This is a genomic window from Xenorhabdus eapokensis, from assembly GCF_001908105.1.
Window position 1 is genome coordinate 1 of sequence record NZ_MKGQ01000019.1, and the last position, 43,128, is coordinate 43,128.

39 protein-coding genes are annotated in these 43,128 nt (G+C 45.5%); 18 read left to right on the plus strand and 21 right to left on the minus strand.

The window, feature by feature from the left end; genetic code table 11:
• Nucleotides 1–227: 227 nt before the first annotated feature.
• Nucleotides 228–1,091 (minus strand): glutamate racemase, encoded by an 864-nt coding sequence (gene murI, locus Xedl_RS12805; RefSeq protein ID WP_074024199.1) that lies wholly within the window; start codon nt 1,089–1,091, stop codon nt 228–230.
• The gene (btuB, locus tag Xedl_RS12810) at nt 1,036–2,874 is read right to left on the minus strand and encodes a TonB-dependent vitamin B12 receptor BtuB (protein ID WP_074024200.1); all 1,839 of its coding nucleotides are present in this window, start codon (nt 2,872–2,874) and stop codon (nt 1,036–1,038) included. Before btuB ends, murI begins: the two co-directional genes overlap by 56 nt.
• Nucleotides 2,875–3,070: 196 nt before the next feature.
• Between btuB and trmA the strand changes: the two genes are divergently transcribed.
• Nucleotides 3,071–4,171, plus strand: a complete 1,101-nt coding sequence (gene trmA, locus Xedl_RS12815; RefSeq protein WP_074024202.1) for a tRNA (uridine(54)-C5)-methyltransferase TrmA — start codon at nt 3,071–3,073, stop codon at nt 4,169–4,171.
• 74 nt (nt 4,172–4,245) lie between these two features.
• Here the strand turns inward: trmA and Xedl_RS12820 are convergent, their stop codons facing one another.
• Nucleotides 4,246–4,623 (minus strand): YijD family membrane protein, encoded by a 378-nt coding sequence (locus tag Xedl_RS12820; protein ID WP_074024204.1) that lies wholly within the window; start codon nt 4,621–4,623, stop codon nt 4,246–4,248.
• Nucleotides 4,624–4,644: 21 nt separating this feature from the next.
• Nucleotides 4,645–5,295, minus strand: coding sequence for an HTH-type transcriptional repressor FabR (gene fabR / locus Xedl_RS12825; protein ID WP_074024206.1), 651 nt, complete (start codon nt 5,293–5,295; stop codon nt 4,645–4,647).
• A 205-nt stretch (nt 5,296–5,500) separates the two neighbouring features.
• Here fabR and sthA point away from each other — a divergent pair, with 205 nt between their 5' ends.
• Nucleotides 5,501–6,898 (plus strand): Si-specific NAD(P)(+) transhydrogenase, encoded by a 1,398-nt coding sequence (gene sthA / locus Xedl_RS12830; protein ID WP_074024207.1) that lies wholly within the window; start codon nt 5,501–5,503, stop codon nt 6,896–6,898.
• On the opposite strand, the gene oxyR is transcribed toward sthA, so the two are convergent.
• The 5 genes from oxyR to argC all read right to left on the minus strand — a co-directional run bounded on the left by oxyR (nt 6,890) and on the right by argC (nt 12,472).
• Nucleotides 6,890–7,807 (minus strand): DNA-binding transcriptional regulator OxyR, encoded by a 918-nt coding sequence (oxyR, locus tag Xedl_RS12835; RefSeq protein ID WP_074024209.1) that lies wholly within the window; start codon nt 7,805–7,807, stop codon nt 6,890–6,892. The genes sthA and oxyR overlap by 9 nt on opposite strands.
• 90 nt (nt 7,808–7,897) lie before the next feature.
• Complete coding sequence (gene argH, locus Xedl_RS12840; protein ID WP_074024211.1) at nt 7,898–9,280, minus strand: argininosuccinate lyase; 1,383 nt, start codon at nt 9,278–9,280, stop codon at nt 7,898–7,900.
• A 59-nt stretch (nt 9,281–9,339) separates the two neighbouring features.
• A complete protein-coding gene (locus Xedl_RS12845; protein WP_074024213.1) occupies nt 9,340–10,551 on the minus strand; it encodes an argininosuccinate synthase in 1,212 nt (403 codons plus the stop codon).
• Nucleotides 10,552–10,607: 56 nt separating this feature from the next.
• Entirely contained in the window at nt 10,608–11,381 is a 774-nt protein-coding gene (gene argB, locus Xedl_RS12850; protein ID WP_074024214.1) for an acetylglutamate kinase, read from the minus strand.
• A gap of 86 nt (nt 11,382–11,467) precedes the next feature.
• Nucleotides 11,468–12,472 (minus strand): N-acetyl-gamma-glutamyl-phosphate reductase, encoded by a 1,005-nt coding sequence (gene argC / locus Xedl_RS12855; RefSeq protein ID WP_074024216.1) that lies wholly within the window; start codon nt 12,470–12,472, stop codon nt 11,468–11,470.
• 116 nt (nt 12,473–12,588) lie between these two features.
• Between argC and argE the strand changes: the two genes are divergently transcribed.
• On the plus strand, nt 12,589–13,746 hold the full coding sequence (gene argE / locus Xedl_RS12860) for an acetylornithine deacetylase (protein WP_074024218.1): 1,158 nt from the start codon (nt 12,589–12,591) through the stop codon (nt 13,744–13,746).
• Between the two features lie 321 nt (nt 13,747–14,067).
• The gene (gene metF / locus Xedl_RS12865) at nt 14,068–14,955 is read left to right on the plus strand and encodes a methylenetetrahydrofolate reductase (RefSeq protein ID WP_074024220.1); all 888 of its coding nucleotides are present in this window, start codon (nt 14,068–14,070) and stop codon (nt 14,953–14,955) included.
• 57 nt (nt 14,956–15,012) lie between these two features.
• Here metF and ppc read toward each other — a convergent pair whose 3' ends face one another.
• The 3 genes from ppc to metB all read right to left on the minus strand — a co-directional run bounded on the left by ppc (nt 15,013) and on the right by metB (nt 21,551).
• Nucleotides 15,013–17,649, minus strand: coding sequence for a phosphoenolpyruvate carboxylase (gene ppc, locus Xedl_RS12870; RefSeq protein ID WP_074024221.1), 2,637 nt, complete (start codon nt 17,647–17,649; stop codon nt 15,013–15,015).
• Nucleotides 17,650–17,952: 303 nt separating this feature from the next.
• Nucleotides 17,953–20,388 (minus strand): bifunctional aspartate kinase/homoserine dehydrogenase II, encoded by a 2,436-nt coding sequence (locus Xedl_RS12875; protein ID WP_074024223.1) that lies wholly within the window; start codon nt 20,386–20,388, stop codon nt 17,953–17,955.
• 2 nt (nt 20,389–20,390) lie between these two features.
• A complete protein-coding gene (gene metB / locus Xedl_RS12880) occupies nt 20,391–21,551 on the minus strand; it encodes a cystathionine gamma-synthase (protein WP_074024224.1) in 1,161 nt (386 codons plus the stop codon).
• Nucleotides 21,552–21,843: 292 nt separating this feature from the next.
• Between metB and metJ the strand changes: the two genes are divergently transcribed.
• The gene (metJ, locus tag Xedl_RS12885; protein WP_074024226.1) at nt 21,844–22,161 is read left to right on the plus strand and encodes a met regulon transcriptional regulator MetJ; all 318 of its coding nucleotides are present in this window, start codon (nt 21,844–21,846) and stop codon (nt 22,159–22,161) included.
• Between the two features lie 94 nt (nt 22,162–22,255).
• Here the strand turns inward: metJ and rpmE are convergent, their stop codons facing one another.
• Nucleotides 22,256–22,471 (minus strand): 50S ribosomal protein L31, encoded by a 216-nt coding sequence (rpmE, locus tag Xedl_RS12890; RefSeq protein ID WP_074024227.1) that lies wholly within the window; start codon nt 22,469–22,471, stop codon nt 22,256–22,258.
• A 220-nt stretch (nt 22,472–22,691) separates the two neighbouring features.
• Here rpmE and priA point away from each other — a divergent pair, with 220 nt between their 5' ends.
• The 6 genes from priA to Xedl_RS12920 all read left to right on the plus strand — a co-directional run bounded on the left by priA (nt 22,692) and on the right by Xedl_RS12920 (nt 30,097).
• Complete coding sequence (gene priA / locus Xedl_RS12895; RefSeq protein WP_074024229.1) at nt 22,692–24,890, plus strand: primosomal protein N'; 2,199 nt, start codon at nt 22,692–22,694, stop codon at nt 24,888–24,890.
• Nucleotides 24,891–25,110: 220 nt separating this feature from the next.
• Entirely contained in the window at nt 25,111–26,136 is a 1,026-nt protein-coding gene (gene cytR, locus Xedl_RS12900; protein ID WP_074024230.1) for a DNA-binding transcriptional regulator CytR, read from the plus strand.
• Between the two features lie 72 nt (nt 26,137–26,208).
• Entirely contained in the window at nt 26,209–27,033 is an 825-nt protein-coding gene (gene ftsN, locus Xedl_RS12905) for a cell division protein FtsN (RefSeq protein WP_074024232.1), read from the plus strand.
• 137 nt (nt 27,034–27,170) lie between these two features.
• Entirely contained in the window at nt 27,171–27,701 is a 531-nt protein-coding gene (gene hslV / locus Xedl_RS12910) for an ATP-dependent protease subunit HslV (RefSeq protein WP_074024233.1), read from the plus strand.
• A gap of 11 nt (nt 27,702–27,712) precedes the next feature.
• A complete protein-coding gene (gene hslU / locus Xedl_RS12915) occupies nt 27,713–29,044 on the plus strand; it encodes an HslU--HslV peptidase ATPase subunit (protein WP_074024235.1) in 1,332 nt (443 codons plus the stop codon).
• Nucleotides 29,045–29,179: 135 nt separating this feature from the next.
• The gene (locus Xedl_RS12920; protein WP_074024237.1) at nt 29,180–30,097 is read left to right on the plus strand and encodes a 1,4-dihydroxy-2-naphthoate polyprenyltransferase; all 918 of its coding nucleotides are present in this window, start codon (nt 29,180–29,182) and stop codon (nt 30,095–30,097) included.
• A gap of 154 nt (nt 30,098–30,251) precedes the next feature.
• Here the strand turns inward: Xedl_RS12920 and Xedl_RS12925 are convergent, their stop codons facing one another.
• Entirely contained in the window at nt 30,252–30,650 is a 399-nt protein-coding gene (locus Xedl_RS12925; protein ID WP_074024239.1) for a type II toxin-antitoxin system death-on-curing family toxin, read from the minus strand.
• Complete coding sequence (locus tag Xedl_RS12930) at nt 30,647–30,868, minus strand: type II toxin-antitoxin system Phd/YefM family antitoxin (protein ID WP_074024241.1); 222 nt, start codon at nt 30,866–30,868, stop codon at nt 30,647–30,649. The genes Xedl_RS12925 and Xedl_RS12930 overlap by 4 nt, the downstream gene beginning before the upstream one ends.
• Nucleotides 30,869–31,009: 141 nt before the next feature.
• Between Xedl_RS12930 and Xedl_RS33620 the strand changes: the two genes are divergently transcribed.
• Together Xedl_RS33620 and rraA are read left to right on the plus strand one after the other, a co-directional pair.
• Nucleotides 31,010–31,150 (plus strand): hypothetical protein, encoded by a 141-nt coding sequence (locus Xedl_RS33620; protein ID WP_422645895.1) that lies wholly within the window; start codon nt 31,010–31,012, stop codon nt 31,148–31,150.
• A gap of 361 nt (nt 31,151–31,511) precedes the next feature.
• On the plus strand, nt 31,512–32,009 hold the full coding sequence (rraA, locus tag Xedl_RS12940; RefSeq protein WP_074019119.1) for a ribonuclease E activity regulator RraA: 498 nt from the start codon (nt 31,512–31,514) through the stop codon (nt 32,007–32,009).
• 221 nt (nt 32,010–32,230) lie between these two features.
• Here rraA and zapB read toward each other — a convergent pair whose 3' ends face one another.
• Nucleotides 32,231–32,473, minus strand: coding sequence for a cell division protein ZapB (zapB, locus tag Xedl_RS12945; RefSeq protein WP_074024242.1), 243 nt, complete (start codon nt 32,471–32,473; stop codon nt 32,231–32,233).
• Nucleotides 32,474–32,799: 326 nt separating this feature from the next.
• On the opposite strand from zapB, the gene Xedl_RS12950 reads away from it, so the two are divergent.
• Together Xedl_RS12950 and glpK are read left to right on the plus strand one after the other, a co-directional pair.
• Nucleotides 32,800–33,597: an MIP/aquaporin family protein gene (locus Xedl_RS12950; RefSeq protein WP_074024244.1), complete on the plus strand. Its 798-nt coding sequence runs from the start codon at nt 32,800–32,802 to the stop codon at nt 33,595–33,597.
• Between the two features lie 24 nt (nt 33,598–33,621).
• Nucleotides 33,622–35,145, plus strand: a complete 1,524-nt coding sequence (gene glpK / locus Xedl_RS12955; protein ID WP_074024246.1) for a glycerol kinase GlpK — start codon at nt 33,622–33,624, stop codon at nt 35,143–35,145.
• An 89-nt stretch (nt 35,146–35,234) separates the two neighbouring features.
• Here glpK and emrD read toward each other — a convergent pair whose 3' ends face one another.
• A complete protein-coding gene (emrD, locus tag Xedl_RS12960) occupies nt 35,235–36,422 on the minus strand; it encodes a multidrug efflux MFS transporter EmrD (RefSeq protein WP_074024248.1) in 1,188 nt (395 codons plus the stop codon).
• A 404-nt stretch (nt 36,423–36,826) separates the two neighbouring features.
• Here emrD and fpr point away from each other — a divergent pair, with 404 nt between their 5' ends.
• Entirely contained in the window at nt 36,827–37,573 is a 747-nt protein-coding gene (fpr, locus tag Xedl_RS12965; RefSeq protein ID WP_074024250.1) for a ferredoxin--NADP(+) reductase, read from the plus strand.
• Here the strand turns inward: fpr and Xedl_RS12970 are convergent, their stop codons facing one another.
• A complete protein-coding gene (locus Xedl_RS12970; protein ID WP_074024252.1) occupies nt 37,574–38,008 on the minus strand; it encodes a DUF805 domain-containing protein in 435 nt (144 codons plus the stop codon).
• A 58-nt stretch (nt 38,009–38,066) separates the two neighbouring features.
• Here Xedl_RS12970 and Xedl_RS12975 point away from each other — a divergent pair, with 58 nt between their 5' ends.
• Together Xedl_RS12975 and tpiA are read left to right on the plus strand one after the other, a co-directional pair.
• Nucleotides 38,067–38,687 carry a DUF1454 family protein gene (locus Xedl_RS12975; protein ID WP_074024295.1) on the plus strand — a complete coding sequence of 207 codons (621 nt, stop codon included), beginning with the start codon at nt 38,067–38,069 and terminating at the stop codon, nt 38,685–38,687.
• A 144-nt stretch (nt 38,688–38,831) separates the two neighbouring features.
• Nucleotides 38,832–39,599: a triose-phosphate isomerase gene (tpiA, locus tag Xedl_RS12980; protein WP_074024255.1), complete on the plus strand. Its 768-nt coding sequence runs from the start codon at nt 38,832–38,834 to the stop codon at nt 39,597–39,599.
• A 71-nt stretch (nt 39,600–39,670) separates the two neighbouring features.
• On the opposite strand, the gene Xedl_RS12985 is transcribed toward tpiA, so the two are convergent.
• The 3 genes from Xedl_RS12985 to fieF all read right to left on the minus strand — a co-directional run bounded on the left by Xedl_RS12985 (nt 39,671) and on the right by fieF (nt 42,911).
• Nucleotides 39,671–40,633, minus strand: a complete 963-nt coding sequence (locus Xedl_RS12985; protein ID WP_422645894.1) for a sulfate ABC transporter substrate-binding protein — start codon at nt 40,631–40,633, stop codon at nt 39,671–39,673.
• 254 nt (nt 40,634–40,887) lie between these two features.
• Nucleotides 40,888–41,865 (minus strand): 6-phosphofructokinase, encoded by a 978-nt coding sequence (gene pfkA / locus Xedl_RS12990; RefSeq protein ID WP_074024258.1) that lies wholly within the window; start codon nt 41,863–41,865, stop codon nt 40,888–40,890.
• A gap of 146 nt (nt 41,866–42,011) precedes the next feature.
• Entirely contained in the window at nt 42,012–42,911 is a 900-nt protein-coding gene (gene fieF, locus Xedl_RS12995) for a CDF family cation-efflux transporter FieF (RefSeq protein WP_074024260.1), read from the minus strand.
• Nucleotides 42,912–43,128 lie beyond the last annotated feature (217 nt).

A 43,128-nucleotide genomic window follows, 5' to 3' on the forward strand; every position in this document is an offset into this window, starting at 1 on the left:
TGTTAAAGAGCGTTGGCAACCGGACATCTCTTCCGGGTTGCGAGGCTGCGTATCTTACGCTTTTTGCCTCCGGAGTCAAGCGATTATTTTCGCCTTTCTCCGCTGCCGTCGCGGTGTGTCTCAGCACATCGCCGGTCAGTGGTGGCGCATTATAGGGAGTTTTACGGATGTGACAATAGTTTTTTTTAAAAAAATCACCAACCGGTGATTATTACGCCAAATTGCACTTAAGTTGGTAGTTTTTCCAGCGTTAAGAAACCTAATTCGCGTAAAACGGGACGCAGATCTTTATTCATTGGCTCGATCTTTGTGCAATATGCTAAGTTATCGATAGTTGTTAAAAACAAATCTTCCCGATTTTTGATCAGCCATGCAGTTCTGCGAGCAATTGCAGCGCCCGAATCAATTAATCTTGTTCCATCTGGTAGAACTTGTGCAATTTCTTCTGCTATCAAAGGAAAGTGCGTACAACCCAAAATGACAGTATCCGGTGGCTCTTTCATTCTTAGCCACGGCTTCAGTATTTTCTCTAACTCTTTTAGTGAAACATCCTTGCCATGTAATTTTTGTTCAGCTAACTCGACCAATTCAGCAGAGCCAATTGCATACATCTGGCAATCCGTAGCGAACCTTTCAATTAATTCTTTGGTATAGTCGCGATTCACGGTGGCGCGTGTCGCCAATAATCCCACAACACGATTACAGGTTAGCTTCGCCGCAGGTTTGATCGCCGGTACAACACCAACTACAGGAAAAGAAAAACGTTCACGCAGGGCGGGCAAGCTGACTGTACTTGCAGTATTGCAAGCGATAACGACAACCGCCAAAGGGTGCTTTTTCTGGATTGCATCAACAATCTGAACGACCCTTTCTACAATCACTTCCGCCGTTTTCTCGCCGTAAGGGAATGCCTCATTATCGAAAGCATATATATAGTGGAGATCCGGCAAGAGCTGCCGAATCTCTTGATAGACAGATAAACCACCTACTCCAGAATCAAAAACCAGAATCGTTGGACGGGAGGTTTTGTTTAAATCAGAAGCTGTAGCTTCCTGTGAGGTAGTATTCTCTTCCTGGGGTGCGATAGCCATAGGCTGTCTCATAATGCTTATCAAACAGATTAGCTATTCTAGCACGGATTGTCAGGTGGTCAGTGATCGGATATGAAGCGCTGATATCCCACAGACTTACACCAGCTAATTTCACTGTTTTCGCAGGATATGTACTGTAGTCTTGGTCATAACGCCGACCAAGATATTGATAGGTGATCCCCCAATCGATATTAATGGCTTCCCAATCCAATTGATATTTAACTTGCTGTTTGGCTCTGCGAGTTAATTGCTGGCCATTACCATCACGCGGATCAATGTACTGTAATGTCAGTTGATGCTGGAACATACCGGTATCCATTGTTCCCATCCACTCAGCTCCTTTTATTGTTGCCTTATCACTGTTCTCATAGCGGTTATTGGTAAAATTTATCAACTGCTCAATATCATTACGATAAACAGATAGACGCCAGTTAAGGAGTCCGGTCAATCCTTCAATCCCGATTTCCCATTGCTTACTTTTTTCTGGTTTAAGGCTTTCATTTCCCCATCGGCTATAAAGCTGACTCAACGTCGGTGCCTTGAATGCTGTTCCATACGAAGTGACAAAACGATAGCCATCAATAAACTCCCAGCCGATGCCAATTTGCCCCGTAGTATTCCAGTCATATTCAGCATGGTGATCTGAACGCACAGCACCTTCTAAAATGACATCTTGAACCTTTTGCTGCGCAGTTAAATAGAGCCCCGTATTATCAACATGTTTTTGTACAGGGATGTTATTGGAGCCAGCGGCAATCCATTCTCTTTTCCAATCAACCCCACTACTGATTGCACCATGACCAACCTGCCACGTATTTCCCCATTGCACATTGTATTGTTTTGAATCACTCAGACTGGAGTTATTGCCATAACGCCCATGTTTAGGAACATAATTGTAATCTTTGACGTGGCTGTGACTGACAATGAACTGAGAAGAATAGATGCCTTGGTTAAATTGAATTCCAGCATCATAGGTACGACTGAACAGTTCACGAGTATCTGCTTCATTGATGCTCCATGCATCATAAGCCGTCCGATTATTAAATCCATAGACTCTGGCAAATCCGCTCATGTGCTCACTTATTTTATGATCTATTTCCAACCACAGCATTTTACTCATAAAGCCATCGCGATCTGGTTGACGATATCCTCCCGTTTTACCATCAACGATCACATCAAACCCTTTAGTGTAGGTATAGCCTGCGGCTGTGGTTAATAAAGTATTCTCACCAAGTTTTTGCTGTGTTGAACCATTATAGTTTTGATACCCGCTCGAGCCGAACCCTGCATTCAGTGTTGTCCCGCGTTGTTCCCGCTTTGTGATGATATTGATCACGCCACCAATGGCATCAGAACCGTATACAGCAGAACGCGCGCCACGGATATATTCTATTCTCTGCACCATTGAGATTGGGATCTGGCTAAAATCGGCGGCTCCGGTAATACCTGCCTGATTCAAACGGAGCCCATCCACCAGCACCAATGTATGGTTTGAGTTTGTACCACGAACAAATAAAGAAGAGTGCTGCCCAACCCCCCCATTCTGCGCAATATCAATACTCGGCAAACGGCGCAAAACATCAACTAAGCTACTGGATTGCCAACGATCTATATCTTCACGAGTCACTACTGTCGTTGGCGCCAATACTGAAGAAATCGGCTGCTTAAAGCGATTGGCTGTAATCACCAATGTATCTTGATTATCTGCACCTGCAAAATGGCTCCAACTAGAAAATACCGCCACGGATGCCGCAGATAGAAGAATCTGTTTTTTATTTATCATAAGATTTGTGATGAGAATATATGTGGTATCTGGATCTGTATTTTAACTATAAAGAGTCATGCTACGATGAAGGCTTTAGCGTGTCCAGAATACCTCCCTATCAAAAAAAGAGCAGATAAACCAGAAAACTGGACATCCTTTGTACTTTCCCTACAATGCGCTCGGAAATTTTTCTTAACGCGACGAGAACCCGATAATGCAGAATGCCTTGCCAACGGAAAATTATGAAAATCAATTGATGGAGAAAGTCCATCGTCTAAAAGAAATGATGCTCCCCTTTAGTGCCCCTGAGCCTGAAGTTTTCCGTTCCCCGGCATCCCATTACAGAATGCGCGCAGAATTCCGCATCTGGCATGAGGAAGATGATCTCTACCACATCATGTTTGATCAACAAACTAAACAGCGTATCCGTATTGATCAATTTCCAGTTGCCAATCAGCTAATCAATAAAATGATGCAAGCCATCATTGCTGGTGTAAAAGACAATCCAATATTACGCCATAAACTGTTTCAGGTGGATTACCTTTCTACCCGCAGTAACAAAATCATTGTCTCTCTGCTTTACCACAAAAAACTGGGGGATGAATGGCGTGAACATGCAACCGCGCTGCGTAACCAACTCATCACGGCGGGGTTTGATGTACAACTTATTGGACGTGCAGCAAAAACCAAGATCATGCTTGACCATGACTATATTGATGAAGCGCTGTCTGTTGCTGGCAAAACCATGATTTATCGTCAGGTTGAAAATAGCTTCACACAGCCGAATGCCAATATTAATGTTCATATGTTGGAATGGGCAATTGATATCACCAAAGGTTCCAAAGGTGACTTGCTTGAGTTGTATTGTGGCAATGGTAATTTCTCTCTGGCGCTGGCGCAGAATTTTGAACGAGTATTGGCGACAGAAATTGCCAAGCCTTCAGTGGCTGCCGCACAATTTAATATCGCAGCGAACAAAATTGATAACGTGCAGATTATCCGCATGTCAGCGGAAGAATTTACTCAGGCAATGAACGGAGAGCGACTGTTCAATCGCTTACAAGGCATTGATTTAAGTAGTTATCAATGTGAGACCATTTTTGTTGATCCACCACGCAGTGGGCTGGATGAAAATACGCTAAAAATGGTTCAAGCTTATCCGCGTATTCTTTATATTTCCTGCAATCCAGAAACGCTCTGCCAAAATCTGGAAACACTGACACAAACCCACAAAGTCAACCAACTGGCGCTATTTGACCAATTCCCTTATACCCACCATATGGAATGCGGTGTCCTACTGGAAAAAAGAACATAATCGTCATTAAAAACAAAAACGCCACAGAGTTAATTTCGTGGCGTTTTTTATTGAACTATTTTCAATAAAGGCGATTAGTTTTGGTTGTCTGAAGTGAGCGTTGCGTGCTGCTTGCGCTTTTTCATCTTTAGGTAGATCCAAAACACCAAAACCGTACCAATAATAACAGGCAAGAAATTAGAGCCAATTGCTGGATATTCCATCCGAATGAATGCGCTATACACGAACATGCCTAAGAAGAAGCATCCCACGGCCAGTTTTGGTAATCCTTCCGCCATTGGATAATTTAAATAACGTTGATGGAGACAATACAAAGAAAGTGCCAATGTAATAAGAGGGAAAATAGAAAAAGGGACAAAAGAATTGAAAAATGTTGAGAAAGTTCCGTGTGTTGCCATTCCAACGATAAGAGCCAGCAACATTGTGCTTTTATCTTGGCGGTATTGTTCCATCGTATTATTCTCCTTTCATTATTATTCAGAGGATTTAGGGACAGTATTTTTTTCTTGCTCACGACGATACCAATAATAAGCGCCTTTGGAAATTATGCGGAGTTGCAAAACCAAACGCTCTTCGAGACGACGCCTTTTTTCTTCATCAATATCCAATGCTTCTGCGCCTGCACTGAACACGATTGTCACCATCGCCTCAGCCTGTATCTCAGTAAAATGACGTGGCATATGGCTGGCTTGTTCAAGATAGTCTGCCAATTCGGCAATAAAATGTTGAATTTCCCGTGCTACAGCCGCACGAAATTCAGCCGATGTACCGGAGCGTTCACGCAGCAATAGCCGGAACGCATTGGGATTGTTGCCGATGAACTCCATAAAGGTTGAAACCGAAGTACGGATGACACTCCCCCCTTTGGCTATGCGCTGACGTGCCTGACGCATTAACTGGCGTAGCATCAAACCACTTTCATCCACCATCGTCAGCCCCAGTTCATCCACATCCCGAAAATGTCGATAAAAAGAAGTCGGTGCAATACCCGCCTCACGAGCGACTTCCCGTAGGCTCAGGCTGGTAAAACTGCGTTCAGCACTGAGTTGGCTGAATGCCGCCTCAATCAGGGAGCGGCGGGTTTTTTCTTTCTGTTTTGCTCTAACGCCGGTTACGTTACTCACAACAATCCTGATCTATCTCGACTCTAATCGGGCAAATATAACAGATTCTGCTAAGTTTGCTGTGATTGTTCTCTTAAAGATATTATTCGATGTTTTCCTGATTTATTTCTAAGCAGTGAGATAAAAACCTTATGCTCGTTGGGTTATTGCATCAACTAATGTTAAGATAGCGTTGTTATTTTGTGTAAAAACAGGTCTTTCCTCTATGCAACATACTCATTTTGATGCCATTGTGATTGGCTCTGGTCCCGGCGGGGAAGGAGCAGCAATGGGGTTAGTAAAACAAGGCAAAAACGTTGCTGTTATAGAACGTTATAATAGTGTCGGTGGTGGGTGTACTCACTGGGGCACCATCCCGTCGAAAGCGCTCCGCCATGCTGTTAGTCGTATTATCGAATTTAATCAAAATCCCCTCTACAGTGATAACTCCCGCATTCTTCGCTCCTCGTTTTCAGAAATTCTGCGCCATGCTGAAGTCGTTATTAACCAGCAAACTAAGATGCGCCAAGGATTTTATGAACGTAATCGTTGTCGAATGTTTGCAGGAGAAGCCACTTTCATTGATGAACATCGGGTAAGTGTGCGTTATGCCGATGATAGTGTTGATATCTTGAGTGCAGACAACATTATCATTGCCACCGGCTCCCGTCCTTACTGCCCTCCCGATGTCGATTTCACCCACTCCCGTATTTATAACAGCGACACCATACTGCAACTGGATCACGAACCACGCCATGTCATTATTTATGGTGCCGGAGTGATTGGCTGTGAATATGCCTCCATTTTCCGCGGATTGGGTGTTAAGGTGGATTTGATCAATACGCGTGATCATCTGCTGTCCTTTCTTGATCAAGAAATGTCTGATGCCCTCTCCTACCATTTCTGGAATAGTGGCACGGTCATCCGCCACAATGAAGAATATGAAAAAATTGAAGGCGTTGATGATGGTGTCATTGTCCATCTGAAATCTGGCAAGAAAGTCAAAGCGGATTGCCTGCTGTATGCCAATGGCAGAACAGGTAATACGGACAAGCTAGGTTTAGAAAATGTCGGACTGGAAACAGACAGCCGAGGTTTACTGAAAGTCAATTGTGTCTACCAAACCAGCAATGAAAACATCTATGCCGTTGGTGATGTTATTGGCTATCCAAGTTTGGCTTCTGCTGCTTACGATCAAGGGCGCATCGCGGCAAAAGCGATGACCACAGGCAATGCTAACCTGCATCTGGTAGAAGATATTCCAACCGGAATTTATACCATTCCTGAAATCAGTTCAGTGGGTAAAACCGAGCAACAATTAACTACAATGAAAATCCCTTATGAGGTAGGGCGCGCCCAATTCAAGCATCTGGCAAGAGCGCAAATTGCCGGCATGAATGTGGGCAGCATTAAGATCCTGTTCCACCGTGAGACAAAACAGATTTTAGGCATTCACTGTTTTGGCGAACGCGCCGCAGAGATCATTCATATTGGTCAAGCCATCATGGAACAAAAAGGTGAAGGCAATAATATCGAATATTTCGTTAATACTACCTTCAATTATCCAACAATGGCGGAAGCCTATCGGGTTGCGGCGCTCAATGGGCTAAATCGATTATTTTGATGTTTTTCCGAGTATTGCGAAATAATTGCCCATTTTAGTCCGAATCGCCTCTGCCAATTGCTCATAGCGACCACGCAGAGGTGAGCCAGGGCGATAAACCAATATAACAGATCGCTTGGGTTCCGGTTCGTCACACTCCAGATAGCAAACCCCATCCCGCCTTCTCTCATTCGGAACTGACAAATCAGGTAATAATGTAATACCGCTGCCTGCTGCGACCATATTGCGCAGAGTTTCCAGGCTGGTTGCCCTAAAATGGGTATCTTCTTTGGCTCCCGCCTGAAAACAAAATCCCATCGCCTGATCACGTAAGCAGTGCCCATCTTCCAGCATCAATAGCTTCTCGCCGGATAGCTCACCCATTTTAATTTTATCCCGCCCTGCCCATTTATGCTCTTCATACACCGCCAGCTTCATAGGCTCTTCAAACAATGGCACTTCGATAAATGCTTCGGTCTCTTTCACCAACGCCAAAATAGCGCAGTCAAGTTTCCCACTATCAAGTTGTGCCAATAAGTGTTGGGTTTGTGCCTCATGCAGGTACATTTCCAATTTGGGGAATAATTTATGCAGCTCAGGGACAATAAGTGGCAGGAGATAGGGACCGATTGTGGGAATAAGACCGATATGCAACGGCCCAGACATACTTTCACCTTGAAGAGAGGCCATTTCCTGCAAAACTTTTACTTCTCTCAATACGGTTTTGGCCTGTTCCACCAGCAGCATACCCTGTTGGGTAAATAATACCTTGCGGCTAGTGCGTTCCAGCAACATTACGCCAAGCTCATCTTCCAGTTTGCGGATTTGCCCGCTCAGGGTCGGTTGGCTGACATGACAAGCATCAGCGGCTCGACGAAAATGCCGATGTTCAGCAAGTGCTACAAGGTATTCTAGATCGCGGATATTCATTCCCAACCTCAGCATTTGATATCAATGATAGTATTGATCAATAAATCATTATATCCACGAGGGGAAAAAACTATCAACTGCGTGTGATTATTAGTGTTTTCCCCTAAGTCTTTGTTTCACTTGAGCTATCGCTTGCTTCACTTGTTCTTGCGCTACACCGCCTTTTGCCAATCGCTTGTCCAAACAAGATTGCAACGATAAAACGTCATATACATCCACAGCAATCGCGTTACTGAATTCTTGCAATTCAAGTAGGGAAAACTCCTCCAGTGCCTTACCTCTGCCAATTGCCGTCACAACAATTTCACCAACAATGTGATGAGCTTCACGGAATGGAACACCTTTCGCCACCAGATAATCAGCCAGCTCAGTCGCATTCGCATATCCCTGCTTTGCTGCTTCTTCGCAACGAGGGCGTTTTACCTGAATACCATCCAACACCAGTATCGCCATATGCAAGCAATCCAACCAGGTATCCAGTGCATCAAACAAGCCTTCTTTATCTTCCTGCATATCTTTATTGTAGGCGAGAGGAAGCCCTTTTAAGGTCATCATCATCCCCGTTAATGCCCCTTGCACTCGTCCACACTTGCCACGGATCAATTCCAACGCATCCGGGTTTTTCTTTTGTGGCATCAAAGAAGAGCCGGAGGTTACCCGATCCGACAATTCAACAAATCCGGCTTCTCCGCTGTTAAAGAAAATCAGGTCTTCAGCAAAACGCGAAAGATGAATCATACTGATGCTCGCATCTGATAGCAGTTCCAAGACATGATCACGATCCGAAACACTATCCAGACTATTACGTGTAGCGGAAGTAAAACCAAGCCATAACGCCAGTTGTTCACGATCAATATCATAAGCCGTTCCTGCCAGCGCGCCGCATCCTAACGGACTGACATCCAACCGCTTTAATGCATCTTGCAAGCGGCTTTCATCACGACTAAGCATTTCCACATAGGCTAAACACCAATGGGCAAAAGTGACGGGTTGCGCCCGCTGTAAATGAGTATAACCAGGCATTACTGCATTCTGATTATTTTCAGCAGTGAATACCAACGCTTGTTGCAACTCAATTAATGCTGTCAGAATGTGGGTGATCTGATCTTTGCACCATAATTTCAGATCCGTTGCGACCTGATCATTACGGCTGCGCCCCGTATGGAGTTTTTTACCCAAATCACCCACTTTCGTAATAAGTTGCCCTTCTACCCAACTGTGAATATCTTCCGCATCGCTTTGCAAAATGGCCTTGGGGTGAATTCGCACTTCATCCAGTAACTCATTTAAAGCCAGCTCCAGCGTTTGCTGCTCTTCGGCAGTTAACACGCCTACCGTAACCAACGCTTTTGACCATGCAACTGAGCCAACAATATCCTGCTCCGCCAAACGATAATCAAAACGCAGTGAATCATTAAATTGCTTGAACCGCTGATCGGCTTCCTGACTGAAACGCCCACCCCAAAGTGCCATAATATCGTTCCTGTTTTTTCTAATTGCTATTAATTGCTAAAAGTTGATTGCCCCAAAAATTACTTTTTGCTGTTCAGTGCACGAATACGTGAAGAAAGCGAATAGAGGCGAATAAACCCTTCGGCATGGCGATGATCGTAAACGTCATCCTCGCCAAAAGTGGCGAACTCTTCAGAATAGAGGCTATTGGCTGATTTTTTCTGCACTGCCGTTACCTGCCCTTTATAAAGTTTCAGAACCACTTCACCGCTGACGCTGGCCGCTAAAACTTCTGCTGCCGCTTGGATTGATTGACGCAATGGCGCAAACCAACGGCCGTCATACACAACATAAGACATTTCCAGCCCCAGTTGTTGACGCCATTTGAAACTATCGCGATCCAAAACCAGTTGTTCGATGCCACGCAGTGCTTCCATCATGAGGGTTCCCCCTGGAGTCTCATAACAACCGCGGGATTTCATACCTACCAGACGGTTTTCCACGATATCGATCCGGCCAATGCCATGTTTGGCGCCCAACTTATTTAACTCATCAAGGCATTGATAGGGGGAAAGCGCCTGACCATTCACGCTAACGACTTCACCTCTTTCAACCATCACCGTGATATATTCCGGTTCATTAGGCGCCTCTTCTGGTTCTGCTGTCCATACCCAGCAATCTTTATTGGCCGCATTCCACGTGCTTTCCAAAACTCCACCTTCGGTTGAAATGTGCCAGGCATTTTCGTCACGGCTATAGATTTTCTCCAGTGTTGCGGTGGTCGGGATATCACGAACTTTCAAATAATCCAGCAGTGCTTCACGGGAACGCAGATCCCATTCCCGCCACGGAGCCACAACGTTCAGATGGGGTGCCAACGCGGTATAAGTACTTTCAAACCGAACCTGATCATTCCCTTTACCTGTTGCACCGTGGGCGACGGCATCCGCGCCCACTTTCAGAGCCAGCTCAACCTGTGCCTTGGCAATAATTGGACGAGCCATTGACGTACCAAGCAGATAACTTCCCTCATACAGGGCGCCTGTTTTTAACACAGGATAAACATACTCTTTGATAAACTCTTCGCGCAGATCAACGACATAACATTCAGAAGCACCGGAACGTAATGCTTTCTGCTCCACACCGTCCAGATCTTCACGACTTTGGCCGACATCAGCGACAAACGCAATCACTTCACAATTGCCATAATGTTCTTTCAGCCACGGAATAATGGCGGATGTATCCAAACCACCTGAATATGCCAGAACGATTTTCTTAATGCTTTTAGTCATAGGGGATAACCTTTTTAATTTTAATAAAAACTTAAGTTCGGTAAATACACGCTCAATTACGCCAAAATTCGTGTGCCAACAGGTATGCCATTAAATAACGCAATCAACTGATCTGTATGACGCCAACTCGCGATATCCACCGGTTGTCCGAGTGTTTTTGCCGCTTCCAATGCGGCATTCACTTTCACTATCATGCCGTCAGTGATAATGCCTTGATCGATAAGCTGCGCGATCTGCTCTGCCGTGGCTTCTGGGATCTTTTTCCCTTTCCCATCCAGAATACCGCTGACATCGGACAACAAGATCAAATCTGCATTCAGCACCTGTGCGATAGCCGTCGCAGCTTGATCGGCATTGACATTCATCAATTCACCCTGCTCAGTGATACCAATTGAGCTGATAATCGGTATATAGCCCAAATCCAGCAAAATTTTCAGGAGATCAGGTGTGCCTGATTGAGCCTTTCCTGTGTGACCAAGCTCTTTATCCAGTTGAGAAACTTTAACCGTTCCTCCATCTCCCAGACATAATCCGATGGCAGGCAAACGATACTTTGTTGCCCACGCCAGCAATTTCTTGTTGGCAGTTCCGGCTAACGTCCCCGCAATGATGTCAATTTGATCCTCAGGCGTAACCCGCAAGCCTTGTTGCTTCAAAATAGGCATCTGCAATCGTTGCATCAGTTCATCAACCAAGCAGCCACCACCGTGCACAATAACCAGCGGACGTTTATGTGTTTTTCGGTATAACTGTAATGTGGTAAATAACCGTTCCAGCGCTTCTTCACTATCTAACAACACACCACCCAACTTGATAACTAACGGCTCCATCGGATTTATCCTCTGTCGGTATTAATATCTGTAGGAATCTTAACTTTTCGGCATTCAGTTATTTTGGAAATTAAACATATTAAGAATTAAAGTAATGCCTGAGTTTCTTCATATCCCAAACGAATATTCATGCACTGCACTGCTTGTGCCGCAGCCCCTTTCAGCAAATTATCCTCAGCCCCTACGATGATCAGGTGCTGCCCCTGAACGGCAAAACCAATATCGCAAAATGGCAAACCGACCACGGCCTTCAACGCGGGAAACCCTTTGCCATATAACCGTACCAACGGTTTATCATGATATGCCTGCTGATAAGCTTCGCTAATTTGTGCTTCTGTCACACCCGATTTCAACTTACAGGTAATTGTGGCAAGAATCCCGCGTGAGAAATTGCCCAAATGGGGGGTAAAAATCACCTCTGTACCTAAATGTGTAGCAATTTCAGGCTGATGACGATGGTTAAAGACACCATATGGTTGCAAACTAATTTCACAGAAACTATTGGTGATCGACGCTTTTCGGCCAGCACCACTGACACCGCTGACCGCGTTAATAACAGGCCAATATTCTGTATTTAATAAATTTTGTTCAAGCAACGGTTTCAAGGAAAGTTGGGAAACGGTAGGGTAACAGCCAGGAACAGCAATCAATTGTGCTTGCTTGATTTTCTCTGCTTGCCATTCTGCCAATCCATATACAGCTTGCTCCAACCACTGAGTATTTTTATGCTCAAACCCGTAGTATTTTTTATAGAACTGTGTATTTTGTACGCGATAGGCACCAGATAAATCAAACACGATACAACCTGCTGTCAGAAATATTGGGGCAATATCATGGCTGACTTCATGAGCGGTGGCGAGGAAGACCACATCAATCCCTTTTGCTGCCTCAATCACATCGGTCAACGGCTGTAAGGGCAAATCAAGAATGCCCCTATATTGTGGATGAAGTTCTGAAAAACATTTCCCCGCATCTACACTTTGAGAAGAAACCATCAAACCGGAGAGATGGACATGGGGATGACGTTGCAGATATGCTGCTAACTCAGCTCCGGTATAACCACTGGCACCAACTATCAGCGTATTCAACATGGGATTTATTCACCTTATAGTATTAACCCAATAGTATTAATCCAATTACTTTACTGCATTTGTATGCAATTAATTTGCATGAATATTGATACTATTATGAGTAAGGGCTGTCAACAGTGAATAGTAAATTACCGTCTTTTATTAAATTATATCATCAGCTCATTGCGGCTCCTTCTATCAGCGCAACTGATACTGAACTCGACCAAAACAATGAAATTGTTATCAATCTGCTGGCGGAATGGCTAAAAGAGATCGGATTTTCCATTGAAATTCAACCCGTTCCTGAAACCAGAGGTAAATTCAACCTGCTGGCAACATTGGGCAGTGGTTCGGGTGGTTTACTGTTATGTGGTCATACAGATACCGTTCCTTTTGATGAGGGGCGCTGGACACAAGATCCCTTCACACTGACCGAACGCGATGGCAAGTTATATGGGCTTGGAACGGCCGATATGAAAGGCTTCTTTGCCTTTATCATTGATGCATTGCGGGATATCGATGTCAGCAAACTGTCTCACCCCCTTTATATTCTGGCGACCGCTGACGAAGAAACATCAATGGCAGGTGCACGCTACTTTGCTGCCAATGCCCATATTCGGCCTGATTTTGCCATCATTGGCGAACCGACATCATTACAGCCAATTCGCGCTCATAAAGGGCATATAGCCCAGTCTATCCGTATTGAAGGAAAATCAGGGCATTCCAGCGATCCAGCGCGGGGCGTCAATGCCATTGATCTGATGCACGAATCCATTACCCAGCTCATAAAACTACGCCATACCTTACAAGAGCGTTATCACAATCCGGCGTTCGTCATCCCTTATCCAACCATGAATTTCGGCCATATTCACGGCGGTGATGCCGCAAATCGCATTTGTGCCTGCTGTGAACTGCATATGGATATCCGTCCGCTGCCCGGACTGACCTTGCAGGATTTGAATGGATTGCTCAATGACGCCCTGGAACCCGTAAAACAGCGTTGGCCTGGTCGTCTGAACGTGACAGAACTTCATTCCCCCATTCCGGGCTATGAATGTCCCACAGACCATAAGCTGGTGGGCGTGATTGAAAAACTGTTGGGAACCAAAGCAGATACCGTCAATTACTGTACGGAAGCACCTTTTATTCAGGAGTTATGTCCAACCTTGGTTTTGGGGCCTGGATCGATTGAACAAGCGCACCAACCCGATGAATTTTTAGATATGGTATTTATTGAACCAACGCGGAAATTGCTTTCACAGCTTGTGGCGCATTTTTGTTTGAATGCGGGTTAAAGCTGTACTGTTTCCCAGCCGCCAAATGGCTAATTAGTTTCCTCTGCAAAAGTGTTCATAATTAGTACCATAAATGGACTGTGAATGACCGGTCGGCGTCATAACCTCGGTGAGTGCATCGGGGTTTTTCGCTAATTCCCCAACATGAATTTCTTTCCTGATCACTTTGAATATTCCTCACTGGTAATAAACCATTTCTCGATTGACTAAAAACTCCACTTCGCCCATTCTACTTGGACATCTAAACGGATAGACATATAAACACTTAAACATCTAAAAACAAGCGAGCAAAAGTTCCGTTTGTTCATGAGGGCACAGGGTATGAGTTTTTTTCACGCTAATCAGCGAGAAGCGCTGAACCAGAATCTGGCTGAACTTGAAGGACAAATTCGCGTTTCCTTTGAATTCTTTCCACCCAGAACGGCTGAGATGGAACAAACCCTGTGGAAATCCATTGATCGCTTGAGCAAGCTGAAACCTAAGTTTGTTTCTGTTACCTATGGTGCCAACTCTGGCGAACGTGATCGCACTCATAGCATTATCAAGGGTATTAAAGAAAAAACGGGCCTTGATGCAGCCCCACACCTGACTTGCATTGATGCCAGCCGTGGAGAACTCAGCAACATTGCTCATGATTATTGGCAAAACGGTATTCGTCATATTGTGGCATTACGTGGTGATTTACCGGCTAACGGTTGTAAACCAGAAATGTATGGTGCTGATTTAGTTGAGCTATTAAAAAAAGAAGCAGATTTTGATATCTCCGTTGCAGCTTACCCAGAAGTGCATCCAGAAGCGAAAAGTGCACAAGCAGACTTGATCAATTTAAAACGTAAAATTGACGCCGGAGCCAATCGCGCCATTACCCAATTCTTTTTTGATGTAGAGAGTTATCTGCGTTTTCGTGATCGCTGTGTCGCAACGGGGATTGACGTAGAAATTGTACCAGGGATCTTACCAGTCTCGAATTTCCGTCAATTGCAACGATTTTCTTCAATGACTAACGTCCGGATCCCAAGTTGGATGACCAGAATGTTTGAAGGATTAGATGATGATCCGGAAAGTCGCAACTTAGTCGGTGCATCTATTGCAATGGATATGGTGAAAATTCTCAGTCGTGAGGGCGTGAAAGATTTTCATTTTTATACCCTGAATCGGGCAGAATTGAGTTATGCCATCTGCCATACATTGGGAGTACGCCCTTGTTAAAACTAAAAAAGCCGAATAGTTTCCCCATTCGGCTTCTATGATTCAAAAATATTTAAACTATCCTGTATTGCGCATGCCTGCCGCAACGCCGGCAATTGTCACCATCAGCGCCTGCTCAAGATGCGGATCAGGATTTTCCTGCTGGCGGGAACGCTGTAGTAATTCGACCTGTAGTACGTTCAACGGATCGGTATACACGTTACGCAAGGCAATAGACTCGGCGATCCACGGCAAATCCGCCATCAATTGTTCATCCTGTGCAATGGCCAATACCGTTTCGATATCTTCCGCCAGTTGGTTACGCAATTTTACGCCTAACGACCACAGTTTCGGTTCTACCAAACGCTGATCGTAATATTCGGCTAACCACAAATCCGCTTTGGCAAATACCATCTCCAACATGGCAATCCGCGTATTAAAGAATGGCCAGTCGCGACACATATCCGTTAAAACTGGCAAGTTACCGGCATCGATCACCCGTTGCAACGCCGCACCTGCGCCTAACCATGCCGGTAGCATCAAGCGGTTTTGCGTCCAGGCAAATATCCACGGGATCGCCCGCAAACTTTCAACGCCTCCTGTCGGGCGTCGTTTAGCCGGCCGTGAACCTAACGGCAGTTTTGCCAACTCTTGTTCCGGTGTGGCTGCCCGAAAATAAGGCACAAATTCCGGTTGCTCACGCACATAATCACGATACATATCACAGGAAACATCGGAGAGTGTATCCATAATCTGGTGCCATTCCGGTTTAGGCTCCGGTGGCGGCAATAAGTTTGCTTCCAAAATCGCACTGGCATACAAGGCCAAACTGCTGATCGTTACCTGCGGTAAACCAAACTTAAAGCGGATCATTTCTCCCTGCTCCGTTACGCGAAACCCGCCTTTCAGGCTACCCGGCGGTTGGGAGAGTAAAGCCGAATGGGCGGGAGCACCACCACGGCCAATTGTGCCACCACGCCCGTGGAACAGGGTCAGTGTCACGCCCTCTTTTTCACACACTTTGATTAATGCATCCTGCGCCCGATATTGTGCCCACGACGCCGCCATCACCCCTGCATCTTTGGCTGAATCGGAGTAACCAATCATCACCATCTGCTTATCTTTAATTAGATCGCGATACCACTTAATTCCCAATAGTTGTCGAATCACGCCTTCTGCATTGTTCAGATCATCAAGGGTTTCAAACAACGGCGCGACAGGCAATGACAATGAGCATCCCGCTTCTTTCAGCAATAATTTCACTGCCAAGACATCAGAAGGCACTTTTGCCATGGAAATAACATAAGCCGCAATCGAATCTTGTGGTGATTCAGCAATAACCTTGCAGGTATCGAAAACTTCTTGTGTTTCTGCGCTTGGCTGCCAATCACGCGGGGTTAGAGGACGTTTTGATTGCAACTCTCTCAACAAAAACGCCTGTTTTTCGGCTTCAGGCCAACTCGCATAATCTCCCATTGCCAGATATTGCGTCAGCTCAGCAATCGCATCGGTATGGCGGGTACTTTCCTGACGGATATCAATACGCACCAAAGACAAACCAAAGCAACGAATGCGGCGCAAGGTATCCAGTAATTGCCCGTTTGCGATAATTTCCATACCACACTCTTTCAGGGATTGATAACAGGCATATAGCGGTTGCCATAACTGTTCGTTATGCAGGAGTAGATCCGCTGGTGGTAAAGCTTGCTCGCCTTTAAGGCATTTTTCCAGATAAGCCAGCGTGTTACCTAATTGCGTACGCAATTGTTTGGCAATCTCACGGTAAGGCTCTAAAACATGCTCACCTCCCGCCATTTGGCGAAGTGCAGGCGTACATTCCGACATGGAGAGTTCAGAAACTAAAACCTGAATGTCTTTCAGAAACAGATCGGCAGCCTTCCAACGGCTCAGCAGTAAAACATGACGGGTAATTTCGGCGGTCACGTTAGGATTACCATCACGATCGCCTCCCATCCAAGAGGTAAAACGTACCGGCACCGCAGTCACTGGTAAGCTATAACCAATGGATTCTTCCAGTTGTTCATTGAACTCACGCAGAAATGCCGGCACACCTTCCCACAAGCTGTTTTCGACCACAGCAAAACCCCATTTTGCTTCATCAATTGGGGTTGGGCGAATCTTACGGATCTCATCAGTATGCCATGATTGGGCAATCAACTGACGCAACCGACGCATGATGTTATTACGTTCATAATCGGCCAAATCGTCATGATCAAGCTGTGCCAGACAGCCATTCACTTCAACCAGTTTATGGATTAGGGTACGGCGGGCAATTTCTGTCGGATGAGCGGTCAGAACCAATTCAATCGCCAGCGCATTGACCGCCTTGATTAAATCGTCATTGCTGAATTGTTTGTCTTTGAGTCGGTTGAACAGCGCTGCCAGCGCTACCGGATTACTGGCCGCTTCGCCATGTGGAGAAATACTGTGATATTGTTCGGCAACATTAGTCAGATTTAAGAACTGGTTAAACGCACGGGCAACAGGCAATAATTCATCATTGGATAAATTTTCCAGCGTCGATAAAAGCTGCTGGCGGTGAACTTCGTTACCTGCACGGGATGATTTAGATAACTTCCTGATTGTTTCAACTTTATCAAGAATATCTTCTCCCAAAGCCTCTTTAATTGTATCGCCCAGCAACTTACCGAGCATACTGACATTACTTCGCATTGCAGAATATTGTTGATTCATGTGGTTCCTGACCTTGTGTTGCTGTATGTCACCTATTTCACCAATGGATTGGTGACCCTATTTTCTGTCTGAATGTTTCATGTTTTGCTGTAAAACGTATTCTTCTGTTTATTTCTAACGTGATATTTATTTCTAACGTTCTATTCATATCAGAAAACAAACAATTTGGGCGAATTTTATGAAATATTAAAAGAAGAAAAAGGGATGTTTGATTGATAGAAGGGCACGAACATCAGCAGGGATAACCTGTTATATCCCTGCTAAAGTTTGATGGATCAATATCTTGCCTATAGAGATATTGGACTACAGAAGTTGCGACAGACGATTTAAATCCGATTGGATTGCTCCCGCGGTGACATCTCGTCCCGCTCCTGGCCCACGGATCACTAACGGATTATCACGATACCAACGGCTTTCTATCGCAAAGACATTATCTGCCGGCAACAGCGAAGCCAATGGATGATCGCTACGCACCGCTTCCACACCAACTTTTGCCTTACCACTGGCATCAAAACGGGCGACATACCGTAGTACCATGCCCATTTCCCGTGCCGCTTCCAACCGTTGCAACATCTGTTCATTAATAACAGTACTATTTTCAAAGAACTCTTCGATAGAACCACATCGAGCCTCTTCCTGCACCAAAGATTCAATACGTATATGATCAGGCTCTATTTCATAACCCGCTTCGCGAGCCAGAATAACCAGCTTACGCATCACATCCTGACCAGAAAGATCAATGCGCGGATCGGGTTCCGTTAACCCTTGTTGCCATGCTTGCTCAACTAAATCACTAAAAGGCACAGAACCATCAAATTGCAAGAACAACCAGGATAATGTGCCGGAAAAAACACCGCTGATGGACAGAATGGTATCACCGCTTTCCCGCAAATCCCTGACAGAGTGGTTAATCGGCAGCCCTGCACCCACTGTGGCGTTGTATAACCAATGACGCCCCGTTTTTGCGAAGGCATCGCGGATCATACGGTATGTATTGCTGTCGGAAGAACCGGCAACTTTGTTGGCACTGATGACGTGGAATCCATAACTGGCAAAGTAGATATACTCTTTAGCCAATTCTTCACTTGCCGTGACATCCAATACAACTAAATCATCATAAGGATGTGCCCGCATCCATAAAAACAGAGCATCTTCTTCATGTTCAATCGCTTCGTCATCAAAGAAGGCCAACGCCCGACTGACATCAATCCCCTGATAATTCAGCAAACTCCGACGACTATCAACGACACCCGCCAAAATAAATTCAAAATCGCTGCGAGCGGAAATGTTCTTCTGTTCACGAGCAAACAGTTCCAACCAACGTGAACCAATATTCCCTTTACCAAACAGCACCAAACCGATGCGTTTTTCTGCCCTAAACAGGCTTTGGTGCAATCCCTGAATCAAATGCAATGTCTGATTTGAACGCAGTACGGCCACCAGACTAATGTCATCTTCTGCATGCCAGATAAATTCAACGGGTTGATCTTTTAATTGTTGATAAAAACGATGGCTATGCAGCGGATTCTTACATACACCGGCTCCCACTAACGCCACCAGCACCAAACCCTCACGCAAAGAAAGTTTGCCGGGTAAGGACGCATCCTGCAAAACATCAAGGGCGCTATTCACAATCTCAGAGGTATAGCAAAGTTGGATCAAGCTGCAATCTGCATGTAACCCGATCGCCAATGGCCGGATTTGGGCGCGCTTCAACAAGGAATCAATATCCTTATAGATTTGTTTGAAATCGTGGGCGGGAGAAACATGCAATTCAATCAGGCAGACATCATCATGGCTGGTCACAATTTTTGCCCCAGTCCCCGTTGCCAGCACTCGTTCAATACGGGTGGAACCCTGTTCAGGCTGGTAACTGCAACGCAATTGCAGTTCAATATCGCTGAGAGAAACAGGCTGCAATGTACGGGTATGAAGCACGGGCGCGGCCAAACGTGCCAATTCACTGGCTTCGTCCAAACGCAGCAATGGCAGCAGGCAGGCATCTTTGACTTTACGCGGATCAGCACTGTAACCCCCCGCCACATCACTCCAAATTGTGACTTTTTTGGCTCCCGCCAAAGCCCCAACTTGGGTAGCAGAATAGTCACTGCCATTGCGCCCCAATAATACCGTTTCCCCCTTCTGGTTACTGGAGATAAAACCGGTAACCACTAAACGCTTATTGGGGTTTTGGATCAATAGTTGGCTGAGCAGAGGCTGAGATAAACTGATGTCAACTTGCGGCTGCGCAATGCGCTCTGCCCGCAGAAATTGACGCGCATCCAGCCATGCACTGGAGATACCTTGATTTTCCAGCACCGCCGCCATTAAACGGGCAGACCAGATCTCGCCATGACCAACAACCTCCGCATAGGTGATATCGGTGACCGGCTTATCCAACAATACACTTAATCTTTCCAGATCAGCGATAAACATTGCATTTAGTTCTTCTGCAACTGCTTCGGGCAACAAGCCACGGATCAATTCTTGCTGGTAACGTCGCAAAGACTGCTGTATTTGATGTGCGGATATCCGGTCACTCTGACTCAATTTCAGCCAATCGATCAACTGGTTAGTCGTACTCCCCGCAGCCGATACCACCATCAAATCACCCGGCAAGCTGTAGTTCGCCATAATTTCAGCAACCCGCTGATAACATTTCACATCAGCCAAACTGCTGCCACCAAATTTATGTAACTGACGGCCAGATTCCGCCCCCGCTGTTGCCACTATGCTCATGATTACCTCGTTGCCGCTGCCTGAAACGCCTTGTCCAGATCAGCAATTAAATCCTGACTATCTTCAATTCCTACAGAGACACGAAGAAGCAAATCCGTAATCCCTGCCTGAGCCCTTGCTTCTGCCGACATTCCCGCGTGTGTCATGGTTGCAGTATGAGAAATCAACGATTCCACACCACCGAGAGATTCAGCCAAGGTAAATAATTTTAACGCAGATAAGAAACGACGCATGGCCTGTTCATCACCATCCAGTTCGAAACTGAGCATCGCCCCAAAACCTTGCTGTTGCTTAACAGCAATTTCATGTCCCGGATGGTTCTTCAACGCAGGATAGAAGAGCCTTTTCACTTGGGGCTGCTGTTGCAGATAATCCACAATGGCAGCCGCATTGTTTTGTTGGAGCAATACGCGGGCAGATAATGTACGAATGCCACGCAATAGCAGATAGCTATCAAAGGCCGCAGCCGTCACGCCAATATTGTTCGCCCACCAAGCCAGCTCTTCCGCGATGGATGGTTCCTTAGCGATAATGGCTCCCGCAATCAGATCAGAGTGGCCATTCAAATATTTCGTGCAGGAATGCACCACTAAATCCGCCCCCAACTCCAATGGTTTTTGCAGGACAGGGCTTAAGAAGGTGTTATCGACGACAGCCAATGCCCCAATTTCATGGGCTAATCTACAAATGTATTGAATATCCACGATCCGCAACAGAGGATTACTCGGTGTTTCAATCAGCACCAGTTTGGGCTTTTTAGCCAACGCTTGTTTCAACGCCTGCTCATCTGACTGATCAACAAAAATCACCTTGTATGCCCCACGCTTGCTTAGACTGTCAAACAGGCGGTAACTTCCGCCATAACAATCATGAGGCGCAACCAATAAATCCCCTGGTTGCAGGAATACCGTACAGAGCAGATGGATCGCTGACATGCCACTGCTGGTCAAAATGGCGCCGGCGCCCCCTTCCAGCTCGGCCAAAACCTGTTGAACCACATCGCGGCCAGGGTTACCACGGCGGGAATAATCATGCGCCCTGGGCTGATTGAAACTCGTAAAGTTATAGGTACTGGAAAGATAGATAGGCGGAACAACACAACCATATTGTTCATCAATATTTGAACCACTGTGAACCGCAATTGTCGCTTGCTTACATCCCATGACCTTTACCCATCATCGTTATTATTAGCGTTACGCAAGAATAACGACTGGAAAGATAGACGTCAATACATCTAGACATCCAAATTATTTTGCGGTTTAATACCATAATTCAATGACTGTCATTACACTTTATATGTCTTCTGGTTATTTTTTATAAATTAGTGCAGATGGGACAATATAGTCGACAGGCTAATTATGTTAGACTATTGCATTATCGATATGAAAACAGATCAGAAATTCCTTCCAACTTCTGATCTCAATTACTTGATTCAAAAATTATTTAAGGTATCTCATGGCTGAGTGGAATGGTGAGTATGTCAGCCCTTATGCTGAACATGGCAAAAAAAGTGAACAGGTCAAAAAAATTACAGTTTCAATCCCGCTAAAGGTATTGAAAATCCTGACTGATGAGCGCACTCGCCGTCAGGTGAATAATCTGCGCCATGCAACAAACAGCGAATTGCTGTGTGAAGCTTTTCTGCATGCGTTCACTGGACAGCCTCTGCCTAATGATAACGATTTGCGCAAAGAACGCTATGATGAAATCCCGGAAGCCGCGAAAATCATGATGCGCGAGCGAGGTATTGATCCGGATACATGGGAATATTAATCACAAAAACGCCCGATGCAAAACATCGGGCGTTTTTGTTTTAACTTTTATTTTAACTATCCGGCCTGTATGGATGACAGACCGAAAAAAGTTATTACTTCTTAGAACCTGGAACGCTGAAACGTTTGTTAAAGCGATCAACACGACCACCAGTTGCAACGTCACGCTGCTTACCAGTGTAGAATGGGTGACATGCACCACAGACGTCCAGGTTCAGATTGTGAGCTACAGTAGAGTTGATTTTGATTACATTACCGCAAGAGCAAGATGCAGTAATTTCTTCGTATTTAGGATGGATACCTTGTTTCATGGGAAACCTCTGTTCAGGCCGTGTCGCTATCCAGCCTTGTTTTGCCGCCAGACACCACACGTCGTGTTGATAAAAAAATATGTATCGGTAATTTCTATACCAAAGGCGGCGGATCATACAGAATATCTGTTTATTGCGCAATGAAATCTGCGGATTTGCTATGATACTCTTATCGCTATACGTTCTTTCGCCTGGTCATTAATTATCCGGAAATTGCCTTATGACAGTTGTTCAGGTTGCATTACCTGTCCCCCTAACCCGCACGTTTGATTATCTACTGCCTACAGGATTACCTTTGCCAGCTATCGGTGTTCGAGTATTTGTACCTTTTGGTAAGCGTAATGCGATAGGTATCGTTACTGGTATCACTGATAGCAGTGAATTTCCTCCTGAACAACTCAAGTCTATTTCCACCATTCTTGATGTCCAGCCCCTTTTTCCCAGCGATCTCTGGCAATTGCTCCTGTGGGCAGTCAGCTATTATCACTATCCGCTGGGAGAAGTTTTGTTTCATGCCCTGCCAGTCTTGCTACGGCAGGGAAAACCGACAGAATTTACGCCACTTTGGCAATGGCAAGTCACTGAGGCCGGCCGTGAACTCCCGCTTGCACAACTCAAGCGCTCCGCTAAACAGCAAAAGGCGTTGGCCGCTTTGCGCCAACATCCCATTTATCGTCACCAGGTCTCTGAATTGGAGTTAAGTGAAAGCGCACTGCAATCACTGAAAAAAAAATCACTGATCGCTCTGCATCCCACCCAGCCAGAAGCGGAAGACTGGCGTGCGCTGTTTCAAACCATTGGCGAGCGGTTAAAGCTCAATACAGAGCAAGCTACTGCGGTCGGTGCCATCCGTGCAGAAAATAAAACTTTTTCTCCGTGGCTACTGGCAGGGATCACAGGATCGGGTAAAACAGAAGTCTATCTCAGTGTACTGGAGAACATTCTTGCACAAGGTAAACAGGCTCTCATTTTAGTGCCGGAAATTGGTTTGACGCCACAAACTATCCGCCGATTCCGTGAACGTTTTAACGCCCCTATCGATGTTCTGCATTCAGCCTTGAATGACAGCGAACGGCTGACAGTTTGGCTAAAGGCGAAAAGAGGGGAAAATGCCATCGTTATCGGTACACGCTCTGCTCTGTTTACCCCCTTTGCGCATCTGGGGATCATCATTATTGATGAAGAACATGACAGCTCTTACAAACAGCAAGAAGGCTGGCGCTATCATGCCCGCGATCTGGCAGTGTTCCGAGCGAAAAAAGAGGGTATTCCGATTATTATGGGTTCTGCCACCCCCGCATTGGAAACGCTATATAATGTGCAACAGGGAAAATATCGCCAACTCACTTTAACGCAACGGGCAGGCCATGCCCAACCAGCCACTCAGCATTTACTCGATCTGAAAGGCTTGCCATTGACGGTTGGATTATCCCAGCCGCTCATCAATCGCATGGGTGAACATCTCAAAGCTGACAATCAGGTTATCCTATTTCTGAACCGCCGAGGTTATTCTCCTGCCCTGCTCTGTCACGAATGCGGCTGGATAGCAGAATGCCAACGCTGTGATCACTATTACACCCTGCACCAAAATCACCGCCACCTGCGTTGCCATCACTGTGACAGCCAGCGCCCAATCCCACGCCAGTGCCCACAATGTGGCACCACTAACTTAATTCCGGTTGGCTTGGGCACTGAACAACTTGAAGATGGCATTACAAAACTGTTTCCCAATACTCCGGTTACCCGTATCGACCGTGATACCACCAGCCGCAAAGGCGCGCTGGAACAGCAACTGGCCGAAGTACATCAAGGTGGCGCCCGCATTTTGATCGGCACTCAAATGTTGGCGAAAGGTCACCATTTCCCCGATGTGACACTGGTCGCCTTATTGGATGTCGATGGTGCTTTATTTTCTGCTGATTTTCGGGCTGCCGAACGTTTTGCCCAACTCTATACCCAAGTCTCCGGTCGGGCTGGACGCGCCGGAAAACGAGGAGAAGTTGTCCTCCAAACCCACCATCCTGAACATCCACTTTTACAAATATTGTTGGAAAAAGGCTACGATGCCTTTGCCCAGCAAGCGATGGAAGAGCGTCAGCAAGTTCACCTGCCACCTTTTGTGAGCCATATCCTGCTCCGCGCAGAAGATCACGATAATCAGCAAGCCCCCGCATTTTTGCAACATATGCGTCAACTGTTTGAACATCATCCACAGCATGATGGTCATTTATGGATCATGGGGCCAGTACCCGCGTTACAGGCCAAACGTGGCGGTCGTTATCGTTGGCAGTTGATGATTCAGCACCCTTCCCGCATTTTCCTCCAGAAAATGATGGCCGGAATCTATCCCCAAATCACTACACTGCCACAGGCACGTAAAGTGAAATGGAACATTGATGTTGATCCCACTGAAAATTGATAATTATTTCTTTAATTTGCGAAGTATCTCTAAAAAATGATTTATATCACACATTTATGCAAACAAAGTAACAAGTTGATCTATTAATCGGCTTAAAATGAATTTATTAATATAACTGAATAAAATAATCCGCCAGCACTCCCTTCTCAGGCAAGACTGGCGTTTTTTTAGCAGCCGGATAGCAATCGTTTCGCTGCCTGTGGAGAGTGAGGAGTGAACTATGGAAAAAAAGAATTGCGCGTTGGCAACCATGAAAGATGTTGCCAAAATGGCTGGCGTTTCTACCGCAACCGTATCAAGAACATTAATGAATCCTGACAAGGTTTCTGTCCGTACACGTCAGAAGGTTGAGAATGCGGTATTGGAAGTGGGTTACTATCCCCACAACCTGGCCAAAAATTCACGGCGTAATGAATCCAGAACTATCTTGGTTATTGTTCCCAATATCAGTGATCCCTTCTTTACTGAGGTTATTCGGGGCATTGAAGAAACCGCGACTAAACATGGTTACCTGGTTCTGATTGGTGATTGCAGGCATCAACAACAGCAAGAACATGCGTTTATCAATCTTCTGATCACCAAACGCATTGATGGTATGGTGCTACTGGGTTCCAACATTCCTTTCGATGTTCCCAAAGAGGAACAAAAAAACCTGCCTCCAATGGTTATGGCTAATGAATTCGCTCCTGAACTGGAACTCCCCACTGTCCATATTGATAACCTGACAGCCGCCTTCAATGCCACTCATCATTTGCAAAAATTGGGACATAAACGTATTGCCTGCATTACCGGGCCGGAAACCATGCCACTGTGCCACTATCGCTTGCAAGGTTACATCCAGGCATTGCGACGCTCAGGAGAAGATATCCGCGAAGAATATATTATCCGCGGTGATTTCACCTATGAAAGCGGAGCGACATCGGCGGCAACCCTGCTTACCCTGCCAGAACCGCCAAGTGCTATTTTTTGTCATAGTGATGTCATGGCAATAGGCGCAATGTGGCAAGCTAAAAAAATGGGATTAAAATTACCAGAAGATCTCTCTATTGTCGGTTTCGATAATTTAAACCTGGCTCAATACTGCGAACCAGCCCTAACTACAGTGGAACATCCCCGCTATGAGATTGGGTATCACTCCATTCTGTTATTGCTGGAACAGCTTCAAGGTCGTTTGGTTTCCAAAGATTCAAGATTATTGGAGGCAGAATTGATTATCCGTGCGAGTACTTGTTCGCCTAAAAGCTAGGCAAATAACGACAGCTTAAGTAACATTAGTTATCTATTCTTCAATTTTTTAAATAACTTAGTGAATTAAACAGTGGCACAACGAGATTATGTGAGTCGCGGGCGTAGCAATCCCCGTCGGAAAAGTACTGGTAAGAAAAAAAATCAGGCTCAAGGATTACCCAAAACTACATTAGCCGTTGCTGTGGCCTTAGTGGTCATGTTTATTGGTGGGCTTTATTTCATCGTACACAATAAACAGGAAGAAAATAAGCAGGAAGAGAGTGCACAAAATGCCTCACAGTCCCATCATCAAACCAAGGGGCACGGCCTGCCACCAAAACCAGAAGAGCGCTGGAGTTATATCAAGGAATTGGAAAATCGTCCTGTTAATGAATCTTCCATACAGGAGCCCGATGCAACCGTAAATAAACCGCTAAACCAGCCCCCTCAGCTAACACCTGAGCAAAGACAGCTACTCGAACAAATGCAAGCAGATATGCGCCAACCGCCTATTTCATTGAAAGAGGTACCTTATAACAGTGAACTTGTTCCACGTTCACATGTGTTGATCAATCCTCCTGCGCAACAGCAACATATTGAACAGATTTTGCCAGAACAAAAGCCGGCAGCCGTGCCGGAAAAAAGGCCTTCAGTTTCTTCCCAAGCCAGTACAAAGTCTGAAACCAATGAGGCGAAATTGATGCTACAATGTGGCTCTTTCCGCGCAATGGAACAGGCGGAATCCGTCCGTGCCAGCCTTGCATTTGCCGGCATTGAGAGTCAGATTACCACGAAAGATAATTGGAACCGTGTTGTACTTGGCCCTTATAAAAATAAAGCCAGCGCTGAAAAAATGCGCGAACGGGTTGCAGGAGCTGGTGTACCTGGCTGTATTCTCCGCCCCACTGGGGGTTGAAAAAGCGGAAAGCTCCCCCATCTTAGTCTCTAATAATATACACATGGTGCTTTTATCAGCAGTGCGTAAGCAATTGTGGGATAACACATTCATGCTCCGTGTGTACCATCTTCTATTTTGTAACCAGGGGCTAACTCGTGACTACAATCGTAAGTGTTCGCCGTAATGGCAAAGTCGTCATCGGTGGTGATGGACAAGCAACAATGGGTCATACCGTTATGAAAGGCAATGTCCGCAAAGTACGCCGCCTTTACAACGACAAAGTCATCGCGGGTTTTGCCGGCGGTACTGCTGATGCCTTCACTCTGTTCGAGCTGTTCGAACGGAAACTCGAAATGCATCAAGGACATCTAACCAAAGCAGCCGTTGAGCTTGCCAAAGACTGGCGAACGGATCGCATGCTGCGCAAGCTGGAAGCCTTGCTTGCTGTCGCAGATGAAAATGCGTCTCTGATCATTACAGGTAATGGTGATGTGATTCAGCCAGAAAATGATCTCATCGCCATTGGTTCCGGTGGATCATATGCACAGGCGGCTGCTCGCGCTATGTTGGAAACAACCGAACTCAGTGCCAGAGAAATCGCAGAACGCGCTCTGACTATCGCTGGCGATATCTGTATCTACACCAACCATAATCACAACTTCGAAGAACTACCTTCGAAATCGTAAGGATAGATAGTATGTCTGAAATGACTCCTCGCGAAATTGTCAGCGAACTTAATAATCACATCATCGGTCAGGACAAAGCAAAACGTGCTGTTGCTATTGCCCTGCGTAATCGCTGGCGCCGCATGCAGTTGAATGAATCACTGCGTCATGAAGTCACGCCAAAAAATATTTTGATGATAGGCCCAACCGGTGTCGGTAAAACCGAGATTGCCCGTCGTCTGGCAAAACTGGCCAACGCTCCATTTATCAAGGTTGAAGCCACTAAATTCACCGAAGTGGGTTATGTCGGTAAAGAAGTCGATTCCATCATTCGCGATCTCACTGATGCCGCAGTCAAAATGGTGCGTCTGCAATCCATTGAGAAGAATCGCTATCGTGCAGAAGAGTTAGCTGAAGAGCGTATTCTGGATGTCTTGCTGCCACCAGCAAAAAATAACTGGGGACAAGCAGAACCTCAATCGGAACCCTCTTCAACCCGTCAGGCATTCCGCAAGAAATTGCGTGAAGGCCAATTAGACGATAAAGAAATTGAAATTGAAGTTTCAGCCGCTCCAGTTGGTGTTGAAATCATGGCACCTCCGGGCATGGAAGAGATGACAAATCAGTTACAATCCATGTTCCAAAACCTGGCAGGCCAGCGTCAAAAAAACCGTAAGATGAAAATCAAAGACGCATTCAAGTTGCTGGTCGAAGAAGAAGCGGCAAAACTGGTCAATCCTGAAGAACTAAAACAGCAGGCAATTGATGCAGTTGAACAACACGGCATCGTTTTCATTGATGAGATCGATAAGATTTGTAAACGCGGTCAAACTTCCGGTCCAGATGTTTCCCGTGAAGGTGTCCAGCGCGATCTACTGCCACTTGTCGAAGGCTGCACAGTTTCCACTAAACACGGCATGGTCAAAACTGATCACATCCTGTTTATCGCCTCCGGTGCATTCCAGGTTGCCAGCCCTTCTGATTTGATCCCTGAACTTCAAGGCCGCTTGCCAATCCGTGTTGAATTGCAAGCCCTGACCACCGAAGACTTTGAACGCATCCTGACCGAACCTAATGCTTCACTGACTGAACAGTACAAGGCCCTGATGGCAACTGAAGGCATGAATATTGAATTCACGACTGACGGTATCCGTAAAATTGCGGAAGCAGCATGGCAAGTTAATGAAACCACTGAGAACATCGGTGCCCGTCGTCTGCACACCGTGCTTGAACGTATGATGGAAGACATCTCTTTTGACGCCAGCGAACGGCAAGGACAATCTGTCGAAATCAATGCCGATTATGTCAAAGAGCACCTGGATGAACTGGTTGCAGATGAAGATTTGAGTCGGTTTATTTTATAATCAGTCATATTATTGGTTTGATTAGCGCCAATAATTTGCCGGACTTATTGAAATGGGGGGCTTTTAGCCTCCCATTTTGCTATTTTCGATGGTATAAAATTTATTACATCAATCATAATGACAAACAGTGACAATATGAGCTCAACAACGTCTATCAGTCAGATGCAGGCATGGCTGGAAAGTTTACGCCCCAAAACGCTCCCACTGGCCGTTGCTGCCGTCATCACAGGTTCAGCCCTTGCGTCATGGACAGGGCATTTCAAATGGCCTGTCGCGTTACTGGCTTTATTAACCGCAGCCATGTTGCAAATTCTTTCCAACCTCGCCAACGATTATGGTGACGTCACCAAAGGCAGTGATACCGAAAAACGCATTGGCCCAAAACGCGGTATGCAAAAAGGCCTGATTACCGCAAAGCAGATGAAAAATGCATTGAAGATCGCTGTGCTGATCTCTTGTTTATCAGGAAGTTCCCTCATTGCTGTGGCCTGCAATAATCCAGATGACATTATCGGATTCTTGATTCTGGGGTTACTGGCGATTGTCGCTGCCATTACTTATACCGTGGGTACTCGCCCTTATGGTTATCTGGGGCTGGGGGACATTTCTGTCCTGATTTTCTTTGGTTGGTTGAGCGTTCTTGGTACTTACTATCTGCAAGCTGGTACTTTTTCCCTAAGCACCATTTTGCCCGCAACTGCCAGTGGCTTACTCTCCGTCGCAGTCTTGAACATTAATAATCTACGCGATATCGAAAGTGACCGCCAAAACGGCAAAAATACGTTGGCTGTCCGGTTAGGAGGAAAAAAGGCTCGCTATTACCATGCCACCGTTTTGCTAACTGCCATGCTCTGCCTTGTCACCTTCACATTCCTATACCTGGATAATGGGTTTAGTTGGTTGTTCCTGCTTGCTTTTCCCCTGCTGTTAAAACATATGGGGCAAGTGCTGAGTGATCCAACACCTGAAGGCATGCGTCCCAAGTTAGTGCAAATGGTCAAAGCGGCACTATTGACGAATATTCTGTTTTCCATTGGATTGGTACTTAATTAGCGTTACCGTCTCAACCGAGGCGGATTTATTCATTGAGTATCTGGCTTAAACCAGCATGAATACCGAGTTTATGTTATTCGATATTTTCTAGGGGTACACCCTTGTGTACCCATCTGAACGAGATGTTCCTTACATCCTCAAAAACGTGCTGTTATCATGGATTATAGCTTGGGTTAGTATAGTCCACCAATTCGCGCAGGTGCTGTGCCAACTGGTCAATAGTTTTCTCACCCGTGGCAGCTTCTACCGTTAAGTTTTCCAATGTATTGTCGTTATCACGGAGCTTGATACCATTGCGGTAGAGAAAAATCATGGTAACAAAAAACGCCGTGCGCTTATTACCATCATTGAAAATATGACCACGAGCGATAGCAACCCAATAGGTGGCTGCAAGTTCAAAAATGTCTGTTACACCTTCGTAGTGTGTACGGTTTTGTACTCGATAGATGAGTGCTTCGGCTCTGCCAGAGTCAGGCATTCCAGCAACGCCGGGAAGCCGCTGTAATATACGGTCATGAAAAGCGATAATTTCCTGTGCGCTGACCCATATCATCGGTTTGTCAGTGCCTCTACCGTATGCCCATGACGTTGCATAATCGAATCAAACTCTGCATCCAGTTTGGCATTCTGGTATGCCTCGAATTCTGCCTTACTGATAACGACTGCTGAGCTGCCGTTTCGACGAGTAATCTCAACAGGTTCGCCGTGAGTAGCAGCATCCAACACTTCTGAAATATTGGCTCGTGCTTGGGTTGAGGTGTATGTACGCATAATATATCTCCAAAGATGTACGTATAAATTGTACATATTTTGTGTATTTATTCAACAATAGGGATCTCTGTACGAATTACCTTTACGTGCGGCTTTTTTATATCTTCATACAACACAACCAATCGCACGCTAAGCTATCGGGTGCAAAAACCTCCCGACGAACGATGTAATGGATTACAGCGTTGGTTAAAAGGCGTGATAACTCGTAGCGGACTCAATAAGGCAGCGGTAGCGCTGGCAAATAAAAATGCCCGAATAGCGTGGGCACTGGTCAACCAATAATCGAGTTATGAAACGCGATGAGTCACCCTTTATGTAGCAAAAGCCCATAAATTGATGTCATTAACAGGTAGTCCCGACTCTCTGTGAACCTGGTAACCCGATCAGTCTATCGAGACTGTTGAATTAATAAAGACAGAGAGTGCGAATTTTCATCAGGACTCACTGAAGCCAAATATATGTTTGCGACTACGTTGTCAGAAAAATTCATCTACCCACTTGAATTAAGTCGGTGTCCATATATCGGGTTAATTAAGCAAATAGGCATCAATTTTACATATAGGTTTCAAGATTGATGGTTTTGCCAACATTGGCTTTAAAAGGATATACTGTCCGCTCCTTGCATAAACCAGACGTAAATCCCATGAAATATGATACTTCCGAACTTTGTGATATCTATCAAGAAGATATTAATGTGGTAGAGCCCATCTTCTCCAACTTTGGTGGACGTACTTCATTTGGTGGTCAAATCATCACAGTGAAATGTTTTGAAGATAATGGCCTTCTCTATGATTTACTTGAAGAAAATGGACATGGTCGCATTTTGCTCGTTGATGGTGGTGGATCAGTACGCAAGGCGCTAGTTGATGCCGAACTGGCTCAACTCGCCGTCAATAATGAATGGGAAGGCATTGTCGTCTATGGCGCAGTGCGTCAGGTCGATTATCTCGCAGAGCTTGATATTGGAATTCAGGCAATGGCTGCTATTCCTGCTGGCTCCAATAGCGAAGGGGTGGGAGAAAGTGATATCAGAGTGAATTTTGGTGGCGTCACATTCTTCTCTGGTGACTATCTTTACGCAGATAATACTGGCATTGTCTTATCAGATTTCCCTCTGGAAATTGACGAAGAGCTAAGTTAAAGAGATACAAAAAAGGGCGCAATTATCCTGTCTTTTAGTCACAATTTTTTATCATGCTGTTTTTTATATGAATTATTTTGAACCTCTCAATACAGTGCTAAAAAATGTTTTATTTAAAATCAGATAGATAGTTTTTTCAAATTACGGTCATTTGACCGTAATTTGAGATGTGACTAAAAGACAGGCAATTATCGCCCTTTTCAGCCAAGCCGTTGGATACCTTATTGTACATCTTCCATCTTACCCAACAGAGTGCGTAAGCGCTCTTGCCATGCTGTTTGTTCTTGTTTGAGCTGCTCATTTTCACGTACCAGAGAATCACGGCTATCCGCCATATTCTGGACATCCTGAGATAAGACGGCATTCTTTTCTTTTAATTCTTCAATTTCCATTTGCAGCAAAGTGATGGTATCAATCGCCTGCTGAACTTTAGATTCTAGTTTCTCAAAAACTTCAAATGACATTCTGGGGCCCCTCTTGTAAGCAATGTTATTGATTGTATTTAGCCTATTAACGTCTGTCTAGTTTCATCCTTGCAATCTGCGGCATAACGCGAAATATAGTGACCAAACCCAAATGTCTATAAGATCACATTTCCAAGCTCAATAAAACTGCAAATAAATGCGAATTCGCTCATTTTGTTGACGCAACACGCAGATTTCAATTTCGCTATTTCTCGTTTACGCGCATTAACGATAAATTCACAGGCACCTTTCTCTTAATACATAAGAAAGGACTAATAATTAATCTCTCTCCCCCTGTACTTTGTTATTGGATATAGGATATAGAAATGAGCCAGACCACCACTCCAACACTATCAGGTCAATGCATTTCCGAATTTCTAGGTACTGCATTGCTCGTTTTTTTTGGTTTAGGCTGCGTTGCTGCTGCCCGAATCGCCGGAGCACAATTGGGCTTATGGGAAATCAGCATTATCTGGGGCTTTGGCGTTGCCCTGGCAGTTTATCTCACTGCCGGAATTTCAGGCGCACATCTTAACCCCGCAGTGACTATTGCGTTATGCCTGTTTGCCAACTTTGACAGAAAAAAAGTGCTGCCTTATATCATTGCCCAAATGTTCGGTGGCTTTGTCGCAGCCCTCATCATTTACATGATGTATTACAACCTTTTCCTCGACTATGAGCAAGTCCACAATATCGTTCGCGGCTCACAGGAAAGCCTCTTTACTGCGGGAGTTTTCTCTACTTACCCTGCTGCCCAGATTTCCGTATTTCATGCGTTTATCGTTGAAGTTATTATCGCAGCCGTTCTGTTATGTCTAATCCTGTCCCTGACAGATGATGGCAACGGCATCCCACGGGGACCTTTAGCGCCACTGTTAATCGGGATTCTGATTGCTGTTATCGGTGGCTCGTTTGGCCCACTGACCGGATTTGCCCTGAATCCAGCTCGTGACTTCGGCCCCAAATTAGTTGCTTATTTGACCGGCTGGGGAGACATTGCCCTAACCGGAGGCCGAGACATTCCTTATTGCCTTGTTCCGTTGGTGGCCCCTATTGTTGGCGCAATTTTAGGTGCTTTTGGCTACCGCAAACTGATTACTCGCCATTTACCGCGCGAGATTTAAAATACATAAAACCAGGTTATAGTTATGACAACAGAAAATACTACAGAAAAAAAATATATTGTTGCTCTGGATCAGGGCACGACCAGTTCACGCGCCGTTGTACTTGATCATGACGCTAATATTGTCTGTATCTCACAGCGTGAATTTCCACAAATCTATCCCAAGCCTGGCTGGGTAGAACACGATCCAATGGAAATCTGGGCAAGTCAAAGCTCTACCTTAGTTGAAGTGTTGGCAAAAGCTGACATTAGCTCAGATCAAATTGCCAGTATTGGTATCACAAACCAACGAGAAACAACCATTGTCTGGGAAAAAGAAACCGGAAAGCCGGTTTATAACGCAATTGTATGGCAATGCCGCCGGACAGCAGATATTTGCACCAAACTGAAACAGAAAGAGGGACTGGAAGAATACATCCGCCACAATACCGGTTTGGTTCTTGACCCTTATTTCTCTGGTACGAAAATAAAATGGATTTTGGATAACATCGAAGGTGTCCGTCAACGCGCTGAAAATGGTGAACTTTTATTCGGGACAGTCGATACATGGCTAGTCTGGAAAATGACTCAGGGACGCGTACACGTCACCGATTACTCCAATGCTTCCCGTACCATGCTGTTTAATATCCATAATCTGGAATGGGATCAAAAAATCCTTGATGAGTTGGGCATACCCCGCGTTATGCTGCCTAAAGTGGCCGCATCCTCGGAGATCTATGGTCAAACCAATATCGGCGGTAAAGGTGGCACTCGCATTCCTATTGCGGGTATCGCAGGCGACCAACAAGCCGCTTTGTACGGACAACTGTGTGTACACCCTGGCATGGCAAAAAATACTTACGGCACCGGCTGCTTCTTGCTAATGAACACCGGCAAAGATGCTGTTCGTTCCAATCACGGTCTGTTGACAACGATTTGCTGTGGTCCACGTGGTGAAGTCAATTATGCACTGGAGGGCGCAGTATTTGTTGGAGGCGCCTCCATCCAATGGCTGCGTGATGAACTAAAACTTATCGCAGATGCTACAGATTCAGAATACTTCGCAACCAAAGTCAAAGATAGTAATGGCGTTTATGTTGTTCCTGCCTTTACTGGCCTTGGTGCCCCGTATTGGGATCCTTACGCCCGTGGCGCTATTTTCGGTCTGACCCGTGGCGCCAATAGCAACCATATTATTCGTGCTACCCTGGAATCCATCGCTTACCAAACCCGCGATGTTCTGGATGCTATGCAAGCTGATGCGGGTACACGCTTGCAAGCCCTGCGTGTAGACGGCGGTGCTGTTGCCAACAACTTCCTGATGCAGTTCCAATCCGATATTCTTGGCACGCGTGTGGAACGCCCTGAAGTGCGTGAAAGCACTGCTTTAGGCGCGGCTTTCCTGGCAGGTTTGGCCGTCGGCTTCTGGCGAGATCTGGATGAAGTGAAAAGTAAGGCTGTAGTCGAAAAAGAATTCCGCCCAAGTATCGAAACGACTGAACGCAACCATAAATACAATGGCTGGAAAAAAGCCGTTGCCCGTGCTCAAGAGTGGGAAGATCGCGCCTAACCGCGAAATATTGCGCAAGTGAGATAAAGGCTTTGGCACCTGAGATTGTTTATACACTCTGCCAGAGCCTTTTTTAAACACAATCGTTGCTACAAAGCCGTATGTTCCTGACGCTGGAAGTGCTGGGAAATGGGTAGCCAACAAAATAGAATCAGCAATGACATGGAAAACATCAGCATCCCAACGCTAAATTGGCTATTTTGCGGTAACAGCGCCGACAGCCATGTTGCTATGCCTGAACCTATATTCTGCAATCCCCCGACCAAAGCACCTGCGGCTCCGGCCAAATAAGGGAAGGGTTCCATCGCTCCCGTCGTCGCCAGTGGGAACAACATACCGGCACCAAAAAAGAATAATGCAGCAGGTATCAACAAGGTCCAGATATTCATGATACCCAACCAGCCGGGCAACCACATCAGGATACCCGCCAGCAAACAACAGGTCACAGAGCGCCACATGAGTCGATAAAATGTTTTTCCTTCACGCCCCGCATACCATGCTCCAAAAAACGCCGCCGGAATTGGCAAGATAAACAAAATACTGACAGTTAGGCTATCCAGTCCCAAAACCGCCCCCATCAACACACCACAACTGGCTTCAAAAACAGCAATCCCAGACAGTCCCCCCACCAACATGGTCAGGTAAGAGATAAAAGCACCATGCGAGAGTAATTGGTGGAAAGAAACCAGCATCGCACTATGTCCAGTCCCTGTGGGACGAGTCTCCGGTAAATGCCGTAACAGGAAGAAAGCAACGACAGCTCCTAGCATCAATAAAAACAAATAGCAGGAGCGCCAACCAAAATAGTGAGCAACCGTCCCACCAATCATGGGTGCGGCCAGAGGGCTAACCAATATGGCCATATTTAGCAAGCTATTGGCATGACGCAACGTCGTGCCCGTATATAAATCCCGTGGCATGGTACGCACCATCACACCTGCTACCCCAGTACCCAATCCCTGTAATGCACTTGCAATCACCAATACCCGCAAATTTGGCGCAAACAGAGCACATATCGTCGCCACCAGATAAATCGACATTCCCGCCAAAATCACAGGGCGACGTCCCACTTTGTCAGATAGTGGTCCATAAAAAAGTTGTGAAAATCCATAAGAAAACAGATACGCCGCCATCACTCGCTGAACTTCACCCGCAGGCTGATTAAGATCACTTGCCATATCAGCAATAACTGGCACATAGATTGTTTGCGTCATTTGCCCTACAGCGACCAAGGCAGTTAGCATCAACAATAAATTAAAGTGTTCTATTTTTTTCATCGCACTTTATTCAATCACCAATTGAAAACAATAACCCATAGAGCAATCACTCATTGCAAACAGCCGTAGTGAACCCTTCAAGTACTTAATAAAGAACCTGATAAACTGACTTCATTAGATATGATCTACTTAGTAAATCTATATTTTTTCTTTGCAGTATACAATGTTACATGAAGAAAAAATGACAGACATATTACCCATATATGTCAATAAAAATGTACATATCAAACCATAATATTGGCAAAAATCCAGTTAATTAAACTGTCACACGTAATCGATAATGCTATTTCAAGTAATCACGTAGAATCGTTACAAAAAATCACCAATTCACGCCGTGTTCATTTGTGTCGCATTAATTCACATCATATTAATCCGTACCATATTGTGTAGAGAGGTTAACCGTAATGGCAAATTGGGTTACAGGAAAAGTTACCGGCATAACCAACTGGACTGATTCGCTTTTCAGCATCAAGGTTCATGCACCAATAGAAAAATTCACCGCCGGACAATTTGCAAAACTTGCACTGGAAATTGGGGGGGAACGCATCCAACGAGCTTACTCTTATGTCAATGCTCCCAATGACAATAATCTGGAATTTTATTTGGTAACCGTCCCAGAAGGAAAACTCAGCTCCCGACTGGCTGAACTAAAAACCGGAGATGAATTACTGGTAACAGAGCAAGCGGCGGGTTTTTTCGTTCTTGATGAAATTCCTGACTGTCATACACTTTGGATGCTTTCCACTGGCACCGCCATTGGCCCTTACCTTTCCATCCTCCAGCAAGGAACTGATCTGGAACGATTCGAAAATATCGTTTTGGTTCATGCGGCCAGATGGGGAAAAGATTTGAGTTATCTGCCCATGATGCAGGAATTAGAGAAAAAATTTCAGGGTAAACTACGGATACAAACCATCGTCAGCCGGGAAAAATGGCCAAATTCGCTTATGGGCAGAATTCCGACATTAATTGAAAATGGCGAGTTGGAATCGGCTGTCGGCTTACCCATTCAGGCAGAAAACAGCCATATCATGCTGTGCGGGAACCCCCAAATGGTCAGGGATACCCAGCAACTATTAAAAGAACAACGCAATATGGCAAAACATCTGCGTCGTAAACCAGGCCATATCACCAGCGAGCAATACTGGTAATCAGTTTTCCTTGGCAGAAATGTAATCAACCGTTTCTGCCATCTCACCAAAGCGATTGGCGCCTTCCGTACCACGGAATACACCACAATCCAATATCATCATGACAAAAACCAGTGTTGGAACAAAACGGCCAATTCCCCACTGCCATATCGGCGCCATTGCGCTCCAATCAAGGGACAGCAATATCCAGGCTAGCGCACATAGTAATACCCAACCGCCACGTTTATTCCTGTCATGCAGGCGCTTCGAAAAAATTGCCGCCGTTGGGTACAACAGCAAAGCAACACCGACCGCCGCATAATTTATGGGGAGGACATCCATTCCATGCAGTGTCAGAAGTATAAAGATCAGGGTGAAACAGATAGCGATACCGATCCAAAACTCTCGCCTTCCAATTCGGCCTTTGAATGAGAATCCCCATTGTTGTAATGTCATGTACTCTTTTCCAATTGTGGATGCTGTTTTTCCAGGATTTAACTCAGTGAGTCATAAAATGAAAACAAGCATAAATAAACTTCTGATGACAATTTTAATCGCTTTTGGTATCGGTTTACCATTATCAGCTTCTGCCGATGGGTCTTCAGTCACATCAGAAATAAACTCACCATTAACGTACCTGCTGCCGGATTCCCCTACTTTCGAAGATACCATCCCTGTCTTGCGGGAAAAATACAACAAAAAACATCCGAACATTCCCCTGTATGAATATAGGGTAATCGCCAGCACAGATATTTCTCAGCCTTTCATCCGTGCCGCCAGTAAAATTAATGACAAAATCTACTCATCAGCAGTACTGGAACGGGGCAGCGAAAAAATTAAAAGCCTGCAAATTACATTGCTGCCATCACAAAATGAACGAGAAGATGAACAAAACCGTATCCTGACAAAACAGTATATAACAGCTCTGATCAGTCAATTTGAGCCGACTTTTTCCCCTGAACAAGCCAAAATTCAAATAGAAAGGCTTTTGCAGGCAGCAGAAAAACGCCCTGTTTTCAGCCAAAAAATGGGAGCAATACGCTATATCATCGTAAACAGCAGCGAAAATATAATGACCTTCGCAATTGAACCGATTAAGCTATCGTTATCTGACACAGCAGCAAATGAAAATTAGTGACACAACGCAGAGCTATTCGCGTTGATGATCTTTATACTGTCGGGATTCCGCTTACAGGGAATGGCATCATCATAATGTCGTTCAAAGAAAGAATATTCATTCAGTTCGCAATTTGATTATTTTCTGGTTGGAGGGAAAAATATGCGACATCCATTAGTTATGGGTAACTGGAAATTAAATGGCAGTACCCACATGGTTAACGACCTGATTGCAGGCCTGCGTAAAGAACTGAGCAACATTGACGGCTGTGACGTCGCTATCGCACCACCAACAGTTTATGTTTCTCTGGCAAAAAATGCCCTGGCCGGTAGCCGTATTGCCCTGGGTGCGCAAGATGTTGGCGTCAATCTTTCTGGCGCCTTTACTGGCGAAACCTCCGCAGAAATGCTGAAAGACGTCGGTGCAAAATATATCATTATCGGTCACTCTGAACGCCGTACTTACCACAAAGAGAGCGACGAATTCATCGCGAAGAAATTCGCAATCCTGAAAGAGCAAGGCTTGATCCCCGTTCTGTGCATTGGCGAAACCGAACAAGAAAATGAAGCCGGTCAGACTGAAGCCGTCTGTGCACGACAAATCGATGCTGTCCTGAACACACTGGGCGCCGAAGCATTCAAAGATACCGTTATTGCTTATGAGCCAGTTTGGGCAATCGGCACAGGTAAATCCGCTACTCCTGCTCAGGCTCAGGCCGTTCATAAATTTATCCGTGACCATATCGCGAAGCAGGATGCAGCTATCGCCGAACAGGTCATTATTCAATATGGCGGTTCAGTTAACGCCAGCAATGCAGCAGAGTTGTTTACCCAGCCAGATATCGACGGTGCTTTGGTCGGTGGTGCATCACTGAAAGCCGATGCCTTTGCTGTTATCGTAAAAGCCGCAGCAGAAGCGAAAAAAGCGTAAGCTTTTAATCAAGACAGAACCGCCACGCAGTATCACTTGTGGCGGTTTTCTAGCGCAAATTAGTTCAATGATTAACGCCGGACAATATCGTCAAAAGTTCCGCCTGTGGCAAAATGCGCTTTTTGGGCGTTATCCCAGCCACCAAAGACTTCATCAATCGTAAAAAGCTTCAAATCAGGAAAGACCGTGCGGTATTTTTCTGCGGTTGCTTTATCACGCGGACGATAATAGTTCTTGGCGGCAATCTCTTGCCCAACCGGAGAATAAAGATATTTCAGATATTCGGTTGCCAACGCGCGCGTTCCTCGTTTATCAACCACTTTGTCGACAACAGAAACCGTCGGTTCTGCCAGAATAGAAATGCTCGGTGTCACAATTTCAAACTTGCCCTTGTCCAACGCATTAATTGCCAGTAAGGCTTCGTTTTCCCAGGCAATTAATACATCACCAATGCCGCGCTCCACAAACGTATTCGTTGCACCACGAGCACCGGAATCCAGTACTTCTACATTTTTATAGAGTGCCTTCACGAATTCTTTAGCTTTAGTCTGATCCTGATTGTTATGCACCAGGCCATATCCCCAGGCAGCCAGATAATTCCAACGTGCTCCACCGGAAGTTTTCGGATTCGGCGTGACCACTGCAACATCTGGACGAATTAAATCCGACCAATCCTTTATCTGTTTAGGGTTTCCTTTTCTCACCAAAAAGACAATGGTTGATGTATAAGGCGCTGAATTATCCGGTAGACGCTGAATCCAATTCTTATCAATGCGACCATGCTCTGCAATAGCATTTACATCATAAGCCAGCGCCAGCGTCACAACATCCGCCTGAAGACCATTAATAACGGAAGTTGCCTGCTTGCCTGAACCACCATGTGATTGGCGGATTTTTACATTATCGCCCGTCTTGTGACGCCAATATTCGCGGAATGCCTCATCATACTGTTGGTAAAATTCACGCGTCGGATCATAGGAGACGTTCAATAATTGCCACTCTTTTGCCCATGCGCTGTGAGTCACCAGTGTCATCGCCAGCAAGAATAACGCCGATACAACATACTCTTTTGTCATTGCCCATCTTGAGCCTCTATTTATACCCCTTGACAGCATAACCACGATAACATTTCCCCTGAGCCATTATGATTTCTCCATAAAAACTGACAGAAAGCGTTATGACGCAGAAATAATTTTAAATTTCTGCTTATGCACAAGAAGAATATGAGAGATGAGACAACCACATTACATGGCTGTCTCCAAAAGAAGATCTTGCAGGTCAGAGAGGATTAGTAGAGTTTCTTCGCGGTTTCCAGCCACTCTTTCTTAAAGACACGCTGCATATTTTGCACCGCATCAATGATATCGTGATGAACAAGTTTCTCGTTCTGGATACCAACGCAACGACCGCCATGTCCTTCCAGCAGGAGTTGGACAGAATACGCCCCCATGCGGGAAGCAAGAATGCGGTCATAAGCAACCGGTGCACCACCACGTTGGATATGTCCTAATACCGTCGCGCGGGTTTCATGGTGGGTTTCTGCTTCAATATATTTTGCCAGTTCAGCAACATCACAGACATGTTCAGTAATAGCAACAATCGCGTGACGTTTGCCTTTTTCAATCCCAGCCTGAATCTCCGCCAGCAATTCTTTACGATCGAATGGAATTTCATTTTCAGGCAGAACAATAAATTCACATCCACCTGCGATGGCTGCTGATAAGGTTAAATCACCACAATAACGCCCCATCACTTCAACAATCGAAATTCGCTTGTGAGAAGTTGACGTATCGCGCAAACGGTCAATCGCTTCAACCACCGTTTCCAGCGCCGTGAAATAACCAATGGTGTAATCTGTACCCGCAACGTCGTTGTCAATCGTTCCAGGCAAACCAATACAAGGGAAACCCGCTTCGGTCAGCTTTTTCGCCCCCAAATAAGATCCATCCCCGCCAATCACCACCAACGCATCAATCCCATTTTTGCGCATGTTATCAATAGCAATTTCCCGAACCTTATCATCCCTGAACTCTGGGAAACGGGCTGATCCCAGGAACGTGCCACCACGGTTAATCATGTCGGAAACACTAAAGCGATCAAGCTTCTTCATGCGGTTTTCATACAACCCCAGATAGCCATCATAAATGCCATAGACTTCCAACCCTTCGGTTAAAGCGGCACGAACAACACCACGAATAGCGGCGTTCATGCCAGGCGCATCACCGCCACTCGTTAAGACTCCGATTCTTTTAATCTTGTTGATCATGATGACCTCTGACTTGTAGATATAATATTTGCGAAACCTGATTAGCTGAATTGATTCAACTATACTTATAATACGGAAAAACACCCAGCCTGCATCAAGATTATGTCTGTTTTTTGATGTTCTTTTGATTATGAATAAATTACCCTTCAATCCCAGCGGTTTTTATGCTCTTCAGACACCACAGAGCAAGGATCCTGGTGAATAATAATATCGGCACCTGGAAATCGACGCCGCAATTTATTTTCAATCCCCTCTGCCAAAGCATGCGCCTGCACCAATGGCAAATTATCATCTATCTCCAGATGGAACTGGATAAAACGCGTCGGACCTGACTGACGAGTTCGCAGATCATGTCCACCTGCTATGCCTGGGTAATTTTGGATGATCTCAATAATCTCCTGCCGCTCTTCATCTGGCAAGGCACGATCAAGCAAAGATTGTACGGCATCATAGCCCATCCGTAACGCACTATAGAGAATATAAACGCCAATACCCAAGGCAAAGAGTGCATCCGCGCGTTTAAAACCATACAGACTCAAAAGCAATGCCAGCAAAATCGCCCCATTCATCAATAGGTCGGACTTATAATGCAGCATATCCGCACGGATCGCCTGACTTTGGGTTTTACTGATCACCCATTTTTGGAACGTCACTAAACATAATGTGGAAATCAGAGCAACGACAATCACCCATACACCTATCGATGCATGTTCCAGTGACTGGGGGGAATATAGATGCTGGAAGCCGGTCAAAAACAGGAAAATCGCCGAACCGGAGATAAACATACTTTGCGCCAAAGCCGCGAGTGATTCCGCCTTACCATGTCCAAAAGTGTGTTCTTGATCAGCAGGTTGAAGTGAATAACGCACCACAAAAAAATTCGTCAAGGACGCAGCCAAATCAACCAATGAATCCACCAGCGCTGCCAATAGGCTCACCGATCCCGTTAACCACCAGGCAAAAATTTTCACGATCAACAGCACACTGGCCAATACCGTTGCCGCCAACGCAGCAGAACTGACCCATCGCCCATAATTTATACTCATTGACTACCACCCTTCGGTTATTCAGTCTGTCTCAGGTATAAAAATAGCGTGTTAGATGGAAAAATATAGAGGCAGCAAAGCAAAGTGAGTCGATTCTATCCCAGGGCGCGAGCATACTTTTTTTTAGCACCTCTTGAATGAAGGCAAATGACATGATCTAATGAGATTTATTTTCCTTCTCATTGCTGACCTATGACTCTGATTGAACACTTATCCG

Coding starts and splice junctions, on each gene's coding strand:
- murI (WP_074024199.1), bottom strand. CDS start 1,091: ATGGCTATCGCACCCCAGGAAGAGAATACTACCTCACAGGAAGCTACA.
- btuB (WP_074024200.1), bottom strand. CDS start 2,874: ATGATAAATAAAAAACAGATTCTTCTATCTGCGGCATCCGTGGCGGTA.
- trmA (WP_074024202.1), top strand. CDS start 3,071: ATGCAGAATGCCTTGCCAACGGAAAATTATGAAAATCAATTGATGGAG.
- Xedl_RS12820 (WP_074024204.1), bottom strand. CDS start 4,623: ATGGAACAATACCGCCAAGATAAAAGCACAATGTTGCTGGCTCTTATC.
- sthA (WP_074024207.1), top strand. CDS start 5,501: ATGCAACATACTCATTTTGATGCCATTGTGATTGGCTCTGGTCCCGGC.
- oxyR (WP_074024209.1), bottom strand. CDS start 7,807: ATGAATATCCGCGATCTAGAATACCTTGTAGCACTTGCTGAACATCGG.
- argH (WP_074024211.1), bottom strand. CDS start 9,280: ATGGCACTTTGGGGTGGGCGTTTCAGTCAGGAAGCCGATCAGCGGTTC.
- Xedl_RS12845 (WP_074024213.1), bottom strand. CDS start 10,551: ATGACTAAAAGCATTAAGAAAATCGTTCTGGCATATTCAGGTGGTTTG.
- argB (WP_074024214.1), bottom strand. CDS start 11,381: ATGGAGCCGTTAGTTATCAAGTTGGGTGGTGTGTTGTTAGATAGTGAA.
- argC (WP_074024216.1), bottom strand. CDS start 12,472: ATGTTGAATACGCTGATAGTTGGTGCCAGTGGTTATACCGGAGCTGAG.
- metF (WP_074024220.1), top strand. CDS start 14,068: ATGAGTTTTTTTCACGCTAATCAGCGAGAAGCGCTGAACCAGAATCTG.
- ppc (WP_074024221.1), bottom strand. CDS start 17,649: ATGAATCAACAATATTCTGCAATGCGAAGTAATGTCAGTATGCTCGGT.
- Xedl_RS12875 (WP_074024223.1), bottom strand. CDS start 20,388: ATGAGCATAGTGGCAACAGCGGGGGCGGAATCTGGCCGTCAGTTACAT.
- metB (WP_074024224.1), bottom strand. CDS start 21,551: ATGGGATGTAAGCAAGCGACAATTGCGGTTCACAGTGGTTCAAATATT.
- metJ (WP_074024226.1), top strand. CDS start 21,844: ATGGCTGAGTGGAATGGTGAGTATGTCAGCCCTTATGCTGAACATGGC.
- rpmE (WP_074024227.1), bottom strand. CDS start 22,471: ATGAAACAAGGTATCCATCCTAAATACGAAGAAATTACTGCATCTTGC.
- priA (WP_074024229.1), top strand. CDS start 22,692: ATGACAGTTGTTCAGGTTGCATTACCTGTCCCCCTAACCCGCACGTTT.
- cytR (WP_074024230.1), top strand. CDS start 25,111: ATGGAAAAAAAGAATTGCGCGTTGGCAACCATGAAAGATGTTGCCAAA.
- hslU (WP_074024235.1), top strand. CDS start 27,713: ATGTCTGAAATGACTCCTCGCGAAATTGTCAGCGAACTTAATAATCAC.
- Xedl_RS12920 (WP_074024237.1), top strand. CDS start 29,180: ATGAGCTCAACAACGTCTATCAGTCAGATGCAGGCATGGCTGGAAAGT.
- Xedl_RS12925 (WP_074024239.1), bottom strand. CDS start 30,650: ATGATATGGGTCAGCGCACAGGAAATTATCGCTTTTCATGACCGTATA.
- Xedl_RS12930 (WP_074024241.1), bottom strand. CDS start 30,868: ATGCGTACATACACCTCAACCCAAGCACGAGCCAATATTTCAGAAGTG.
- rraA (WP_074019119.1), top strand. CDS start 31,512: ATGAAATATGATACTTCCGAACTTTGTGATATCTATCAAGAAGATATT.
- zapB (WP_074024242.1), bottom strand. CDS start 32,473: ATGTCATTTGAAGTTTTTGAGAAACTAGAATCTAAAGTTCAGCAGGCG.
- Xedl_RS12950 (WP_074024244.1), top strand. CDS start 32,800: ATGAGCCAGACCACCACTCCAACACTATCAGGTCAATGCATTTCCGAA.
- glpK (WP_074024246.1), top strand. CDS start 33,622: ATGACAACAGAAAATACTACAGAAAAAAAATATATTGTTGCTCTGGAT.
- emrD (WP_074024248.1), bottom strand. CDS start 36,422: ATGAAAAAAATAGAACACTTTAATTTATTGTTGATGCTAACTGCCTTG.
- fpr (WP_074024250.1), top strand. CDS start 36,827: ATGGCAAATTGGGTTACAGGAAAAGTTACCGGCATAACCAACTGGACT.
- Xedl_RS12970 (WP_074024252.1), bottom strand. CDS start 38,008: ATGACATTACAACAATGGGGATTCTCATTCAAAGGCCGAATTGGAAGG.
- Xedl_RS12975 (WP_074024295.1), top strand. CDS start 38,067: ATGAAAACAAGCATAAATAAACTTCTGATGACAATTTTAATCGCTTTT.
- tpiA (WP_074024255.1), top strand. CDS start 38,832: ATGCGACATCCATTAGTTATGGGTAACTGGAAATTAAATGGCAGTACC.
- Xedl_RS12985 (WP_422645894.1), bottom strand. CDS start 40,633: ATGACACTGGTGACTCACAGCGCATGGGCAAAAGAGTGGCAATTATTG.
- pfkA (WP_074024258.1), bottom strand. CDS start 41,865: ATGATCAACAAGATTAAAAGAATCGGAGTCTTAACGAGTGGCGGTGAT.
- fieF (WP_074024260.1), bottom strand. CDS start 42,911: ATGAGTATAAATTATGGGCGATGGGTCAGTTCTGCTGCGTTGGCGGCA.